We start from the raw sequence: 57,671 nt of genomic DNA on the forward strand, positions 1-57,671 counted from the left end.
AGCTCCCGTTCGCTCATGTCCCGCGCCACCAACGAGTAATAACGCTCGCTCCCGGCCGCCCGATGCGCCAACAGCACCAGCGAGACCGGCAACGACCCACTGCCATCCAGCGCACACAGACGCGCATCGGCGCTCCACACCCCCACGCGCTCGGCCTGTACCTGCCCCGCCTGCAACCGCGCCAGGTCGTCTGTCGAGAACAACGCCGCCAGCGACGGCAACGCCAGCCCTTCCTCCAACCCCAGCGCACGACGGGCAGCCGGATTGAGGTCCGTGACCTGCCCCAGCGCATCGAAGAACAGCACCGGATCGGTATTGGCCTCCACCACCTCCGCCAGGCGCCGCTTGTGCTCCTCGGCCTGTACCCGAGCCGTGATATCCCGTGAGACGCTCACCACCTCCACCACCGCCCCTGTATAGGTCTCACGAATCGCCCTGCACGCCGTCTCGAACCACAGGTAATGTCCCGCGCGGTGACGGATGCGGTAGGTCATGGTGTGGTAGCCATCGGTCTCCAGCGCATCCCGTGCACGCTGGATCAGCGGCATCAGGTCCTGCGCATGGAACAGCCCCTGCGCCAACACCCCGCGCAACTCCTCAGGCCAGAAGCCCAGCAGCGTCCAGGACGCCGGCGACGCGTCGAGGAAGCGCCCCTCCGGCGTGTGCCGGGAAATCAGATCCGTGGTGTTCTCCGTGATCAGCCGATACAAGCGCCGCGCCTGCGCCGCCTCACGCTCGGCCAGAAGCGGTCGGGTCGCATCACGGCAGCGTCCTAATACCCGCTGGTTCTCGGGGTCGGGCACGAAGGCCCAGAGCAGGATGCGCCCATCACACTGCGCCTCCACCTCCTCGATAGCCCGGCACTGCGCCAGGCAGGCCCGCACCAGCGCCACATGATTGACCGGCAGGAAGCGCAGCACCGCACCCGGCGGCTGCTCCGCCAGCAAGGCCAGCAGCGCCGCGTTCAGCTCCAGCGGAACCCCCGCCTCGTCCAGCAGCAGGCTCGGCTGAGGATCGTGCCCCAGCAATGGCGAAGCCCGCATCAGGCCTGCCGACTGCGCCAGCACCGTCGACAGCAGTTCCTCCAACGCCCCCAGCCACTCCAGCCCCACCCCCGGCTGTACCTCCACCAGCAGCAGGCCCGGCTGATCGGCCTCCAGCGCCAGGTCGAATACTTGGCCATGGCTGATCCCGGCACGTCGCAGGCGCCCCGCCAGCCAGCAATCCACAGTGCGTACAGCCGAAAGGCTCAGGCGCCCCAGCTCTGCCACTTGCTCGAACAGATGCTCATCGCTCGCCCCCAGCGGGTCCCCTTGCCCTGGCGGCAAGTGCTGCCCGCTCCCCTCGTGGGTGTAGATCCCCGCCCCCGCCTGCCACACCAGGTAATAAGCCTGGCGCACCTCCGGGTAGCCTCGCAGCGCCCGGCACAACGCGTCCGCCCGCGCAGACACCGCCACGCCCTCGCGTTGCAGGCGCAGCCAGGTGTGCAGACGGACAGGATTACGGCTCATGGGACGGCAGGCTCCAGGGCAAAAGCGGCGACAGCCTAGCAGCGCTCGAAGCCTTGGCCTCTACGCCTTAGGTATAAAACGAAACAATATAGTAGATATACGATACTACTCAGGTATTAATTCCATACCCAATAGCAAACGATATATAAATGACCCCGAACGATCCCCGACCCAGGTCAAAAACGACACGGCCGGGGCACAAGAGCTAACAATCAGCCACCGGGTAATCCGCATGTCGATCTATGAACAGGGCCTCGCCCCTGCTGCCGTGAACCATATCGCCCTCAGCCCGCTGAGCTTCATCGAGCGGACCGCCAGCATCTACCCCCACTACCCCGCCGTCGTCCATGGCGCCATCCGCCGCAACTGGGCAGAGACCTACGCCCGCTGCCGCCGATTGGCCTCGGCGCTGGCCGGGCGCGGCATCGGCAAGGGCGACACCGTCGCCGTGATGCTGCCCAACATCCCGCAGATGCTGGAAGCGCATTTCGGCGTCCCCATGATCGGCGCCGTCCTCAACACCCTCAACGTACGCCTCGACGCCGAAGCCATCGCCTTCATGCTGCAGCACGGCGAAGCCAAGGTCCTGATCACCGACCGCGAATTCTTCGACGTCATCCACGCCGCCGTCGGCATGCTCGACCACCCGCCCCTGCTGGTGGACGTCAACGACCCCGAATACGGCGAAGGCCAGGCCATCAGCGAACTGGACTACGAAGCACTGCTGGCCGAAGGCGACCCCGAGTTCGCCTGGCAATGGCCGGAAGATGAATGGCAAGCCATCTCCCTCAACTACACCTCCGGCACCACCGGCAACCCCAAGGGCGTCGTCTACCACCACCGCGGCGCGTTCCTCAACGCCCTCGGAAACCAGATGACCTGGGGCCTCGGCCACCACCCCGTCTACCTCTGGACCCTGCCGATGTTCCACTGCAACGGCTGGTGCTACCCCTGGACCATCACCGCACTCGCCGGCGTCCACGTCTTCCTGCGTCGGGTCGACCCGCAACGCATCCTCACCCTCATCCGCGACGAGCAGGTCACCCACCTGTGCGGCGCCCCCATCGTCCTCAACGCCCTGGTGAACATGCCGCCGGAAGCCAAGGCCGCCATCGACCACCCGGTCCACGCCATGGTCGCCGGCGCCGCCCCGCCGGCCAAGGTCATCGGCGCCGTCGAGGAGATGGGCATCCGCGTCACCCATGTCTATGGCCTTACCGAGGTCTATGGCCCGGTCACCGTCTGCGCCTGGCACGGCGAATGGGACGAACTGCCCCTCGAGGAACGTGCCCGCATCAAGGCCCGCCAGGGCGTGCGCTACCCCACCCTCGAAGGCGTCATGGTCGCCGACCCCAAGACCCTCGAACCGACCCCGCGCGACGGCGAGACCATCGGCGAGATTTTCCTGCGCGGCAACACCGTCATGAAGGGCTACCTGAAGAACCCCACCGCCACCACCGAAGCCTTCAGCGGCGGCTGGTTCCACACCGGCGACCTCGGCGTCTGGCACCCCGACGGCTACGTCGAGATCAAGGACCGCCTCAAGGACATCATCATCTCCGGCGGCGAGAACATCTCCACCATCGAACTGGAAGGCGTCCTCTACCGCCACCCCGCCGTACTGGAAGCCGCCGTGGTCGCCCGCCCGGACGAGAAGTGGGGCGAAACCCCCTGCGCCTTCGTCACCCTCAAGGCCGACCACCAGTCCGTCCGCGAGAGCGACATCATCGCCTTCTGCCGCGACCACCTCGCCGGCTTCAAGGTCCCGCGCACCGTGGTCTTCACCGCCCTGCCGAAAACCTCCACCGGCAAGATCCAGAAATACGTCCTGCGCGACATGGCCAAGGCCCTCTGAGCCAAACCCCGCGAACCCCGAGAGAGGCCGCCCACACGGGCGGCCCCGTCACGCCGAGAGAACACCGATGCCCGAGTACAACGCCCCCCTGCGCGACCTGCGCTTCGTCCTGCATGAACTGTTCGAAGCCCCGCGCCTCTGGGCCCGCCTGCCGGCCCTGGCCGAAACCGTGGATGCCGATACCGCCGATGCCATCCTCGAAGAGGCCGCCAAAGTCACCGGCGGCCTGATCGCACCGCTCAACCGCAGCGGCGACGAAGAAGGCGCACAGTGGGTCGACGGCCGGGTCATCACCCCAGCCGGCTTCAAGGCCGCCTACGCCACCTATATAGAAGGAGGCTGGGTCGGCCTCTCCGGCAACCCGCAGTACGGCGGCATGGGCATGCCCAAGATGCTCGCCGTGCAGTTCGAGGAAATGCTCTACGCCGCCAACTCCAGCTTCGCCCTCTACTCCGCCCTCAGCGCCGGCGCCTGCCTCGCCATCGACGCCCACGCCAGCGCCGAACTCAAGCAGGCCTACCTGCCCAACCTGTACGCCGGCACCTGGGCCGGCTCCATGTGCCTCACCGAGCCACACGCCGGCACCGACCTCGGCATCATCCGCACCAGGGCCGAACCCCAGGCGGATGGCAGCTACCGCATCACCGGCACCAAGATCTTCATCACCGGCGGCGAGCAGGACCTAACCGAGAACATCATCCACCTCGTCCTCGCCAAGCTCCCCGACGCCCCCGCCGGCCCCAAGGGCATCTCCCTGTTCCTCGTACCCAAGGTCCTGGTCAACGCAGACGGCAGCCTCGGCCAGCCCAACGCACTCTCCTGCGGCTCCATCGAACACAAGATGGGCATCAAGGCCTCCGCCACCTGCGTGATGAACTTCGACGGCGCCACCGGCTACCTCATCGGCGACGCCAACAAAGGCCTCGCCGCCATGTTCACCATGATGAATTACGAGCGCCTCTCCATCGGCATCCAGGGCATCGGTTGCGCCGACGCCTCCTACCAGAGCGCCGTCGCCTACGCCCGCGAGCGCCTGCAGAGCCGCGCCCCCACCGGCCCCCAGGCCCAGCACAAGGTGGCCGACCCTATCCTCGTCCACCCCGACGTGCGCCGCATGCTGCTCACCATGAAAGCCCTCACCGAAGGCGGCCGCGCCTTCGCCTGCTACGTCGGCCAGCAACTCGACCTCGCCAAGTTCAGTGACGACGCCGACGAACGCCAAGCGGCCGAAGCCCTGGTCGCCCTGCTCACCCCCGTCGCCAAGGCCTTCTTCACCGACACCGGCCTGGAAAGCACCGTCTACGGCCAGCAGGTATTCGGCGGCCACGGCTACATCCGCGAATGGGGCCAGGAGCAACTGGTCCGCGACGTCCGCATCGCCCAGATCTACGAGGGCACCAACGGCATCCAGGCCCTCGACCTGCTCGGCCGCAAGGTCGTCGCCAACGGCGGCACCAGCCTGCGCCGCTTCACCGCCGAGATTCGCCGCTACGCCGCGGAAGACGTCCCCCACCGCGCCGCCCTGCTCGACGCCGTCGACCGCCTGGAGCGCACCACCACCCGCGTGCTGGAGCAGGCCGCCAGCGACCCCAACGCCATCGGCGCCGCCTCCGTCGACTACCTGCACCTGTTCGGCTACGTCGCCTATGCCTGGCTCTGGTCCCGCATGGGCCGCATCGCCAGCGAACGCCAACCCCAGGACCCAGCCTTCTACAGCGCCAAGCAGGCCACCGCCGCCTTCTACTTCGAACGCCTGCTGCCCCGCACCCTCAGCCTCGAAGCCAGCATCCTCGCCGGCAGCCGCACCCTCTACGACATCACCGCCGAGCAGTTCTGACCCCTTAGCGTGACGCGGCCCCGTCCTGGGTGTCCGCGTTTTTTATTCAGGCCAGACGCCACCATCGGACTGGTCAGCTGAAAATGGAAACGGGCCCCAAGGGCCCGCCTCCCATTACTCGTTACACGCCGCTTCAGTCTCGAGTGGCACCTCTAAGGTCTTCCAGCACCTCCCTGCTGGATATCGGGATACCTCTCACCAGCAGAGGCTCTTGAAAACGGGCCGATCTCCAGATGCGTCGTTCCCCGCTGGACATCACCACTGTCCCAGTAGAGCGTCACGCGTCGGCCTCATAACTCGCCTCAATCCCCCCTCCCCCCCTCGGCCACACCAACGGAAACAACCGGTGCACCATCGGCGCGCCGGGCGGTAGTTCGTCGGCGAGGCCGGGGAACTCCGGGGAGGTTTTCCAGGGCCGGGGGGCATGGACCATGTCTTCGCCGAGAAAGCGCAGGGAGAAGGCGCGGCGCCGATGCGGACCGTCGACGCCGCCGGAGGCGTGCAGGGTGAGCATGTGGAAGAACACCGCATCGCCCGGCTCCAGGGCCCAGCCGATGATGGGCCAGCGGCTGCGATCGGCCTCGATGTCCGGCAGGTCCGCCAGGCTGCCCTCGGGGAACCAGCGGGCCTGGTTGTCGAGGAAGGTACGCGGCATCAGCCAGGGGCCCAGGTGGGAGCCGGCGATGAACTCCAGGGTGGAGGCCCGCGCCACCGGGTCCACCGGCATCCACATGCTGCAGTTCTGCCGGCCTTCGACGTTGTAGTAGGGCTGGTCTTGGTGCCAGGGAGTGCGCTGGCGGGTGTTGGGCTCCTTCACCAGCAGGTGGTCGTGGTAGAGCCGGGCCGTGGAACTGTCCATCAACTGCGCGACGACCGAGCCCACGCGGCTCTCGAAGATGAACTGGCGGTAGGCATCGAATTCCCGCCAGTTGCAGAAGTCCTCGAAGAACCAACCGGGGTCGTCAGGTCGGCTGGCCACCTTGGCCCGTGCACTGGGGTTGGCGAGGTTGTGTTCGATGCCCAGCTCCAGCAGCGCCACCTCGTCCGGGGTGAACAACTGGCGGATGCAGACCGCACCGTCGCGCTGGAAATCCTCGATCAGTTCGGCAGGCAGTTCGAATTCGTAGGCGTGTCGGCTCATGGCGTTCTCCTTTGCATTGATCCGTTCAGGAAGGCTCGGGTTCGCCCGGCACGTCCCTGCCCGGCCGCACCCACAAACCGTAGGCGGGGCTGAGCAGCACGAGCCAGGCGGCGCCGATGCCGAAGGCGGTGCGGGTGTCGGGGAAGCTCGCCATCACGGCGAAGCTGAACAGCATGAAGGCGATCGCCAGGTACTGGCCCCAGGGCCAGAACGGCACCGGAAAGTGCAGCGCCGCCATTTCGCCCAGGGCGCGCATCATCAGGTAGATGGCCGCCCCGGCGATGAGATAGGCCAGCAGCACCGATGGACCGGCGCGCTGGATGGCGGCGGCCGAGCCGTAGAACAGGCCGGTGCCGATAGCCGAACCCAGTGCCATGAAACGGATGTGCCGGGCGGTCAGGCCACGGCGCAGGGTGGAGTGCTCCATTTGCGTCGCCTCTCTTGTTGTTGTGATCGCTACACACCCAGGCCGCCATTGGCGACTCCGTGTACGCAGGGCGCGCCGGCTCCCGACCGGCCTAGGGCTGGCGCCAACTCCAGGGCTGCGCCCCCACGAAACGGGTCACCTGCTTGGGCGCCAGGTAGTTCTGCAGGCCCCAGGGGCCACGCTGGCGGCCATTGCCGCTGAGCCGGTTGCCGCCCCAGGGCGCCTGGATGAAGCCGGCATGGGCGCAGTTGAGCCAGACCACCCCGGCCCGCAGCCGCTGGCTCATCCAGTCCGCGCGGGCGGGGTCACCCGTGACGACCGCTGCCGCCAGCCCGTAGATGGTGTCGTTAGCCAGGGCCAGCGCCTCTTCCTCGTTGCGGAAGCGCTTCACGCTCAGCACCGGGCCCAGGCACTCGTGCCGCCACAGCGGGCTGACCACGTCGGGCTCGGCGAACACCGCCGGCTGGATGAAATAGCCCCGCCCCAGGAGCGAGGGCCGCAGGCCCCCGCAGAGCAGGCGAGCGTCCTGCTGGCCCTGGGCAATGAGGCTGATCATCCGGTGCAGATGACGAAGCCCCGCCAACGGCCCGAGCTGCACGCCCGGCTCCATCCCCGACCCCACACGCAGGGCCTGGGTGCGAGCCACCAGGCATTCCAGCAGCGGCTCGAACAGCGCCTCCTGCACCAGCAGCCGCGACAGTGCGCTGCTGGTCTGTCCCTGGTTCCAGAACGCGCCGTACAGAGCCCACTCCACGGCCGTCTCGATGTCAGCGTCGTCGAACACGATGAGCGAGGACTTGCCGCCCAGCTCCAGGCTCACCGGCTTGATGTCCGGCGCGGCACTGGCCATCACCTGGGTGCCGTTGGCCAGGCTGCCGGCGAAGGTCACCTTGTCCACCTCCGGGTGCTGCACCAGCGCGGGCCCCAGCTCCGCGCCATAGCCCAGCAGCACGTTGAGCACGCCGGAAGGCAGCCCGGCCATATCGGCTGAACGCGCCAGCTCCAGGGTGGAGAGCGGCGTCAGCGAGGATGGCTTGATGACGCAGGTGGCCCCTGCCGCCAATGCCGGTGCCACGCACCAGGCCGCTGTCAGCAACGGGAAGGTGAAGGGTGTGAACAGCGCCGCGACGCCTACCGGTTCGTGCATCACGCGGCACTCGAAACGTGGGTCGTCGATCTCCAGCGCCAAGCCCTGGCGCTCATCCAGCGCTCGCGCCAGGCCCGCGTAATAGCGGAAACAGGCGGCGGCATCGGCCACGTCCTGCAGAGCATCCGGGTAGGGCTTGCCGTGGTCCTGCACCTCCAACAGGGCCAGGGCCTCGGCACGGACGGCCAGGTCGTCGGCAATGCCGTCCAGCAATGCGCCACGCTCGCGCCCGCTGGTGAAGCGCCAGTGGCTATCGAAGGCCCGCCGCGCGGCGCATACGGCCTGGTCCACCTCTCGCAGGCCGGCCATCACCAGCGTCTGGATAGGGGCCTCCGTGGCCGGGTCCACGCTGGTGAAACGGCGACAGGCGGCCGGAGCCAGCCAGCGGCCATCGATGTAGAGCATTCCCGTACCCATGGTTCTCCCTCGTCAATGCAGCCCATCCAGGGCGGCACACAAACCGCTGCACATATGCCACGCCAGACCTGCACCTCTGGCGACGCTACCCCGCCGGCCCTCTCGCCACCGTGCCAAGCAGCGAAGTGCAACACATCAAGGCCGTGCCATTGCCACTGCGGCCACGTGACGCCAGCCCATCACCCCCGTCGCCCGCGCGCTGACCGGGTACAGGGTGGCGGCGACGATGCTCAGGTTGGCCAGCAGCCCGCTGAGCCCGAAGCCGGCGATGAACACCATCGCCATCAATTGCGTCGCGCTGCCCAGTTGGGTGCCGATCAGTCCCAGCGCCACGGCCGAGAACGCTGCCTGCAGCGGCAGCACCCAGCGTGGTCTTACCCGGTCAAGCAGCAGTGCCATGACGACGCTGCCCAGCACCCCGCCCATGGGAATCATCGACGCCACGTGAGCCGACTCGCTCGGTCCGTAGCCGCTGGAGCGCAGGATGGTGGGAAGCCAGTTGGTCAACAGGTAGAACACGAACAAGCCACAGAAGAAGGTCAGCCACAGCATCAATGTGCGCAGCGCCTGGCCCTCCTCGAACAAGATGGAGACCGGCGAGCGCGGCTGCTCGGGCAGATCTCCTACCAGGCGCACCATGCTCCAGTCGCGCTCACCGCCGATGGCCTTGACCACCTGCAGCAGCGTCGCCTGCTGCTCCGGCCGCCCCACCAGGAAGTACAGCGACTCCGGTAGCCAACGCAGCAACGCCGGCACCAGCACCAACGGCGCCAGCCCTCCCAGGGCCAGCATTCCTTTCCACCCCAGCACCGGCATCAGCCAGGCCGCAACGCTGCCACCCAGTGCCAAGCCGAGGATGAAGCCTGAATAGCTCAGCGTCGCCAGCAGCACCCGGCGCCGCTGTGGCGCGTACTCCGATGACAGCGTGATGCAGTTGGGCAACACCCCACCGAGCCCGATGCCGGTAACGAAGCGCAGTACCACCAGCATCCCCAACCCGGTGGAGAACGCTGCCGCCAGCGTACCCAGGGCGAACACCAGGATGCCGCCCAGCAGCACACGCTTGCGCCCGAAGCGATCCGCCAGCGGACCACAGCACACGGCCCCCACCAGCATCCCGAACAGGCCCGCACCAAAAGCCGGTGCCAGCTGCTCGCGAACGAGCCCCCAATCGCCGATCAACTCCGGCGCCACGTAGCCGATCACCGCCGTATCGAATCCATCCAGCAGCACGATGAGAAAGCAGAACACCAGTACCCGTACCTGCAAGCCGGAGATGGGGCTGTCGTCGATGATGTCGGCAATCCGCACGGACCTTCGCATGGCAACACTCCCTGACACGTGCCCCAGTGCCCCTGAGGCCGGTTCTTCTTGTCGATGCACGCCTGGCACCGGGCGAGCCGGGCACGGCAGGGGCCACCCTAACAACGCACGTGCGCGGGGCGGTACGACTCGGACGGTAGCCGGCTTCGGGCACCGCTGTAGGCCTTGCCTCGGCAGGCCACCCCGCGTTTCGCGCAAGGGCCACCAGAGGCGCACAGCAAGGCGTCGCCCCATGCAAAGCGGGAATGGAAAGAACAGTTGGAGCTGTCGAACCCGGTGCAATGGCGCACCAGGCGCTGCCTAGGTGTCGGGGCTGCAGCGCCGGATAACGGGAGCCGCCCCCTCCTCCATCAGCCCGTGGAGGAACAGCCCCAGCAGCTGCACCTGGCTGGTGACACCCAGCTTCTCGTACAGGTTGCGGCGATGGACCCGGACCGTGCTGGGGCTGATGCGCAACAGCCGGCCGATCAGCGCCGGCACGTGTCCCAGCAACAGTAGCCGGGCGATCTCTGCCTCACGCACCGACAGCAGCCCCGCGCCAAACACTGCCAGCGCTGCGCGCACCTGTTCGTTAAGCAGTGGCATCGCACGGACGGCAGCTTCCCGCTTGCACCAGGCCGCTCGCAGCACCTCGTCCACCACCGGCCAGGCATCCCGCGCACGGGACTGCTCAGCGGCAGAAAACGCCGGCTGCCCCGACTTGCGCATCAATGACAACCTCGCCCGGCAGTCCTCCCCTGGCGTGGTGGACACCGCCAGTTCGTCGACCAACGCCAGCCGCTGGTAATGCGCGTGGTAGTAGTGGTTGCTGTGAAGGCTCGCCGGCGCCAGCGCCTGCATCGTCTGCACGCCATCCGGGTTGCCGAACAGCAGGTGCAGGTAGAGCGGGTCCAGCAGATAGGGCCCGGCGCGGTAGGCGCTGATGAAGATTGCCCGCTGCGCCTCCGTGAAGGTGTCGAACAGCGCCACCGGTGCCGCACTGCCCTCATACAGGAACACCACCAGATGATCCGCCGGCACAGCCTCCACAAGCCACGCAGCCAGGGCGCGCAGCTGAGGCTCGCCAGCAGGGCGGGCGAGGATGTGGGTGATGGAGCGGGTCCATTCGGTGAGGTGCATGCGAGGCCTCCACAGTTCTTGCCACCGGCAAGAACCTGCAACTTTTGGAGCCGACTAGTTTAGAAAAATAAACTAATCACGACAAGGAAACTAAACCAAGCGCTGTTTAGCATCCTCAACCATGGATTTTTCAGACCGCGTCAGATCGCGCATGCAGGCCCTGCACTTGAGCGCCGTAGAGCTGGCTCAACTCGTAGGCGTCACCAAAAGCTCCGTCACTCACTGGACTACTGGCAGCAACCAGGCCAGCGGAAAGCGGCTGCTCGCACTTGCCAAAGCGCTGGAGTGTGATGTTGCATGGCTCGCCATGGGCGAGGGCCATCCGACCGGTGAAGCCGGCAAGCACCGCTACGCATCGACCACTTCCGCTAACAAGGGAAAGGACGGAACGGCTGCCTTCGTGCTTGAAATGTTGAAGCTCCACGCCGGCAAGAGCCTCAATAACGCGGCCAGGCAGCGCATCGCTCAAGCAGTGGCCGACAGCTTGGAAATCCAACTCGATCAGGCCGACAAACAGGCTCGTCCTTCCATTTCCCAGTGCGACGCGGAAGCCGAGTTCTGCATTCCCCATTTCGACTTCCACACCATCCAGCACTCACAACTACCCGCCGAGCATGCAGAAGCCATTCGCAGCGTCATTCTGAACAAAACCTACTTGCACAGGCTGGGCCTTCTTTACAGCAGCGCTGACCAACTTGCTGTGGTGACGTGCTGGGACAAGGGCATGGAGGGCACCCTCAACGAAGGCGATGCAATTATCGTGGATTGCGGCGTAAAGGCCTTTATTGGAGACGGCATCTACCTCGTCAGTTGGGCCAACCACACCTTCATACGTCGTCTGCTCTTGGCAGGAAGCGAGCAACTGGAACTCATCTCAGACAACACCAAACACAAGCCGAGGCTCGTGCCACAGGGGGACGTGACAGTGCACGCCAAGGCTCTGGTGAACATGAGGATGCAAGCGCTCTGAGCAAGACAACCTGGCCGGTAGGGTGGGCTTCAGCCTACCGGCAGCCATCAAACATCCGCCCGTGCCCCTCCAGCACCAGTACTCAGCTCAAAAACGTCCGTCCTCGATTGCCGGCAAGATCAGTTCCCGCACGAAGGAAGCCGCTGACAGCCGCAGCAGCGCGTTGACCATGGTGACCACATCGTGCACAGGCACTAGTTGCCCCTCCCCTCGCGCGGCTGCCTCTTCCATTGGCACAGCCAGTGGGTCGTCAGTGTTCAGGTACCCCAACTGCAGCACCGTCACTGCCAGCCGCTGGTCGCGAAAGCCCTCGCGCAACGCATCGGCCATCCCGTTCAACGCGAACTTGGAGGCACCGAACGCTACCTCGGGTCGCCCGCTGCGGTGCAGGGCGGAGGTGGAGCCGGTGAGGATCAGCTGTGGCCTGGTAGAACCGAGCAGCCTTGGCATCAGGCGCTTGAGCAACAACAGCGTGGCGGTGATGTTCACCTCCACCAACCTGGCGAGCGTCTCATCGCTATCGTTCAGGAAGCCGTACCTCTCGCTGAAGGCCTGCGGCTCCCAGATGCCGACGTTGCAGATGAGCACATCGAGCTCCGCCGGTGCCTGGGCCTCGATATGCGCCACGGCTACCTTCGGCTCGGCCAGGTCGGCCTCGATCCACTGGATGTCGACGCCTGCGGCGACCGCCAGCCGATCCGGCCGACTGCGCGATACGCCCACGATGCGGTCCCCCGGCTTGCCCAGCCCCTCCACCAACGCACGACCCAGGCCCCGGCTGGCGCCTATCACCATCATCTTCATAAGGTCAGCTCCAGCGCAGATTGAGCACGAGGAAGTTCAGCAACACCCAGATCACCAGCACCAGGTGCGTCAGTTGCAGGCCCTCCTGGCGTATCCAGTAGGCGAACCAGAGCCCGCCCAGCAGCATGGCGAAGAGCGAGGCCAGGGCCACGCTCAGCGCCAGGTTCAACCAGGGTCGAGCGGCCTCCAGCCCACCGCCGAACAGCAGGAGGTAGCAACCCGCCCACACGGCGAGAACGGCCACCGCCTGCAGCACCACGATCACCCCCAGCGCTAGGCGATGCAGCTTCGGCGAAACCAGCGCCCGGCTGAGCAAGGGGGTGTCGACCGCCGGCGGCTGCCTCAAGGGCACCATCGACAGCGTCGCCCCTACCGCCTTCACCGAGCTGGCGAAACCGTGCAGGTTGTTGATCAGGGCAATGCTCAACCACAGCGCAAACCCAAGGAAGCACGTGGTTTGGAAGATCATCAATGAAGTCTGGGTGTCCATTCCGGGTCCTTGTAGGTTGCAAAAGACGCTTGCCGCACTCTGGGTGGCAGGCAAGAACAGGCAGGACGATAAAACCTCAAGCTAAGTTGAGGTCAATAGCAAGCGAACAGGGAAAGTAGACCCGCCGAAGGTCCGACGAGCTATACGGCACATGGGGTGGGCTTCAGCCCACCAGCAGCCATCAAACAGCCGCCTATGCTCCTCAAGCACAAGCACCCAGCTCAAAGCACCCCAGGTTGCCAACAGGGCCCGTTCCCACACGAAGGACGCCGCCGACAGCCCTAGCAACGCGTCGCCCCATCGCCCGATATCAATCCCCCTCGCCTCGCATTCGAATGTGCAGGCCTTGCTTCCCAGAAAACCTTGCTTAAGCCCGTTACCTGGTCGACAGTCCTTCGTCTGCAATCAAGAGCGGCTCACTGACGAGCCTCGGACCAAGTAAGAACTGCTTCTGCTCAAAGCCAGGGCAACAGGAAGAATGAATGGCAACGACTCCATCGATATATGTGCTGCATGTTCAGTTGGCTCCCCTAGTGGTGCTGCCACCCGTCTGGCGGCGGCTGGCGGTAACGGGGGATTGTTCGCTGCGACGGCTGCACCACTTCATCCAGGCAGCATTCGGCTGGGAGAGTCGCCATCTGCATGAGTTCTCCAATGGCATCGACCACTACCTGCCACCTGACCCAGACATAGGACTGCCGGAAGCGGGAACAGCGGACGATCGCCGAGTGAAAGTACGGCGCGCGCTTAAACCAGGGGACCGGATGCAGTACATCTACGACTTCGGGGATGAATGGCTGCATGTGATCGCAGTGGAATCTGTCCGGCCGTGCGAGGTTACGGGGGCCTGGTGCGAGCTACTGGACGGAGCCGGCGCATGTCCGCCGGAGGACGTAGGCGGGCCACACGGGTACATGGCGTTCTTGCAGAGCATCCACTCTCCCACCAGCCCTGCTGGTCGGGAGGCACTGGAGTGGGCGGGTGGCCCGTTCGATCCGGAGCTGTTCGATATCCGGGCTGCGAAGACGGCAGTGCAGCGGGTTTGCAATAACCAGTGAGGGTGATATTCGATCAAGCGGATGCGGCTGGGCTTAGCTAAAGGCGGCCATATAGATCCAACTACTGCGAAGACGCATGAGTCGTCGTGGCCGGCCGTATTAACAGGCACGGCCTACCACGCATAGGCTTACTTGTCTTTGGTAGCAGACCTCACTAGCGCAAAGAGTCCTGCAGCGAAGCTCTCTTGGAAAAGGGATAACAGACCAAACAAACGAAAAAGGCCCAAGTCTTTCGACTTGGGCCTTTCTCTAAATATGGTCGGGACAGAGTGATTCGAATACTCTACCCCTTGCACCCCATGCCAGTGGTCGAGCTCATAACTCACTGATTTTTCTAGAATCATTTAGGGCGCTCGCTGCAATCGATGTCCTATGCTACCTGACGGTTTTCAGCGATTTCCCGCAAAAGTCCCTGAGCCAATTCCGGGCCTTTCACCATCCGCCCCCGCCTCCACAGTCATGTCGTCGTATCGCCCTTTGCAACTCCTCCTGAGAAGCGGTAGAGATCGACCAATGCCGGACTGGTGGAGGTCAGGAAGCCAGAGGCAATTCCGCCTCAAACCTCAATCGACTGTCTACGAGCTTACCTACACCTTGACTCTAACACGTTCATGCACGATAACATTTTAAGCGTTATCGTTCTTTAGCAATGTTAGGATAGCAGGATGGATGAAACCACAGCAGCGGTGAGTACATACCTTCAGGAGACTTTGGGGGAAGCTCCACGCCTAGAAGAAGCTAAGACCAGCTCCCTGCCCTTCCTGCTAAGCAGCCGTTACGAGTTCAAGAAAATGGAGCTTTTCAATAAGGCCTGCTTGCTCATGACTGTTCACCATGACTTCGAAGGTACAGGGGAGCTTCGCAAGCACGCCGAGGTCGCTGAGAAAGTCCTAGGGCTGCCAGTAGTGATTGCGATCGAAGGTTTGAACTCGTCAGAGAGGAAGCGGCTGATCCTGCAGGGGGTCAGTTTCATTGTACCTGGCAATCAGATGTTCCTCCCGCGACTAGGGATGGACCTGCGCGAACATTTCAAACCACGCAAGCGATCAGGGGCGGAGGGCAAGCCGCTGGCACCAGCAACACAGGCCATCCTAATCGCACAAATCCTTCATGGGTGGACCTCAGAGCTAAGCCAGTCAGGTCTTGTTGGCCCACTCCCCTACTCTGCCATGACCATTTCCCGCGCCTTTAAGGAGCTCGAAGAGCATCGCCTTGGCCGGAGGGTAACCAGAGGCCGAGAGCGACTGATCCAGTTCTATAGGGATGCAAGGGGGACATGGGAGGCTGCGCGTAGCGTCCTACGGAACCCGATCATGAAGGAAGAATGGGTTGGAGCACCGAGTTTGAAATCAACCCATCCAGATACAAGGCTATCCCTTCATGAAATTAAGAAGGTCACTTTGTCTGGGTGGGTTGCAGCGGGAGAATCGGCTCTAGCCTCGCGGAGCATGCTCGCCGAGCCAAAGACCCCGGTCTTTGCTGCCTCAGAGCATACTTTCAACGATGCTTTACGGGTCAATGACATCAAGGTAGTCCAAAGTCGTGACGAGGCCTTTGCCAAAGTCCAAGTCTGGAGCTACGGACCTGTACTGTCATTTGAGAATCACGAAGTCGACCCACTGTCGCTCTATCTGAGCCTGAGGGGTTCCAAGGATGAACGCGTAGCAATGGCACTCGATGAAATGCTGGAGGAGTTTAAGTGGTAAGGGGACTGGATACATTCAAGGACTTCTTCAGGGACTTCACCGACCGCTATGTGCTGATCGGTGGCGTCGCAGCAACTGTAGCAATGGAGCAAGGTGGTGGCTCATTCCGCGCTACCAAAGATTTTGACCTTGTACTCGTGGTTGAAGCGCTCGATGCCGAATTCGGCCGGCGCTTCTGGGAATTCGTGGCCGCTGGCGGTTATGAGATACGTGAGCGGAGCGATGGCTCCCCCGTTTTCTACCGATTCAGCAAGCCGGCCGATTCATCATTTCCATTCATGCTGGAGTTGTTCAGCCGCTCACAGGACGGCATTCAACTGGAAGAAAGAGCGTCTCTCACCCCCCTCCCAATTGACGAGGGAGTCTCAAGCCTCTCCGCCATTCTGCTCGATGGGGATTATTACCAGTTCGTGGTGACCGGTCAGATCGCAGCTGATGGGATCAGTTGGGTCGGTGCTGATCGCCTAATCCCACTTAAAGCAAGTGCTTGGCTGGATCTATCAGCGAGGCGTGAGGCAGGGGAACAAGTGGATGAAAGGAATGTGAAAAAGCACATGAATGATGTGGCCCGCCTTTCCCAACTGATTGCACCGGAGCTACGTGTAACCCTCCCTGGAAATGTCATGGAGCAGTTCCGGGAGTTCCTACCACGACTTCGCACATCTGGAATCTCGTTGAAGGATCTGGATATGGGCCACACGACGTTAGATGCGGTTACGGATCTCCTTGAAGCGGTCTTCGTTGCAATCTGATAAAGCAGTAAACAACCACGTTCGTAGAACGTGGACTTGCCGTCACTCCAAGCAGATATTCCGCCGCGCACAAGGCTGCCCATTGCGCCGAGTCTGAACCCTAAAGTGAGCTGTGCGCACCGACTCTGGGATCAATTAGGCACCCAATCAAACCATCGGTACGCATGGCGCACCCTACTGGATCGACTTCACCCTGATAGTCCGGGCATTCGAATCGTCACAGGCAGAGCCGGTGACCTCATAACCACCCCCGAAGGAAACGACGCCCTGAGGCCTTGCCGGACCTAGGCCTCAGAGGCAGCGGAACCTCACCGAAACGCTATATCAAAAACTTGCGAAAACCTCCGGATCATACCGGGAGCATCTTGGTCGGGCGCACCAAACATCATCAGGAAGAACTCGCGCAGGCTGCTGGCATCACCCAAAGGCTCGTATGTCCCAGGCCGGCCATTCAAAAGCACCTCAGCAATTACGGCGGCGTTACAGCTACTGATGTCCCGATCGGCACCACCCAACAAATGGAGATCCCCGGCGCTCAGCCAAAGCCCATCCTCCGGTAGGAATATGTCAACTGCCCGGCCACCGTCGCGTACGTACCGGCCAACTATCAGCAAGTACCGGTACTGGAGAAGGACGTCGCCGCTCGCGCCAACAAACGGTGCACTCGCCACCTCAGAGGCATCGAATGAGAACCGCCCATTTCCGAGCCTCGCGATACTTAGCGAATTACTCCTTGGGTTGAGCGCATGGCTGTCGGGCAAGGTATAGAGCGGTAGAGCGTCGCTGACGGCGCTTTCGAGCGGTGCGAGCGTATTGTCCGGCAGCAAGGCTCCCGACGGGACATCCAACAACCGGGTGAGCTCTACAAACAGGTTGTAGTGCGGCGGAGTGCCAGCAGGGGGGTAGACAACGAACCCCGTCGCATTGGCCATCGCCTGGCTGCTCCCTCGATCTAGGGAAAAACCGAAAGGGCCGAAACAGTCGAGGTCTTCGGTCAAGCGCTGGTCGAGTGCCGCGTTCTTTAGCGGTATCACGCTATGGTCTGGAAGAGGACCGTAGCGTAGTTCTGGAGGCACCGTCGTCTCCCCGATCTCTGCCTTCACATGCGCCACCCGCGCACGCAACCGTTCCCCCATTCCGTACTCTCTGAACCATGTTTCGTCGAGAATGACCAAGAACGCAGAACCAGCACCCTTCTCGCCTGTCCGGGGACTGTCCTTCATCGCACGAATCAACGGCAGCACGGCCAGAAGTTTGGGCGGCTTGATCCGAGCCGGATTGCCACGGAACGGCACGGCGATACGACGCGGACCCACGCGATGCGGGCTCTCCTTATCCCCGTCCTGCTGCTGCAACACACCTAGATAGCGCGATCGCAGGGCCAGGTGGTAACGGAGGTAATCGGCGCCCGCAATGCCGTCGCGCTGATCGACGTACAAGGCAATCTTGTCGCTAAGGTCCCGCGGGAACCTCATGACGACTTCTTCGCGTCGCACGAAGCCTTGGTCAAGTCCGGCCAGCTCATCAAAGTAGCTGACGAGTTCAGAGTCAGGCGCATCCCGACGCACCGCATCCATAATCTCCAGTGGCGGACCACTGGCTAGCCGCCGACGCCCCTCTGCGGGCGACATTTTCGCATCGGCAGCAGCCATTGAAGGCACTGGCAAATTACGCCAAACCCAGCGTTCGCAAGAGATCCTCATCTGATGGACATGCCTCAGACGCCGCTGCCCATCGGCATCCAGCCTTGAGAAAACATACCGAAGTTCGACGTTGCCGGCGCCATCCGCCGCGAGCAAGAGATCGCTTGCTTCCAGGTCCGGTAGTTCGGCAGTGGCGCTTTCGGCGAACACGACACTCTCTGCGAAGGCCCGGTACGCTGTTCCGTCTTTCGCAATCCAAGGCTCGTGTTCGAGAAGCCTGCTCAATGCTTGCTCGTCCATTCGTTCGAAATCATCCGGCGCGATCAATGGGACAAAGCCGAGCCTCACATAGCTGCCGGGCGCAATGACAAAACGAAGCGCATGCGCGTTATCCTCCACTAGGTCGGCATCGCCACAGTCCAAGGTGATACTGGCCGCCTTAAAGGGGAGTATGTACTTCGTTTCAGCCTGTCCATCGAAGCGGTACCGCACTCCCAGCGCCGTCACCGCCGGGTCGAACGGAAGTCCACTTACTTCAGCACGACTCCCTTCAGCGAGCATGTCATCCCGAGAACGGTGTATCGCGGTCAATTCCGCCTTCAGTGCAACCACGGCCGCTTCTTGCGCCGCCGGCTCCAAGGTTGTTGCCGGCATGTTCCAGCGCAGTAGCGTGTGCTCATCAAGGCGCGGAGCCTCTACATCGAACGATACCGAGGATGGCCATCTTGTGGCTTTGCCGACACTTTTCCGGTCGCGGAAGACCGTACGATCAGAAGGCACCAGTAATACCGACGTGGGCCGCGCGACATTGTCGACGGTCGGGGGGGCTTCTTCCAGGCAGCGCAGCCAAACCTCGTCGGGCGTCTGCGGCCACCCGCCAATGGGAGGCAGGATGTTGCAATCCCCAACCGCAACCCGACGCAGGAAGCATACGCGGTCCCGCTGTGGCGGTGAGAGACGGGAGATGCTGGTCGGGTCGAATGCCCAGGGCTGACCGGGCAAGCACAGCTCAGTCGCTTGGCCTCCGGCCCGGTCAATAACGCTCGCTGCGAACTCGTAATGATCACCATAACGCAGCGGCAGCGCCCGCAGCTCCCAGGTCGGGCAGGTGCGCCTTTGCAACTGAGCGAGCATCATATCGGCCTCGCCACTGTCAGCCTCCCCCAAGTTTTCGCGGTGCACGCGCTCCATTGGGTTGCGGCACACAAGATTAGTGCCGCTGTACGTCAGTTCCCGATACAGCACTTGGTCGACGTAGCTCGCTGTCACGCCGAGCACCCGATCGGTGGAAGCAACCGTGGTGTCGCCGTCGTAGACGGTCGGTACGGCATATCGCGCTCCGCTCAGCGCATGCCACTCGACAGTCAACGTGTCATCCGGGGCATCGAGCGCTGCAACCTCGGAACTTCGGCGCCCAAAAAACTGGATCGCCGCGACGTCGTCCACTGCCGGGCTCGACGACTGATCCTCATGACGCAATCGCATCAGCTCGTCCCCCACGAGCAACTCGATACCCTCATCTGGTTGGCACGGACCGGGAGCACGCGGAGTGAACTCAGGTAGGAGTCGATCACGCAGCAGAACAAGCAAGGACGCGACCGCATCGTCACGAACTTTCGTGCGAATGCCCTCCTGCGGAATGTCCATCAGACTGGCCAACGTGTTGTGGGCCTGTTCGAGGTAACCCTGGCGAATAACCTGCACCGTATCCTCGTCGCTGAGCAGCGCCTTACGGATGATGCTCCGGCGCTTGTTCGCAACCGACTTGCTGACGGCTTCGACCCGTTTTTGTTTCCACAAATCCAGAGCTGTCTTCGTCTCACTCACGGTCGCAGGACGCACAGGTAGGGAAGCACCCATGGACTCACAAGCATCCGTCCATTCTTCGATGTTGATAGCGCTCAGTATGGCGCCGGGGCCCAGTGCCGTTTCGAGGCGCGTGGCCAAATCCAGCAATGAGTCGTCGCGACTATCGCGGATGCTCAGCCAGTAGTTGTCGAGTTCGTCCAGGCCGTGAGCCAACGCGCTTTCCAATTCCAGCAATTTGCAGTGCGCCCGGACTTCGGCAGTGCTGTATGAATGGACGTGCACCGTTGGATCCCCACCGACCTGGGTGCTGGTGTAGTTCGCCCCCAACAGGCTCACCGGCGAAGCAGAGATCGCTATACCTGGCTTCAGCTGCCAGTTTCCGTCGGCATCCAGAGCCGCCACTCGATCCCTATCAACGTTGAAGAACCATGTGCACTTGAGAGCCGACGGGGTCGGCTGGGCCATCGTGTTCAAGGTATTCATCAGGCCAGGCCAGGAGACAGTGAGCACATCATCCGCGTCCTGGAGTTCCTGATGGCTGCCATCGAAGGTAAATGTCAGGCAGCCACGCTGGGCTAAATCCTCTCCGCGCGAGAGCACGGTGGCTTGAAGAGCCTCCACGAATGGCACGTTGTCGTACAACGGGCCCACCGGATTGCACCGCGCGATTTCGATGCCGTTCTGGTCCATGACGGCAACCTCCGGGAGCGCGTCGTGCCAAACCATCCACGGCAGTGTGGGCAGGATCGACTCTGCCGCCTCCTGCGGCGAACTAGGCTCAGCGGTCAAGCCAATGGCAACACGCAGTGCCATCGGCCAACTCGGCGTGTCCAGGAGGTCCTGTCGGGGACCGACGAGCGACAAGGTCAAACCCAAACTGAGTGAGGTCACAGTTAGCTCCTGTAGACAGCCAGGGTGTCAAAGAAGTCATTCACAGCGCTTTCCACGTCGGTGGCAGGCAACATGCCGTAATCCGGTGGATTCGCGTCCGTACCCGTCGCAGCCATCCCCGGTAATGCCGCCCGCGCCATCGCGGACTGCACCGTCACCCTGCCGTCACGGGCGTTCACTCAAGTGCCAGAGCCGCTCCTGTTGCTCGAGCCCGAGAAGACCTTCTGCGCCGTGCGCGAAACACGCAGGGTGTAGCACCAGCAAATGCGGATACTCACGCTGAACGTTCCAGTACCCACCATGCCGCCGTTGTCGGTGTAAGTAATGCGTAACATCAGGCGCACTGAGGCCGAGGCAATTCCCAACACGGAGAACTCACCCCAGATAAGGATCCCGATCGAAATGGCGGTACTCCCGCTGCCGCTTTGCCAATCGCGGTAGAAATCGACCCCGCCAGTGAAGAGAATGCCCGCGCTACCTCGTGCAAAGCCGAAGTTGACAGCGACAAAGGCACCGGCCGACACGCCCACCGACACCCTCGTGACAAAGCGTGACGGGGGCTTGTAGGTGGCATCAATGCCAAACCAGCCTCCGCCACCAAGGAACAACACTGCCAAGCCGAACGGTCGATCAGGCTTACTCAGCCAGAGTCCCGTACTGATCTCGAACCCGTCGCTGATGAGCAGATCAAGATGGGTATTGAGCGTCACACCGGTCAGCGTGAATGCGCCGGTACCAATGTCCGGCAGGGGCAAACTCAAGGCTGCACTGACCCCAGAAGGTAGCAACGGCGTGATTGTCGCCCCCTCGACTTGCGGCATCAGTTCCTTCAGCGCGTCGGTGACAAATTGAAGCTCTGGCGCCAACTCCAGCTTCTCACTGTCGAAGTCGAACTTGAGTTCGCCCCGCTCGTCAAAGTTGAGGCTACCTTCGCGTAGGGTGACCATCGGCTTGTCGTTCAACGACAGCTCGAAATCAGCGTTTAGCGCCGCGGCGGTACGCTGCCAACGCGTCCCATCCTGCGCCACGCTAACGTCGCTGTCAGCGATGAAATGCGGATGGAGCAACCGCAACTTGACCGGGCCGAGGTCGAATAAGGTGGCAGGCTCGACGAACTGTTTGTTGACCGCGACCTTCGCCCAGGCTCGCAGCTTGTCCTTGTCGAAGCCATGCTGCAGCTTGATCCAGTCGTATTCGTGGGAGCCGTCCAAGGGAACATCGAGGTCGGGTAGGAAATAAGTAAGCTTGATCCCGCAGAAGTCGGGGAACAGGTCACGAATCGCTAAGCCATCCAGCTTCGGCAGCAGGCGATCCCTGATACGATCGAATGGCATACTCGCGCTCAGCGAGTTGAGCACGTCCTGTCCGAGGTCGTTGAAGTATGCACTGGCGCTCGTGAGACCTAGGGCCTGGTTCGCCTGGTCGTAGTAATAGCCAAGCAGCTCGCGACTCGTCCGCAGTGTGTCGGTGACGGGGCCCTCTGCCAGGATTCGGATAGTCTCAAGGCCAGCGCCAACGTTCTGCTTGGCGATTTCGACCGTAGGGCCGAGCGAAGTCCGGGCCCAATCCTCCAGCTGTCTCCCACCCGCTTGGACGTAGCTGTCTAAAATCGCCGCCTGCTCGCGGACGGTCCGCTCCAGGTCCCCCAGATTGCCAGACAGTTGGTTGTTGATCCTTTCCAGCGCGTCATCGGTAGTTTTCTCGAAATCCCTCAGGGCATCCATGGAACCTTGAATGTCGCCGAAAGAGAGATTGGATAGCGCATTGGTGATGCCATCGCCCACGTCCTTTGCCGCATTGCCAAGCTCGTCCACCACGCTCTTGGCCCCGTCGAGCAAGGCGTCCCGCAAACTCTCAACCGATTGAGAGCCCTGCAAGCTGTCCATCAGATTCTTCGCCCAGCTATCGATTCGATCGACGGCTGCTTGCATGAGCTGCGCGACATCCGCCGTTTCCTTCCACATCCTCTGGAATGAATCAGCGGCCTGAACTAACAACGCCTCAGCCAATGGCCTCCCTATAGTTTGCGACAGGGTATCGCGCATACCGTCAAAATCAGGTGGCACGATGTCGAATGGCGGTAGGCTGTCGTTCCATCGCTCGAGCCAGTCGACAACCGGCCCGAGCTGGCTCTCGACACTTTTTCGTAGGAGCTCGTACACGGTGGCAGCGTTTTTCTGCGGTAAGCGCGAGAACCAATCCGTCAGCGCGCCATCCGCTATCTGATCGAGCATGTCGAGCAAATGTCGCAACTGCCCGGGAAGGCCAGCAAATCCTGCGCGCCACTGCGCTTCCAGGTCCGCGGCACTATCCACATCGTGCAGGTAGACCTGCTCGATGCGGTTGAGCTCAATGACTAGGTCGCCCGACAACCGCAGGAGCTTGGATTCGAAATCGTTAGCTAGCGAATCCAGCAGGCGACGTACGGCTGCCATCGCCTGCTGGGGCACGAAGCCCACTTCGCCGATGCGCTGTTTCGCCTGCTGCTGGATAGCATCGACGATGGCACTCGCCTGATTGCGCGCCAGCTCGATGCTCGTTGGCGCGCCCTTACCCACAAAGCGGGCGGCAAGTCCCTGCATTTGCTGACCGAGACGCGCGGCATCGCCCATGCCGCCGTCGACGCCGTTGATGGCCTTGAGGTACTGGTCGGTGCGCTCTCTCTGGAGATCCTTCCAGCTGCGCGTCGGAGCGCTCTGCATGGCGGGGACGTCGCTTACGACCTCCTTAAGCTGAGCGACGAGCTTCCTGACGTCTTCCTGCATTTGAGGCAATGCAGCCAGAGGTGTGTTGTCGCCTGCGGCCACCCGCTCGCGTAAGGCCGCACGCAGCTCGGCGATCCCATCAACGAGCTGTGCTTGTGCGTTGCCAAATTTCACGGCGGCTTGCTCGACCTCCAGTGGCTGCTTGCGCTCCTCCGTCGGCATGCCACGAGCCAAGTTGATGTTCGTAATCTTGGCTTCCAGCCCAGGCACGTTGCGCCCATGCATCAGATCGATCGCCTCTTCGGCGGGATCCAGTGTGAAGGTGAACTTGCCCATGCCCAACTCATTCGCAACAGCATCAGGCTGTTGTGTACGGCCACGGAATCTACTGATGGACGGCAGCTTTGGCTGAATGGGACGCTTCAGCAGCGGAAAGTCCACATCCGGCCATGCGGGCCAGGCATCGGTGTTGCCGCCATCTTGGTCGCGCGTGCTACTGAAGAAGACCAGGCGCTCCGTGCTTTTGATGCGCTGCGCGACCGCGCCCTCGCCTTTACCCACAGCGCGCGCCAGATCCAGAAACACGCGTGGGTCCGGGAATTCCAATTCATGGCCATCCGGAATCGGCCCGCGCAGCGCGATCACAAAGCCGTCGCGTATATCCTGTCCCCAGTCTGATCTCACCGGGATTTCGATGCTGCCAAATACGCTCTGGATCAGCGGCCCGCAAATAGAGGTGGTCGTTTCATGGTCGGGATATCGCCGGCGTGGTTCGGTGATCTCGACGTACTCACGCACCTTGCGTAATGCGGCAATACCAGCGAACTCCGGCTGAGCTTCAATGGTATCTTGCTCGCCGATCGGCGCGCCGATGTACCGTGGCGCACGTCGCGTCGTTCGTTCGTAGACGATCACATGGCGCGCCTTGTTCCAAAGCATTGCGATGCGACCAATGCGGATCAACGTGAGCGAGTCGAGGCGGCCCTGACGCGTGTTCGTGATGATCAGCGTCTTACCGTTGTTGAATGAAGCCGTTTGCGTCCCTTCGCCACCCAAGCTACCGAAGACAAGCCCTTCGATGGAGCCTGCGTTTGATGTCGGCTTTTTTATCAGCTCTTCATAGACATTGGGAGACTGGAATGGCCAATCCACGCCGCCGCGTAAGGGCTCGCGGTCGATTGCTGGTCCGTCGTGGCGACTGCCAATGTCAAATGGGTTCGCCGTGTCACGGGTAGGACGTAAGCGATATTCAAGCCCTTGGTCGACAAGCAGGCGCCCCCGCTGCGCGATGTCGCGGTATACACGCCACCACGAAGGTCGTGCCCAAAGGCCGGCCAACCAGTGCGCGGCTTTTTCTGCGTAGTCCTTTTTTAGGTCCGTCGTGTCGTGGCCACGCAGAAGACTTCTTAGCTCATCTGAGTACGGTACCTGCCCAATAAAGCCATCGAGCTCGGCAATCCGAAGCCCCTCGGTTTCCAGATGTGCCGCCAGGCCATACAGCAACTCGAAATCCGCCGACTCCAGCTTGACGCCGACCGCCCCCAGACGCCGTCCCAGCAGACGGCGCAGCGACCAGGGCGCTTCCGAGCGCGCCATGTCGACATCAGTGCGGTCGAGCCGCAGTTGCGCCGTTGGAGTGAGACGGAAGTCGAACAGCGCGCCATCGACGGGCACACGCGTTCTGACTTTGGCGCCTGGATTTCCAGGGTCGACTCGGTCCACGTGCAAGTAGCCCTTGACCATTTCTTCGCCGATGCCCTGCGGCGGTAGCGTCGCACTCATCCCCCCCTTGTTCGAGTAGAACTGCCACTCGGGCGCCTGGTCAGCGTCGTCCAGGTATTCGGCGAGGGTCTCGTTGCCCGCTTGCTTCTCTGAAGTCTGGACGCGCACAACTGTCAGCGGGCTGGGATCGACCAGGATTACATCGGTCTTGTGCTCACCTGCCTTATGGAGCTGGAGTGCGAGGCGCAGCCGACGACTTTGTCGCTGGCTCGCGACCTCCTGGATCAGGAGCTTGCAGGGCTGGGCCGCTAGGAGATCGAAGGTCCAGGGCCGCTCGCGCCGTACCACATCAGAGAGAGTCTCAAACCCCAGCTCCGGGTCCATGCTCAATGCCGCATAGGTGGCTTTCTCGAACTCGAGGTGGAGATCGCTCACCAGCGGAGCACGACGGTATAGAGAGCCCTCGTCCGAACCACCGAGTTTCAGGTGACCCTTCGTAAATGCCGCCATCGACAGCAGGACGGCGCCGATCGCCATTCGGTGCGACGCCTGCTCAAGATCCTGGCCATCAAATTTCCAGGAAAGCCACGTCCCGAACTCTGGAGCATCTTCGGCCCATACACCCTGCACAAGGGGCTGGCCATCCAGATCGAGTGCTCCACTGCAATGAAGTGCGATTTTTCGCCGTTTGCGAAGACTAATCGACTCCAACCGCGTATCGGTGAGCTTCTGGTCTACGCTCGCCGTTAGCCGAAAAACAAGCGTGACGTACTCGTCCGGAACTTCGGTAGTGATCCAAGTCGGAAGCAGAGTTAGTCGGTTGCGCGAACGAGTGGTTGCCAGACCAAGCGCATGGATTTCCAATAGCCCTTGTGTCAACGATTCCAGCGTGAGCGTCTCGGCCGATCGCATACCGCGACCACCAGCGACGTCTAACCAATCCAAACGCCACCCCTTGCGGTCCTCCTGCTGCAGGCAGCGAAGATGCAGGCCGCTCGCGATCAGGGGTACGCGTGCCCGTTCCGCGAAGTCCAGTCGCAATGCATAGCCACTCACCGGCGCTGCCGGGACAAAGGTCGGCGCGATCTTCATCTCGGTACAAACGTCGTATGCCCCTTTCCCCGCGGCAAGAACGAACGCCAAGGAATAGTCCTCCGCGTCGTCCGATTTGAGATTGGCATCAATGTGGACGAGATTCGCACAGCCCGGCTGACCGGCAACGGAGGCGCACAACAATGCATTACCGCGAGTTGGCTGACGCTTTCTGTCGACCACCCATCGATCGCTGATCTGCGAGAACCATTTGGCCCCGCCAGGCTCCTCTTTTTTCGGGCCGTCGGCGACCAGAGTGCCGCTGCCTGGGCTTAGCAACGTCGGCTCGATGAGTCGTAGTTCGCCATCCTGGAATTTGAGCCACAGGCGAACCCAGATCCCTTTCTCATGCGGACTCAACGGTGAACTGACATGGAATTGCAGTTCGAGGTGGCCATGTTGCGACAGCTTTTTCACCCCCTCAGGAAATAATCCCTCGGCGGTGGCAACGGGGGCGAATTTAGGAGGTACAGCACCGGCACTGGCTGGCGGCCGCGAATCGAATCGCCAGCGAATACGCGTCGCACCCCGCACGAGAAGGATTTCGTCGAACAACGTCGCCTGAAAATCCTGCCCTTTCAGTTTGGATGGGAACGTCGACGCCCCCACTAGTTCGATGTATTGGTCGGCCTTCGGCGTATCGATTCTGACTGTTGTGCTCATACGACCACCGCCTTCATCGCCATCTCTCCGACATCGCCAAACCTTGGATTCGCATGCCAAACCCTGCCGTCCTGTCCAATTGCCGCGGCACCGCTGAGACTCAGATTCAGCGCAGGGATGGGTTGGTCTAGCCAAAGGTACTTTTGAGCACCGGCGTGAAACGCTCGGTGGCAGGCCTCGCCCCATTGCTGGACGATCTCGTCGGGGTACTCTTCGCAGAGCGTTTGGAGATTGGCCCCAGGCTTGAGCGCCGCGACACGACCGAGAAAGTCGCTGCCGACAAACTGCCGCTCCGTATCGCGCGGCAGTCGGATGTTGCCGAACCAACCGAGCACGATCGGCGACGCCTTAAACGGCTCAAGCCATTCGCGCCACCGCACACCACTGCCCGGGAGGATGTCAGTAGGAATGCCGTAACCTGCGTAGAGCATCAGCATCCGGCACTCCGCCAACTGCGGCCGGATCTCGGTGACATCGAGCAGTGACTCTTCCCCCGTGCTTCCTCGCATTCGCTGTCGTACCAGGTGCAGTTGATCTGTTTTCTGGAGGGCCACGCCGACGTAGTGCCGATCGCCGCGCGCCACGACAAGGTGATCGCCCGACATCGCCGCGGGTAGTGGCGTCGCTTGCCCTATGACGGCAAGAAGCCCGACGGGCTCGCGAAACATGAGGTTGATGCCGTGCAGCAGCACATCGCTTCTTGAACCGATCAAGGTCGTCCCGCTTGCACCCAACAGACCTCTGAGACTTAGCGACGCCACGCCTCCGGTCGTCACCGGCTCAATCCCGTTTTCTGCCGGCCACAGACCAGCGCCCAAGAGGCTGACGCCTGGCTCGGTCAGCCCCAGTTTCAGCGCGCCAGCGACGAGATCGAGCTGCTCGGCCTGCTGTGTGGGCTCGATACCGAGCACACCCATGTGCAGTTGAATCGGCTGAGGAAGTGGCGCTAGTGCGGGCGGCGGCACTGGAGGAGGCACCGGTTCCGCGTCGAGCTCGATGCCCCAGCCATCAAGCCGATAGTCCTTCCCATGCACTCGCCCGAATCCATTGGAGATCGTGCCCTTGCGCTCGATGATGTCCTTGGCAAACCTGGACCTCGACTTAGCGAGCACGTTCGTAATTGCATTGAGTTTTTCCGTCAGCGTCGCCTTTGGATTTTTAACAAGAAGGGCCTGCAAAGCGGCCTTGGCGTATGGCTTTTCCTGCTTTAACCCAAGCCCACCGTTATTCACCTGGATATCGAAGAAGAGCTGCTCCGTGCGCTCCGACACCATGTCGAACTCTGTACCGAACTCCTCTGCCGCCTTGATGGCAGGGTCGTAGTACATGCTTTTCGCGAGCGCGCGTTGTAGTTCCCGGATCTCGGGAGCTTTACCTAGCAGGGCAAACGCTTTCTGCCATTCAGGCCGCAGGGCGAAATTCTTCTTGCCATCCGAGACCTCGACGGCAAATTTGTAAAGGTCGTCGGGTGTCGCATTGAGGCTCCGCTTCAACACCTTGGCTTTAGCGTCCCCGAATGCAGCGTTCATCGTGGCTTCGTGCTTTGTGAACGCATCCTTCAGCAGGCCATGCAAGGGGCCGTACTTCAGCACGGTCTTCTTACTGACCTTGTCGTGTGTGATCAAGGTGAACCCGATGACGCCCCAGGTGATACCAGCCTTGTCCCAGTTACCGGCCGCCTTGGTGTATCCGTGTCCTTCGAAAGCTGCCACCAAGCTGAGGTAGCGCTCAAAGCGATCAGGCCACTGCGTCTGGGTGAGTTCCCTCCAGAGCGCTGCGTCGACGACGCCAGTGATGGGGCGTTTCAGTTTGGCCTGGACCCGCTGAATCGCACGCTGAGTCGTTCGACCGAAGTCACCATCAATGGCAGCCAATGCTGGCTCTTGCCCCCCGCCTTCCACGGGAACCTGAATGTGGATCAGCGCAGCCTGCAACCGCTCGACCAGATCACCGCGCATGCCGCGAGCAAGAACCGCTGTCATATCGATCCCTCCTTAGACGCTCTGAACTGGGTTCGAGCATCTGGCGTAACGCATTGCCAAGGCTCCCGAAGGTCCTGAAGCCCTTGTGTTAAGTTGCGCATCAAGCTGGATCTGGGTTACTGGCAAAGGTCCCCAAAACATTGCTTAACACTGCGCCCCCTTAGAGACGCCGATTCTCGTATGGCAATCCCCGCAAATCCGGCCATCTAAAACGTCGTATTCGGCACGGATCAGTTAGCTCCTAACTCAGCCAAATAGAGGCGGGGAACGACTAGGCGTCCCGTCGCTGAGTTACCGCTTGGCAAACCGCCCCGGCCCCGCCCCTTCCGCATCATCACCCAGACAGAAAACCGTGCCTTTCAGGTAGTCTTCGACGACAGGCCAACCGGCGCCCTGCGCCACGAAACGCATGACCGTAGCGCTGGCATTCACGGGATCCTGTGCATCTGTAAAGCTTCGCGCCTTCCAGGCACTCCGCGTGTCCGCGGTGCCATGTTGGCTTGAGATCTGATGGACGTAGGAATGGAACTGGACGACCCGCCCGGCCGGACAGCTCTTGGAAGCGTCGAACTTTCGAAGGGTATGCCCTTCCGAATAGGAGTCCTGGATCATGTGCAGCAGAGAGCCCAGCGCCATCTCCTGGAAGTGATCCCTTCTACTCAGTTTGTACTTAGGCCCGAACAGGTAGGAAATCGTCCATCCTGTCTGGTTCTTGAAATGATCCTGGAAATGATGGGTCGTCACCTGGCTGAGCAGAGTCTGGGTATCTATCTGTCGAGTGGCCACGGCATACGAGAACTCCGCCCAGTCGAGAATGTTCCGCTGAGTCGTTTCTGCCGATTCTCCATCTGCGCTTGCCATGGCGTGCAAAAACTGTAAGTCACCATAGTGGCTGCGGTACTGCATGTAGTACCGCTGCGTGATCTCCCGCTTCTGACCACGAAGGTTTCTGTTCTTTTTGGCAATCCGGTCACCGTCCTCCATCCAGACCGCCCAGGTGATAGGTTGAGTGAAGAGCAACTGGTTAGGGTCGTCGTTCCACCAGACACCGCGAATGAGGGAATCATATTTGTTCCCCTTGGGCGTACCGGTCGGGGTCGGCCCGGCGGTAATGCACACGAGCGGCACACTGGCGGAGTCGATCGAAATCGACTCACACAACCGTGCTCGCTTTGTGATTTCCTCATGGACGGGCTCGCTGACTCGTTGCGACACAGAGTCGTACTTGGACTGCCAGTACTTATCTTCCATCGGGTTGATTCGCTGTGCCGTAGCGAGACTGCTAGTTGCGATGAAAGATGCGAGTACGGCCAGCTGCAAGCAGCAGGTCCTGACCTTCGACGTCCATTTCGACATTTCTTCTGTCCCTGAGTGGCTACGAACCCTGGTAGCGTTTCACGTACCCAAGAGCGAATTGCATCCCCCGACAAGCAATGGGTAATGCCACGCCCCTGAAGCGTAGAAGGCAAATTGCCATCGTGCCCAAGGATATTCATCGGCGACGTCCTGATACCGGAATCTGGCCTACGGAATGGGTAAAGCGTCCCCAGCCACTGCAATCGATTTCCATCTCCCAGCCCTTCTTCAGGATCTGATCAATACTCCTTCACATCCACGTTAACGCTGGATGCGGGGGAGTCTGATAATGCGATCCAGCACACGCGTCCCTTCCCGAGATAGCGCATTGTCCTTCCTGGACCTGGCGTGCCAACAGTTGTAGTGGGAACAGAGGGGGCTCCTGGCCACAGGGGGACGCAAGTGCATCGACGATTCGAACGATCTACAGCCAACGCACTGCGGCAATGGGCAAGGTTATCTGGCCTCAATGAGGCCGGGGTTAACGTATACGAAGCATGACCAGACATTGCGGTGATGGGCAAATACACCTGCTCGTTTGCGTCACTGAGCGGGACGCACACCTTACGGGTTTGCGTGAAACGCGCGTCGGTCCTTGTTTAAGAAACGGCCTCTTATGCGTACCGCCTTGTGCTTGCGATCCCGGAGCGGCGAACTACGATGCTCATTAGTGGCGCATGGGCATCACAAGGAGAGGACCTATGGGAAGCAGGCTCGAGGCAGTCCGCGCAGTCTTTGACTACAAAGCGGCCTCATACCACGCACAGCGAAAGTGCATCGGCATTCTCGGTATATCCCTTCCTGTACTGCTGGCACTGGGCAAGATGCTCATCGACGTGCTGTTCGTTGTGCCAGGCAATCCTGACTTCAAGCTGGGTATACAAAGTTCGATTAGCGATTACTATTACACCGTGATGAGCGGAGTTTTCGTGGGAACGCTTTTCGCCATCGGGGTCTTCCTTTTCAACTACCGAGGCCCTGACGAGAACGACAATCGCGACAACCTCGCGGGCAACATTGCGTGCATCTTTGCGTTGGGCGTCGCGCTATTCCCCACTACTCCCACCCCGCCGGGTGACTACCCGAAGATAATGTCGATAATTCACTTCAGCAGCGCAGCCATCTTCCTACTGACGCTTGCCTACTTCTCACTTTTTCTGTTCACCCGGACAGACCCCAATCGCAAACCCACCAAGAGGAAACTGCTGCGCAACAAGTTTTACAGGGTTCTGGGCTGGACCATCATCGGGGCAATAGTGCTCTGTGCAGCAGTCATGCTACTTCCTGACGATCACTGGATAAGCAAACTGGACCCAGTCTTCTGGCTGGAGTCAGTTGCCGTTTGGGCATTTGGTTGGTCCTGGCTGATCAAGGGCGAGGCGATCCTGAAAGATAACGAGTAACCAGCCCCGCGAGCAGTGCCAGCTGACCTTCGCTGCTCCAGTAAGTGGCTGCGCTTGCGGATGCCTCTGCGCCGTGGATCGCCGCCAACGGCTGATCCACTTACAGATCGCCCGGGGAGACCGCCAATAGGGTCGAATTGGCCGCAATCGGAGGTTGACTACTGTCAGGCTAGGGACTCTTTAATTCGGGAGTTGCCCCCATGATCGAAACAATCGTTATAGCCTGGTCTGTCCCGGGACTGGTGGACAGGTAGTTAAGAGCTACTGCTCGCATTTCGCCGCTCAAACTCCATCGGACTGAGATAGCCCAACGTCGAGTGGCGACGGCGGTGATTGTAAAAGCGGATGTAGTCGAACAGGTCGGTTTTCGCCTCCTGGTAACTGGCGTAGCGAGTCAGGTACACCCGCTCAGCCTTCAGCGAACGGAAGAAGCTCTCCATCGCGGCGTTGTCCCAGCAGTTCCCCGGACGTGAATGGCTGGGCACGATTCGATGTCGCCGAAGCAAGGCCTGGTAGTCGTACGCGCAGTATTGGCTGCCACGATCCGAGTGCAGCAGCACTTCTTTTTTCGGCTGTCGACGTGCAACGGCCATCTCCAGCGCGGCATGTACCAAAGCCTGCTGCATGCGGTGGTGCATCGCCCAACCGACGACAGCGCGTGAATAGAGATCGAGCACGACGGCCAGATATAGCCAGCCTTGGGCCGTCCGCACGTAGGTCATGTCCGAGACCCAGTGCCGATTGGCGCGATCCGAGGCGAACTGGCGATCCAGATGGTTCGGGGCAATCGGCAGAGCATGACGACTGCTGGAAACCAGCCGCCAACGCTTGCGCGAACGAACACGCAGGCCGGCTTCGCGCATCAGTCGAGCGACTCGGTGTCGACCACACGCATGCCCCATGGCCGCCAACTCGGCCTTGATTCGGCGATGGCCATAGATCCCATTCACCTCATGGTGGATGGTGCGGATCTCCTTGCTCAGACGCCGATTCGCCATCTCTCTCGCCGAAGGTGGTCGCTGCTGCCATGCATAGAAGCCGCTGCGGGATACCCGCAGCAGCCGACACATTGGCGCTACGGGATAGCGACCGGCCAACGCCTCGATGGCGCGGAACTTCACTTCGTGGGCTGCGAGAAGATGGCGAGCGCCTTTTTTAAAACATCGCGCTCCATGGTGACCTGAGCCAGTTGCTGGCGTAGACGACGCAGTTCCGCGCTCTCGCCTCGCTGCTTGCCGTTGCCCGGAAAGGCATCGTCACCTTGCTGCTCGTACTGGCGCTTCCATTTGCCCAACAGGCTTTCAGCGATGCCCAGCGTCTCGGCTACATGACGAAGCGGCGTGCCTGCAAGTACCTGGTCTACCGCCTCGCGTTTGAAGGATTCGGGAAAACGTCGTCTGGTCTGGGTCATGAACACTCCTTGCGGTGGACATTATCCACCTAAAGTCAGTGTCCACTCAGCGCGGGACAGACCATACCTCCCTCTCCTCGCTTGTTCTCGACAAGGCTTCGTCCTCGGCCTCGCGGAAGAATGCTTGTATCCGCCGCACGTCATCCCAGGCACGAATGGCATCAAGCAGCTCTTGCCGGGCTTCGGCCCTAGCTTTTTCCTGGCGCTCCCGCTCCCACCGCTCCTCCAGTCGCCGCCGCTCTTCCTCCCATTCCCGCCTTCGGATCTCAGCCTGGCGCTCCCCCTCCTCGACTAGGCCAGCAATAGTGGTAGCCGCCTTTGCCAGGTAGTCGACTATTTCGTCCAGTTGCCCCCGAAGTTCGCGCACCTTGGCCTCTGGCCAGCGCTGCACCCAATCTGCGACTGGGTACGGACTGAATGCCTGAAGACACAGCCGTCCGGTAGCGAAATGCTTCTGCGTGGTCCAGCTCCAACTGGGCATCGGACGACGTCGCTCGGCAGCCGGCAGCTTGCCAAGAGGGATATACTCCCCATCGACGTACCGCGCCTCCAGCTCCTCGGTCATTTCGAAAAGGGTCAGGCCGATAGCGACGGAGCCCACGAAGACAACAGTCGCCTTGGAGGGATGCCAAAGGCTCGGATAACGATTATTAACCGTCTTTCCAGGCTTTTCCCTTTCCTCCACGGGAGCGCGGGAATAGGTACGATCGCTCGGCGCCAGCATGACCCGGTAACCAGCAACTTCCAGCCTGAGGAAAAGGGCATTGGCCGTATCCAGCGCATCGTCGAGCATCGGCTCCGAGACAACTACATCCACCAGGCGCCTCTGCGACGGCTTCAGGTAGCCGCTGTCGATTACCTTTCCCTTGGTAAAAAGGTCTCGTACACCGCTGACCAGGGTATGGCGGACTGAGCGAGAAATACGTGGCCGCGGACGGGCAACCTGGCGCTCCGGCGGTTTGGGAAGCGGATACCTGGCCGGCCCCGGGGCATCGCCTCTTCGCCATATCAAATGGTCTCCCGGGCGTGCGTCAGGCAAGGGTACCTGGGGACTTGGCTTGCCATGCTCGAGCTTGGTCCAGTGGCCGCGCGGCGGGCGCGGCACGTTCATGGAGGTGCAGACCCTCGCCATGAAGCTCGACGAAACCCCATAGCGCTCCGCCACCCTGATCATCGGATGACGCCACACCTCATCGTAGAGTGCCTCCCGGGACACCTGCCCAGGCGGATCCTCGCGATCAGTGGCATCTAGCAGAACTGAATTCACCCACTATCCTCCTGTCGCTCATCGTCAAGATTCGTCACCTCCCGCATCGCCTGGCCGCTCTTGGCTGCACCTTCGCCTGAACATGCAGCAACCCGCCACAGCGGGTTGCCCCTTCAATTGGTCTGTCTTGAACATGACACCCTCATGCCAGGAGGCAGATGCCATGTCAGACGCCAGCAGGAAACCCCTGCCCAACCGACTTTCTTGCCCACCACGCGTTATCCGGGCCGGGGCGGCTCCAGCTTATCTTGGGATGTGCAGGGATGAGTTCAACAAGACCGTACGTCCCTATGTCCGCGAATTTCGCATAGGCCGGCAAGGCATCGGCTTTGATCGCGAGGAGCTGGACGCCTGGGCAGATGACTACATCGAACGAACGGTTATTGAAAAGAATGGTGCCCAGGGACAAGATCGATTCCGCAGCGAGCGCCAAGGAGAAAAACCATGGCGCGAAAAACCATCACTGGCCTCTACGAGAGAAACGGAATCTGGCACGTCGACAAGGTCGTCAGAGGTCAGCGACTTCAAGAAAGCACTGGCACAAGCAACCGGGAGGAAGCAGAACAGTACCTGATACACCGGCTCGAGAAGCTCCGACAGGAGAAGGTCTACGGTATTCGCCGAGTCAGGAGCTGGCGCGAAGCCGCGACCCGCTACCTGATGGAGTATAAGGACATGCCGTCGATCGGTCTGGCCGCCATCTACCTCGAGCAGTTGGATCCCTACATCGGCGACCTACCGCTCACGCACGTCGATGACGAGTCGCTTGCCCCGTACATCAGGGACAAGCTGAAGCCGAGCAGGACATCGACCGGCAAGGTGAAGCCTGGTGTAACCCCAAGGACGGTGAACATCGCCCTGGAGAAGGTCATCCGCATTCTCAACCTATGCGCCCGGAAATGGCGTGACGAAGAGAAACGGCCCTGGCTGGACACGGTACCGATGATCAGCAAGCAGGACGAGAAGCGATCGAGGCGAACGCCCTACCCGCTTTCGTGGGAAGAGCAATCGCTGCTGTTCTCGGAACTGCCAGACCACCTGCGCCGAATGGCGCTTTACAAGGTCAACTGCGGCTCCCGGGAGCAAGAAGTGGTCAAGCCGAGGTGGGACTGGGAGATCCCGGTGCCAGAGCTCGACACTAGCGTGTTCCTGATTCCTTCGGATTTTGGAGGCAGGGACAAAGGATCGGGTGTGAAGAACGGAGAGGAACGGCTGGTCGTGCTGAACGCGGTGGCCAAATCGGTCATCGAGGGACAGCGTGGCCTGGATCCGGTCTGGGTATTCCCGTATGGGATGCCCGACAGGAACGGCAAGGCGACACCGGTTCATCGGATGAACGATAGCGCCTGGAAGAAGGCCCGGATCCGGGCGGCGAAGAAGTACCAGGAACGCTTCCTGCGACCGGCACCGAAGGGGTTTGCCTCGATCCGCATCCACGACCTGAAGCACACCTTCGGGAGAAGACTCCGGGCAGCCGGTGTAACCGAGGAAGACAGACGGGCCCTGCTGGGCCACAAGAACGGCAGCATCACCAGTCACTACTCGGCGGCGGAGCTGGGAAAACTGATCGATGAGGCCAACAAGATATCGGCGACGGACTCGCGAGGACCGGCGCTGACGATACTGAGGAGGAAGGCAGGATGAAAAGTCCCGCAAAAGTCCCTGAAACGAAAAAGGCCAGCTCATCTCTGAACTGGCCTAAGTCGTGGAGTTATTTGGTCGGGACGGAGTGATTCGAACACTCGACCCCTTGCACCCCATGCAAGTGCGCTACCAGGCTGCGCTACGCCCCGACATTTGTTGCTAGCTCCGTCACCGGAACGACGCGAACTATACTTTAAGCTTTTGAATTATGGAAGGTTTTTTTTGGATTTTTTTCACTTACGCAGTACGACGAGGACGTCTTCAAGCTCGGCAATCATCTGCCGTATCAGCTGCCTGTACTGGGTGGTGTCATCCTTGGCTTCGTCACCGGAAAGGCGCTGACGCGCCCCGCCGATAGTAAAGCCTTGATCGTACAGCAACGCCCGGATCTGCCGAATCATCAGCACATCCTGGCGCTGGTAGTAGCGGCGGTTACCCCGCCGCTTGACTGGGTTGAGCTGGGGAAATTCCTGCTCCCAGTAACGCAGCACATGGGGCTTGACTGCGCAGAGCTCGCTGACCTCGCCAATGGTGAAATAACGCTTGCCAGGAATAGGTGGCAGTTCGTCGTTATGACTTGGTTCCAGCATAAGCTTCAACTCTGGCTTTCAGTTTTTGGCCCGGACGGAACGTCACGACACGGCGTGCCGTGATCGGGATTTCCTCGCCTGTCTTCGGGTTGCGTCCGGGGCGCTGGCGTTTGTCGCGCAGATCGAAGTTGCCGAAACCGGACAATTTCACCTGTTCGTTCTGCTCCAGCGCCTGACGGATTTCCTCGAAAAACAGTTCGACCAGTTCCTTGGCTTCCCGTTTGTTCAGGCCAAGCTCTTCATACAGACGTTCAGCCATCTCAGCTTTCGTCAGAGCCCCCATACGCTACTTCCTTAACGTGGCGTTGAACCTACCTTCCAGCGAGGTGACGATGTTCTGGGTTGTGGTGTTCACCTCATCGTCGTTAAGAGTGCGCGATGGATGTTGCCAGGTCAAGCCGACGGCCAGGCTTTTTCTAAGCGGATCAATACCTTTACCGTGATAGACGTCAAATAGCCTGAGGTCCGTCAACCACTCCCCGGCAGCTTCGCGAATCGTCTTGAGGACGGCTTCAGCGGCGACCTCACGATCAACCAGGACGGCCAGGTCACGACGCACTTCGGGGAAGCGCGACAGCTCGCTGAACGTGGGCAGGCGTCCACTCATGACCTCAGCCAGCACGAGTTCGAAGAGATAGACGGGCTGGTCAAGATCGAGGCTCTTGACCAGTTCGGGGTGAATGGCGCCGAGGTAGCCAACCAGCTTGCCATCTCGTTCGATGCGAGCGGTTTGCCCCGGATGCAGCGCCGGATGCTCGCCCGGCACGAAGCTGAACGCGTCCAACGCGCCAGCTGCACCCAACAGCGCCTCGACGTCGGCCTTGGCGTCATAGAAATCCACGCCTTCGCGGCCATGGGCCCAGGCCTCCGGCAGGCGCTTGCCACAGACGACACCGGCGATCATCGCTTCCTGCTTCAGGCCTTCGAGTTGGCCGACGAAGCGAAGGCCACTTTCAAACAGGCGAACACGGCTCTGCTGACGGTTGAGGTTATGCTGCAGCGCCTTGACCAAACCCGGCCACAGCGAGGAACGCATGGCAGCCATGTCGTTCGAGATGGGGTTGGCCAGCATGAGCGGCTTGGCGCCAGGATTGAACAGCTCGAACAACTTGGGATCGATGAAGCTGTAGGTGATCGCTTCCTGATAGCCCCGGGCAACCAGCAGGCGACGCAAGGCCGGCAGCTCGACTGCAGATTCGGCACGAGCGCGAGGCGCGAGGCGCGCTTGCGGGTAGCGAACCGGCAGGCGGTTGTAGCCATAGAGACGACCAAGCTCTTCGATCAGATCCACTTCCAGGCTGATGTCGAAGCGGTGACTGGGCACTGAAACCTTCCACTGCCCCGGCGCAACAGAGGTGACGCCCAGACCCAGCGCAGTAAGCAAGCGCTCGACCTCGGCGGCGTCCATCTCCATGCCCAGCATCTGGGTAATACGCTCGGCACGCAGGATGACTGGGGCAACGCTCGGCAGATCTGCCTCACTTACAGCCTCGATGATCGGGCCAGCTTCCCCCCCCACGATCTCCAGCAGCAACGCAGTGGCGCGCTCCATGGCCTGGCGAGCAAGCTGCCAGTCCACGCCACGCTCGAAGCGATGCGAAGAGTCGGTGTGCAAGCCATAGGAGCGGGCCTTGCCAGCAACGGCGATGGTGTCGAAGAAAGCAGCCTCAAGGAACAGGTCGCGGGTCTTGTCGCTGACGCCGCTGTGCTCGCCCCCCATTACCCCTGCGATAGCCAGGGCACGGCCGTGGTCGGCGATGACGAGGGTGTCACCACGCAGACTGACCTCCTGGCCATCGAGCAGGACGAGCTTCTCCCCCTCCTCCGCCATGCGCACGCGGATGCCGCCATTGATTTCGGCAAGGTCAAACGCGTGCATCGGTTGGCCGAGCTCAAGCATCACGTAGTTGGTGATATCGACGGCTGCATCAATGCTGCGCACGTCCGCCCGGCGAAGGCGCTCGACCATCCACAACGGAGTGGGCTTGGAGAGGTCGACATTACGCACCACCCGACCGAGATAGCGCGGGCAAGCCTTCGGTGCCAGCACGTCCACCGGGCGAACTTCGTCGTGAGTCGGTGCGACCGGGCTGATCGCTACAGGGGTGACGGGTGCCGCATACAAGGCACCCACTTCACGGGCCAGACCAGACATGTTGAGGCAATCGCCACGGTTGGGCGTGAGGCCCAGTTCGATGACGACGTCATCCAGGCCGAGGTAGGCCCGGATGTCCTGCCCGACTGGCGCATCGGCAGCCAGCTCCATCAGTCCGGCGTTCTCGTCGCTGATCTGCAGCTCACTGGCAGAGCAGAGCATGCCGAAGGACTCGACGCCGCGAAGCTTGGCTTTCTTGATCTTGAAGTCGCCGGGCAGCTCGGCACCGATCATGGCGAAGGGGATCTTCAGGCCGGGGCGCACGTTGGGCGCACCGCACACCACCTGGAAGGTCTCGCTGCCATTACTGACCTGGCATACACGCAGCTTGTCGGCATCGGGGTGCTGCTCGGTGCTGAGCACTTCGCCCACCACAACGCCACTGAACGCGCCGGCGACAGGCGTGACGCTGTCCACTTCCAGGCCGGCCATCGACAGACGAGCCACCAGCTCGTCGCGGGATACCTGCGGGCTTACCCAGCTCCGCAGCCACTGTTCACTGAATTTCATCCTGCTCTCCTGAGGAATTCGTTACGTGGACTACGACCTAGCGGAATTGCGCGAGGAAGCGCAGGTCGTTGTCGAAGAACAGGCGCAAATCGTTGACGCCATAGCGCAGCATGGCCAAACGCTCGACGCCCATGCCGAAGGCAAAGCCCTGGTACTTCTCGGGGTCGATGCCGGACATGCGCAGAACATTGGGGTGGACCATGCCGCAACCCATCACTTCTAGCCAGCCGGTCTGCTTGCAGACGCGGCAGCCTTTGCCGGAACACATGACGCACTGCATGTCGACTTCGGCGGACGGCTCGGTGAAGGGGAAGAACGAGGGGCGGAAACGCACGCCCAAGTCCTTCTCGAAGAAGACGCGGAGGAACTCCTCGATGGTGCCTTTCAGGTCGGCGAAGCTGATGCCTTCGTCGACCAGCAGGCCTTCGACCTGATGGAACATCGGCGAATGCGTGATATCCGAGTCACAGCGATAAACACGACCGGGGCAGACGATGCGGATCGGCGGCTGTTGGGACTCCATGGTGCGCACCTGGACCGGGGAGGTGTGGGTGCGCAGCAACATGTTGGCGTTGAAATAGAAGGTATCGTGCATCGCCCGGGCCGGGTGGTGGCCAGGGATGTTGAGCGCTTCGAAGTTGTGATAGTCGTCTTCAACCTCCGGGCCTTCGGCGATGCCGTAGCCGATGCGGGTGAAGAACTGCTCGACGCGCTCGAGAGTACGGGTAACCGGATGCAGGCCGCCAGATACCTGGCCGCGTCCCGGAAGGGTGACATCGATCCGCTCGGCCGCGAGCTTGGCTGCCAATGCAGCTTGCTCAAGCGAGTCCTTACGGGCGTTGAGGGCGTCCTGGACGCGCTCTTTGGCGGCATTGATCAGCGCACCGACCTTGGGCCGCTCGTCTGCAGGCAGGTCACCCAGGGTCTTCATCACCTGGGTCAGCTCGCCTTTCTTGCCGAGGTACTGAACGCGAATCTGTTCGAGAGCATTCACGTCTTCGGTTTGTTGCACGGCCTCAAGCGCTTGAGAGACCAGCGCATCCAGATTTTCCATTTACTGACTCCAGATACGAAATAGGGGAAGAGCCAAGGCCCTTCCCCTATTGGTGACGTTCAGCACCGGGATGGCCCGGTGATTGTCGGGGACTTAAGCCAGAACGGCCTTAGCTTTCTCGACAATCGCAGCAAACGCCGCTTTTTCGTTCACTGCCAGATCGGCCAGAACCTTGCGGTCGATCTCGATGGCCGCTTTTTTCAGGCCAGCGATCAGGCGGCTGTAGGACAGACCGTTCTGACGAGCACCAGCGTTGATACGAGCGATCCACAGAGCGCGGAACTGACGCTTGCGCTGACGGCGGTCACGGTAGGCGTATTGGCCTGCCTTGATTACCGCTTGCTTGGCAACGCGGAACACGCGAGAGCGAGCACCGTAGTAGCCTTTGGCGAGTTTCAGAATTTTTTTATGACGAGCACGAGCGATAACGCCACGCTTAACACGAGCCATGAGTGTATTCCTCTAGTCTTGACCGATTAACGAACGCGCAGCATGCGCTCGACTTTTGCTTTGTCCGACGGATGCATCAGTTCGCTACCGCGAAGTTGACGCTTACGCTTGGTGGACATCTTGGTCAGGATGTGGCTCTTGAAAGCGTGCTTGTGCTTGTAGCCGGAAGCGGTCTTGAGGAAACGCTTGGCTGCACCGCTCTTGGTTTTCATCTTTGGCATGTTCGGATACTCCGCATTGAGTGATTACGCATAACCGCAAGGCCTGCCAGTGCCCTGGTGGTTACTTTTTCTTTTTGGGAGCGATGACCATCATCAGCTGGCGTCCTTCCAGCTTGGGATGCTGTTCGACGGTTCCGATTTCAGCAAGGTCAGTTTCGACCCGCTTCAGCAGTTCCATACCCAGCTCCTGGTGAGCCATCTCACGGCCGCGGAATCGAAGCGATACCTTGGCCTTGTCCCCATCATTAAGGAAACGTACCAGGTTGCGTAGTTTTACCTGGTAATCTCCTTCTTCCGTCCCTGGACGAAACTTGATCTCTTTGATCTGTTGCTGGTGCTGATTCTTCTTGGCTGCAGCAGCCTGCTTCTTCTTCTCGAAGAGGTGCTTGCCGTAGTCCATGATCCGGCAGACAGGCGGTACCGCGTCTGCCGAGATCTCTACGAGGTCCAGCTTTGCTTCATCAGCAGCGCGAAGCGCTTCATCGATCGAGACGACGCCAATTTGCTGGCCGTCTGCACCAATAAGTCGCACCTCTCGAGCCGTGATGTTCTCGTTGATCGGGGCCTTGGGTGCAGCTCGTTTATCTTGTCTCATTTCACGCTTAATAGTGATTACTCCGATTCTTGGCGACCACGCCGGGAAACCGTCTGCGCGAGCGTGGTGACGAATTGCTCGAGGGGCATGGAGCCCAGATCGACGCCTTCACGGGTGCGCACAGCAACGGATCGTGTCTCAACTTCCCTGTCTCCGATAACCAGGAGATAGGGAACCTTGAGCAAAGTATGCTCGCGGATTTTAAAGCCGATTTTTTCGTTTCTCAAGTCGGACTTGGCACGGAACCCGCTTTGGTTGAGAGTCTTTTCGACCTCCAGGGCAAAATCCGCCTGTTTGTCGGTGATATTCATGATCACCGCCTGGGTCGGCGCCAGCCACGCCGGGAACGACCCTGCATAGTGCTCGATGAGCATGCCGATGAAGCGCTCGAAGGAACCGAGGATCGCGCGGTGAAGCATGACCGGGCGCTTGCGGTTGTTATCTTCGGCGATGTAGCTGGCATCGAGCCGATCAGGCAGGTTCGGATCGTACTGCAGGGTACCGCACTGCCAGTTACGACCCAGGCAGTCCTTGAGGGTGAATTCGATCTTCGGACCGTAGAAAGCCCCCTCACCCGGCTGGTATTCCCAGGCCAGGCCCGACTCGTTCAGCGCGTCAGCCAGAGCCCCTTCAGCCCGATCCCACAACTCCTCGGACCCCACGCGCTTGGCCGGGCGGGTCGAGAGCTTCATGGAAATGTCACTGAAGCCGAAGTCGGAATAGACCTGCAAGGTTAGCTTGATGAAGTCCGCAGCCTCCTTCTTCACCTGCTCTTCGGTGCAGAAGATGTGGGCGTCGTCCTGGGTAAAGCCGCGCACGCGCATGATGCCGTGCAGCGCGCCCGACGGCTCATTGCGGTGGCAGGCACCGAATTCAGCCAGGCGCAGCGGGAGATCGCGATAGGACTTCAACCCCTGATTGAAGATCTGCACGTGGCACGGGCAGTTCATCGGCTTCACGGCATAGTCGCGACTCTCGGACGCGGTGGTGAACATGTTCTCGGCGTAGTTGGACCAGTGGCCGGAGCGCTCCCACAGGATGCGATCGACCACCTGGGGCGTCCGCACCTCGACATAGCCATGCTCACGCTGAACCTGACGCATGTACTGCTCGAGCACCTGATAGACGGTCCAGCCATTGGGGTGCCAGAACACCATGCCCGGCGCTTCTTCCTGGAGGTGGAAGAGGTCCAGCTGCTTGCCGATACGGCGGTGATCCCGCTTCTCGGCCTCTTCGATGCGCTGGACATAAGCAGCCAGCTGCTTCTTGTCAGCCCAGGCAGTGCCATAGACACGCTGCAACTGCTCGTTCTTGGAGTCGCCGCGCCAGTAGGCACCCGAAATCTTGGTGAGCTTGAAGGCCTTGAGGAAACGCGTGTTCGGCACGTGCGGGCCACGGCACATGTCCACGTACTCCTCATGGAAGTACAGACCCATGGCCTTCTCGTCCGGCATGTCATCGACCAGGCGAAGCTTGTACTCCTCGCCTCGCGCCTTGAAGGTCTCGATCACCTCCGCACGCGGCGTCACCTTCTTGATGACGTCGTAATCCTTGTCGATCAGCTCGGCCATGCGCTTCTCGATGGCCGCCATGTCGTCCGGCGTGAAGGGGCGCTCGAACGCGATGTCGTAATAGAAGCCCTCGTCAATCACCGGCCCAATGACCATCTTGGCACTGGGATAGAGCTGCTTGACCGCATGCCCGACCAGGTGAGCACAGGAGTGACGGATGATCTCCAGCCCCTCCTCGTCCTTCGGCGTGATGATTTGCAGGGTGGCGTCGGCTTCGATCAGGTCACAAGCATCGACCAACTTGCCGTTGACCCGACCCGCCAGCGTGGCCTTGGCCAGACCAGCACCGATGGACTGAGCCACCTCGAGCACGGAAACGGGTTTATCGAACGAACGCTGACTGCCGTCGGGAAGAGTAATGATGGGCATGGCGCCTCCTCTCCTAGTGGTGACCTCTACCAAAGGCCACATGGGTTGGGATGAGCCAGTAAATGATCCGGCGGTATACCTGCCACACGATGGCAGAGCCCTTTCAGGCCAACCTGACCGAACCAGGGTCACTGGAGGTATTTCGGGAAACGCGAATGCTTTCAGAAAGACAACGCAGTGACAAGCAGGAATTGGGCCTCACAGAGCATTTAGCCAGCGACACCTCACCACCCACCGCACATCCGTAACTCACGCCGAAACGAGACACGGATCACACAAACCCAGCACAGCAACCTGACAGATCGCTCGCACACCTAAGCTCAAGCGGGTAACCCGCCACCCTCGGGAGGGCGCGCAATGAAAGAACAACGGAGATACCTCGCACTGCGTGCGCACATTGATGAACTGATCCAGAGCGGCGGCCGAATTCTCAGCCGAGAACCACTCACCCTCAGGGCAAACGGCAGCCTCTACACGATTGCTCATGGCATGCTGATCGGCCATATCGCAGCTGCCTGAAGCGTGACCACGAAGCCAAAAACAAAAAGGGCGATCCTTTCGGATCGCCCTTTCTGCTAAGCCTTTCGGCTTGATTTGGTAGGCACAATTGGACTCGAACCAACGACCCCCACCATGTCAAGGTGGTGCTCTAACCAACTGAGCTATGTGCCTTCGATGGGTGCGCATTCTACGGGGTTAAATTTTGGTGTCAACAACTTTTTTCGCTAACTGACTGAAAAAGTGGAGCTTTTACTGTTCAGCCCCTCGTCAATTATCTTGCACGGAGGCTAGCCGGCTATTTTCAACTCGGGTAGCATCTCGCCATCCGTAAAAAATAAAAAACAGAGATTCAAGATGACGCACACTCCCTACCCCCAATCCTATTACGCCGCCTCCGCCAACCCGGTTCCGGCCCGTCCGGAACTGGAAGGCGAGACGCAGACCGACGTCTGCATCATCGGCGCGGGCTATACCGGCCTTTCCACCGCCCTTTTCCTGCTGGAGAACGGCTTCAAGGTCACCATCGTGGAAGCGGCCAAGGTCGGCTTCGGCGCATCGGGGCGCAACGGTGGCCAGATCGTCAACAGCTACAGCCGTGACATCGATGTCATCGAACGCACCGTCGGCCCCAAGCAGGCCCAACTGCTCGGCCAGATGGCGTTTGAAGGCGGACGCATCATCCGCGAGCGCATCGCCAAGTACGACATCAAGTGCGACCTGAAGGACGGTGGCGTATTCGCCGCCTTTACTGCCAAACAGATGGGCCACCTGGAATCCCAGAAGAAGCTCTGGGAGCGCTACGGCCACACCCAGCTGGAACTGCTGGATGGCAAGCGCATCCGCGAAGTAGTGGCGAGCGAGAACTACATTGGCGGCATGCTCGACATGAGCGGCGGCCACATCCACCCGCTGAACCTGGCCCTCGGCGAGGCAGCGGCAGTGGAGTCCCTGGGCGGCGTGATCCACGAGCAAAGCCCGGCCATCCGCGTCGAGCGTGGCGATAACCCGGTGGTCTACACCCCCAAAGGGTCGGTAAAGGCCAAGTTCGTCGTCGTCGCCGGCAACGCCTACCTGGGCAACCTGCTGCCGGAACTGATGGCCAAGTCGATGCCGTGCGGCACCCAGGTGATCACCACCGAGCCGCTGTCGGACGAGATGGCCCGCAGCCTGCTGCCGCAGGACTACTGCGTGGAAGACTGCAACTACCTGCTGGACTACTTCCGCCTGTCTGGCGACAACCGCCTGATCTACGGCGGTGGCGTGGTCTACGGTGCACGCGATCCGTCGAACATCGAGGCCATCATCCGCCCGAAGATGCTCAAGACCTTCCCACAGCTGAAGAACGTGAAGATCGACTTCGCCTGGACCGGCAACTTCCTGCTGACCCTGTCCCGCCTGCCCCAGGTGGGTCGTCTTGGCGACAACATCTACTACTCCCAGGGCTGCAGCGGCCACGGTGTCACCTACACCCACCTCGCCGGCAAGGTGCTGGCAGAGGCACTGCGCGGCCAGGCCGAGCGTTTCGACGCCTTCGCCAGCCTGCCGCACTACCCGTTCCCAGGCGGCCACCTGTTCCAGGTACCCTTCAGCGCCCTCGGCGCCTGGTACTACAGCCTGCGCGACAAGCTGGGCTTCTGATGCTCCATCCTTGAATGAAAACGGCGCCACAGGGCGCCGTTTTCATTGGGACGATGCACATTCAGCGCACCTGTTTCCTCGCCATGTCCGCCGCATCCACCTGACCCGCAGCCGCCAGCGCATCCGCCGCTGCCTGCCAGCGAGCCATATCAGCCGCCACCGGCAGCACGTTGGGCGCCTGAAGCAGCACGGCCCAGTGCCCAGCGGCGGCCCAGTCTGCCGCGAACTCGGCAAACCCGACCTGGGCCCGACGATCACCGGCCAACCGCAACAGCACCACCTCACGCTCCCGGTCGAATCCGACCAGCACCGCATAACGCCACGACGGCAGCCAGCCATAGCCCTGGCGCAGATGCACCAGTACCGGGTTGCCAGCCGACACCTGGACCAGCAGGTCCTCCAGATGTTTATCGAGCGGGTACACCAACAGACCATGCTGGTGGGCGACCACAGGAATCCGCTGAGCAAGCGACGCCTCGGCCTCAGGCAGTTGCAACGCCTTCTCCACCATTCCCGGCGTCACCGTTTCTCCCTGGAAGCCAAACAGCGCAGCCAGGGAAGCCGGCGCACTCTGATAAGTCTGCTGGGCGAAGAACGGCACGCTGCTCAGCTCCACCACCATCGGCAGGGCCCGCACGCGCGGATCATCGGCGGGATCGTGCCCCGCGCAGGCCACCAGCAGGAATGGAACGAGGCAGGCCATCACGACCTGGCGGGAACAGGCAACAAATCGGGAACGGCGCAAGGAAACCACCTTGTTAGCAACCGGGAAGAGGCCCGCATGATAGCGCTCGCCCCCAACCGGAACCCCATGTTTTATGGGACCTCGCCCCAGCGTCAGATGACAGAAATGCGACCTGTGCACACTGCACCATTCATCCTGGCGACAAATTGTTTCCAAAGCGCGACTCGCTGTGACTTATAGCGGGGAATCAGCCATCCATATCCACGACACCGCCCAGCCACATTGGCGGCGGCCAAGTCAACCCTTGGGCACAATATGGAGAGAATCCCCCAATGAACGCTCCGCTCCGCGTCAACGAAGCCTTGATCATCGCCGGCCGCGCCTTCCAACCCTACCAGTGCGTCGCCTGGGCTCCCCAGGATGGCAGCGGTGAACTCAGCATCAGCGTGATCGACCGCACCAACACCCGCCTGCTGGGCCGCTCGAAACTCACCACCAGCACCTACACCGACCCGGCCCAACTGGCCAGCGTCCTCAAGCAGTCCCGCGAGGAGCTGTCACGCCAGGGCTACCGCCTCGACCCGTGGAAGATGCCGGAATAATCCTCTTCCGCGCTGTGCCCACTGCGCCGGCGAGCCGTCCACACGGCTCGCCGCTGACCTGATCCCCTCCACCTTCTCCCCTCTTTCCCAAGCAGCGGATTGGCAAGATCCGTGGGCTTGTTGTCGTTGTCGCCACGACCTCCGACCTCCACACTGATGGCGTCCCCCTTGAAGCGAACGCCATGGACACCCCACTGACCATCGCCTGCCTGGCTTTCCCCGATGTGATGAGCCTCGACGTGACCGGCCCTCTGCAGGTCTTCGCGTCTGCCAATGTCGAGCGAGAGCGCCAGGGCCTGCCCGCGCCCTACCGCATCCTCCTGCTCGGCCTGGAGGCTGGGCCGGTGCGCACCTCAGCCGGCTTTGCCCTGCTGGCGGAGCAGGCCTGCAGCAACTGCCCGGCGGAAACCCTCGACACCCTGCTCGTACCGGGCGGTTTCGGCGTTGAGCCGCTACGCAGCCATGCGCCCCTCCTTGGCTGGCTGCGTGATGCCGAACCCAAGGTCCGCCGCCTCGGCTCGATCTGCTCCGGCGCCCTCATTCTTGCGGCCGCCGGCCTGCTGGACGGCCGGACCGCCACCACCCACTGGTCCGACGTCGACACACTGCGCTGCCATGCCGCCGTGGACGTCCAGGGCGACCGCCTGCACACCTACGATGCCTGTGGCCGCGACGGCGATCCCCATGTCTTCACCTCGGCCGGGGTCACCGCCGGCATCGACCTGGCCCTCGCCCTGGTGGAGGCCGACCTCGGCCGCTCCATCGCACTGGCAGTCGCCCGGCGCCTGGTGCTCTTCCTGCGGCGCCCCGGCGGCCAGGCGCAGTTCAGCCCGCTGCTGGCGCCGGACCCGCACCGCACATCACGCCTCGCCGCCCTGCTGGAGTGGATCCCCCTCCACCTCGGCGAAGACCTCAGCCTCGACACCCTCGCCAGCCAGGCGAACCTGTCGCCGCGCACCCTCTCCCGGCTCTTCAGCCAGGAGCTGGGCATGGGGCCCGGCCAGTACGTCGAGCGGGTGCGCCTGGAGGCCGCGCGCAACCTGTTGCAGGACGCCCAGGCCTCCATCTCGACCGTCTCCCGCCTCACCGGCTTCGGTCACCCCGAGAACCTGCGCCGCACCTTCCACAAGCACCTGTCCATCAGTCCCCAGGAATACGCCGAGCGCTTCGGCCGCCCCTGACCCGGAGAACCGCGATGCTCGAACTGCGCCCCAACTGCGAATGCTGCGACAAGGACCTGCCGCCAGCCGCCACCGACGCCATGATCTGCTCCTTCGAATGCACCTTCTGCCGTGACTGCGCCGAAGACCACCTGGACGGGCGCTGCCCCAACTGCGCCGGCACACTGGTGAGCCGCCCCATACGGCCCGACGCGAAGCTGGCGGCCAACCCACCGTCAACCCAACGCATCCACCACCCCAATGGCTGCCTGAAGCACGCCTAAGCTGGAGTCACCATGCTCGAATTCGCCAAGAAGCTCCGGGGCGACGCCGCCGCCCTGCCCCCTCGTCCCGCTTCGCGCCAGGTGATCCTCGCCTGGTTCGGCGGCGTGCTGGCCATTGCCGGCATCGCCGGCCTGGGCGACGCACTCACCCTCAGCCTGCTGCTGGGCTCCTTCGGTGCCTCCTGCGTGCTGGTCTTCGGCTTCCCCGACGTCCCCTTCTCGCAGCCACGCAACGTGGTGCTCGGCCACGTCCTCAGCAGCCTGGTAGGCCTGATATTCCTGGCCCTCTGCGGGCCCCACTGGTGGGCCATTGCCCTTGCCGTCGGCAGCGCCATCGCCCTGATGATGGTGACCCGCACCGTGCACCCACCGGCCGGCTCCAACCCGGTGATCATCTTCCTGCTGCAGCCCGGCTGGGACTTCCTGCTCTACCCCACCCTCAGCGGTGCACTGCTCCTGGTCTTCGTCGCCCTGCTCTACAACAACGCGAGCCGCGAGGCCCGCTACCCCAAGTACTGGTAGGCCACCGCATGCCCCTTCTGCTGAGCAACCCCGGAGTCCGCCTGCTGTTCGCCTGCCAAGCGCTGTACTGGAGCTGCTCGCTGATCGGCATCACCCTGACCGCGCTGATCGGCCTCCAACTGGCGCCGGCCAACGCCCTCGCCACCCTGCCGCTGGCACTGCTGGTGCTGGGCAACCTGCTCGCCGTGCAGCCGCTGTCGGTGTTCATGCAACGCCACGGCCGCCGCCCGGGCCTGATGCTCGGAGCGGCCGGGGGCATCCTCGGCGGCCTGACCAGCGCCCTGGGCGTCTGGCTCGGCGACTTCAGCCTACTGTGCCTGGGCGCCTTGCCCATCGGGGCCTACCAGGCCTCGGCGATGTACTACCGCTTCGCCGCCCAGGAAGCGGTCCCGCCGGAGCAGAAGGGCCGTGCCACCGCCTACGTGATCGGCGGCGGCATCTGCGCCGCCCTGCTGGCACCCAGCCTGGCGCTGTGGTCGCGCAACGCCCTGCCGACACCCTTCGTCGGCGCCTACCTCGCCATCGCGGCACTGGCCGCGCTCGCCCTGCTGCTGCTTCATCGCCTGCGTGAAGGCGATGCACCCCCTGCCCCACGAACCGGCTGGGCCTCGACACGCGCATTGCTGGCCCGCCCCCTGGTGCGCGCAGCCATCGCCACCACCGCCATCGGGCACGGCCTGATGATCCTGGTGATGAACGCCACGCCCCTGGCCATGAGCCTGTGCGGGCTGTCGATCGAAGAAGGCTCGGAAGTGATCCGCTGGCACGTCCTGGGCATGTTCCTCCCGGCGTTCGCCGCCGGCCCGCTGGTGGACCGCTTCGGCAGCCGCCAGGTGGCACGGCTCGGCATCCTGCTGCTGGCCATCAGCGCGGCCACCGCCCTTACAGGCCTGGCGCGCAGCCATTTCCTGGTCAGCTCGATGTGCCTCGGCCTGGGATGGAACCTCATGCTGGTCGCCGGCACCACCGTGCTTGCGGAAGGCCACGACAGTGCCGAGCGGGGCCAGGCCCAGGCCCTGATGGAGCTGAGCAACAGCCTGGTGGCAGCCTGCGCGTCCTTCGCCTCCGGTGCCCTCATCACCGGCCTGGGCTGGGCCGCCGTGAACCTCGGCATGCTGCCGCTGCTGGTCATCGCCTTGCTGGCAGCCAGCGTTCGCCCACACAAGGCGCACTGAGCACAGCCGCCTTGCTCGCCGGCCGCCCTGCCAACGGCTAGAGTTGCCCGCTACCGGCCCACCCCAACCACAAGGCCCAGCACGATGTCGAAGCCGATAACCGACCCGCACGATGCCTCCACCGCCGCAGAAGCGTCGGCGCACGAACTTCCACTCCCGGGAATCGACCTGTCCAGCCCAACCTCGGGCCAGCCGGTCTGGGGGACGATCAACGCCCCGGTCGCGATGCCATCGCCTGACGTCAAAGGCAGCGACACAAGCCGGAAGTACGGCGTCGAATACAACATAGACGTACACGCCCGCCAGACACTGATGCCCGAAGGCCTGCAGCGTGTCCTGGACATCCTCGGCCAGACCATCGCCCCGCACCCCGTCTCACCCGCTGGCGACAACCACGTCGGGCCCGACGAGTCAGCAGCCTCGGCGCCAACCGCCCCCAGTCCCGAAAACGAAAAAGGCAGCCCGTAGGCTGCCTCTCTCTGCTTCGCGCAACGCCTCAGTAGTAGGCGTTCTCGCGGTTGCTGTGGTCGGTGACGTCACGCACGCCCTTGAGCTCGGGGATGCGCTCCATCAGGGTCTTCTCGACACCGTCCTTCAGCGTCATGTCGACCATGCCGCAGCCCTGGCAGCCGCCGCCGAAACGCAGCACGGCGATGCCTTCCTCGACCACGTCCACCAGGCTCACCTGGCCGCCGTGGCTGGCCAGGCCGGGGTTGATCTCGGTCTGCAGGTAATAGTCGATGCGCTCGTTGAGCGGGCTGTCCTCGTTGACCATCGGCACCTTGGCATTCGGCGCCTTGATGGTCAGCTGGCCGCCCATGCGGTCGGTCGCATAGTCCACCACCGCGTCTTCGAGGAAGGGCTCACTGACGGCATCGATCCACGCCGTGAAGGACGCCAGGGCCAGGGGCGTGTCCTCGGGCTTCTGCTCGCTGGGCTTGCAGTAGGCGATGCACGTCTCGGCGTACTGGGTGCCGGGCTGAGTGATGAAGATGCGGATACCGATGCCGGGGGTGTTCTGCTTCGACAGCAGGTCAGCCAGGTAATCCTGGGCTGCCTGGGTAATGGTGATGGCGCTCATGGCAACTCCTCGCGAACATGGCGCGCAGTGTACGCCAATCCGGTCCGACGGATAAAGTCCCAGTAATTTAGTAGGAATTATTCCCGATTAGCTCAGCCCGGGCTCCAGGCAGCGCTCTTCCCGGTGGAAAGAGCACTGCAGCGCGCCTCAGAGGTTCTGGTAGCGGTTCATGTCCAGCACGCCCGCCTCCACCGGCTCGGTCTCGCGGATGTAGGCCGACAGGTCGTGGAAGTAGAACCAGAACTGCGGGTGACTACGGCGGATGCCCCAGCGCTCCACCACCTTGTCGAAGGCTGCCGTGTCCTTCACCCGCCCCAGGGCGGTGACGAAGTCCGGCACCTCGTCGGCGCGCAAAGCGAAGATGAAGTTCGGGTAGCTGGTGAGCACGCCCGGGTAGATGGTCAGGGTGTCCAGGCCGGGCTGGTAGCGGAGCTCCTCGCCCATCATGAAGGCCACGTTGCTGTGGGCGCGGTTGCGCAGCACGCTGTAGACCTCGCGCTTGCCATTGGGCAGCTCCACCCTCAGCAAGGTCGCCTCGGGCAACTGCTCGATCACCCGCAGCCCTGCCGCCGGGCGACTGACCAACTGGCTCAGCGCCTGCTCGGCGTCCTGCAACGCGGGGTCGATGCCCGGGCGGTAGCAATTTGCCGTGCAGCGGTTGATCGGGTCCGGCCGGGCGTTGAGCCCCTCGAAGCGCTTGACCAGCTCGGCGGCAAAGGCGCCCTTGGCCCCCTCCACCGGCAGGAACAGCCCGGTCGGGGCGTCGTTGTCGATGGCCTCGTAATCCAGCCACATCTTCAATTTGCCGCTGTTCTGGTACCAGTCATCCAGCAACCCATCCCGCGATGCCGCTGGCATCAGGCGCAGGAAATTCACCTCCGCGCCATTGCGGATCAGGTCGAAATAGAGGCGGGTCTGCGCCTGGTGGGACACGTTGCCGAACACGTCGAAATTCACCACCAGCTGGTAGTAGGTGCGCTCCAGCAACGGGTAGTCCAACAGCCACATCGTCTGCGGCACCTGACCGATCAGCCCCTTGCGCACCGATGCGCTGTCGAACTGCCGGTAGATCGACAGCAGCGCATTGTCATTGCCCGCCCAGAGGGTGCTCCAGGTGGGCGCCGGAGCCGCCGCATAGGCTTCCTGGCGCAGCTTCTCGTAGGCGTTGCGCTTGTCCCGGTAGCTCAGCCACAGCCCCAGCAGGTTGCCGATGTCGTCGAACTGCCCCGGCATCGCCAGCAGTGGCGTGGCCTGGCCACGGTAGGCGGCATCGGTGACGTACAGGTCGTGCGCCGGGTCCTGGAACATTGCCCAGAAGTTGTCGCGGATCACGTCGGTGGCGATCTGCCCGCGGCATACCGGCCCGCGGATGAAGGTGCGAACGAAGTACTCCGCGTTGTCCAGCATGAACTGGTAGCGGGCCCGGGCCGGGATCGCCTCGAAGGTCTCGAACGGATTGGCCCGGCGCTGGGCCCCGTAGCCCGGCACCTTGTCGGTGTTCCAGTTGCTGGAGAAGAACAGCTCGCGGACCCGCTTCATCTTCTCCGCGCTCAGCGGGTAGGTGATGTGGGTCTTGTGGACGATGGCCCCCTGGATCGGCCACATCCGGTAGTAGAAGGTGGTGCCCGGGTCATCGTTCGGCCGGCGGGTAGCGATGGGGTCGATGGGCTGGCCACTGGGTGTGCGCGAGCGCACCAACTGGAAGAAGTGGCCACTGCGCCCACCGTCGAAGTACAGGTGTGCCAGGAACAGGTGCTCGAACAACCAGCGCCCCACCAGCACCTCACGGGCACCGGGCGCGTTGAGCAGCGCCTCCCACTGTGCCACCTGGGCCGCCTCGCTCGGCGTCGGCAGCGGTGCCTGCTCCTCCACCGGCGCCCCGGCACCCAGCCAGCGCTGGAGGGTCTGGTACTCCTGCGCGTCCAGCCCGGTCACCGCGAAGGGCATGCCGGCATGGGCGTAACGCCGCGCATAGTCATCGAACTCAGCAGGCGTCGGGCACTGGTTCTGCCGGTTGATGCCGATGTCCAGGTCCTCCGGCAGCTTCGCATTGGGCGTCGGCGGGTTGCTGTGGCCCAGCTCCAGCATGCGCGCCATCAGGGCAGCCTGGGGTCCCTGGCCGTTGAGCACCGAATAGAAATCCTTCTGCCGCCAGGCCGCCTCGCTGTGGGCATCGAAGTAGAGCCGCGTGGTGGCCTGGGCCTGGGTCCGCGTGCCGTCATAGACCGGCTGCTTGGTGGCCCCACGGGCGGCACCCTCGGCACTGCCCAGGTTCAACTGGCAGGGCGAGTCATAGCAGGCATGGCAGGCCACGCACTTCTTTTCGAAGATCGGCTGCACATCACGGGTGTAGGACACCGATGCAGCCTGCACCCCAGAGCCTGCGCAGAGCAGGAACACGAACGACAACAGGCGATGGCGCATGACATCATCCTTGAACGAAGCGAAACGGAAAGCAGGGATTCTACCGGCCCCGCCTCCGTCGCGCAGTGACAAAGGCCCGGTCAGACGGCTTGCAGCGCCAATGCCTCGAACTCCTGCTCCAGCAGCACACGGGTTTCCGCCACATCGAACTGATGAGCCAGGAGCGGAACAGCGAAACCATAAGCCCCTGCCTCCCGCTGCAGCACATAGGCCAGCAACAGGCGCGAAAGCGAACGCTGCAACTCGTCCGCCTCGACCCGAACACCGCGCCCACGGAAGCGTTCCACCAGGTCCGCCAGGCGAACCGCACCGTTGCAGGCAACCTGGTAGACCAGGATCCGGTCCAGCCGGCAGGCACGCTCGTCGTGGCTGAGCCGACCCCAGCCGGCCAAGGCGTCGCGCACGGCCTGGGAAGAGATCGCCGCCTGCAGGTGCCGGCGTTCGATGGCCCGCTCACCCGGCTGCAAGCCTTCCAGGCATTCCTGGCAGAGAATCGCCACCAGGTTGGCCCGGCGCCCACTGGCCTCCACCAGGTCCTCGATGAGCGAATCGTTGGCAAACCCCAGCCGTAGCAGCTCCAGCGGCACCCGAGCCAGTTCCCGGCACGCCTCCACTTCCAGCGCGCCCACCGTCAGCACCTCGCCGAAGTTGCGCAGGGGCGACTGGTAGTCCAGCACGGCCGTGGCGTAGAGGTCCCAGAAGCCGGCGAGCATGAACCAGCAGCGCCCCTCCTCGCTCAGCGCCCGCAGGGTGGAAAGCTGCCCATACCCGTGCTGGGCCTCGTCCCGGAAGAACAGGTCCGCCTCGTCGATCAGCAGGAACAGCCGCTTGCCCACGCACTGCGCAGCCAGGTGCTCCACCACCTGCTCCAGCGCCGTTTCGGCAGGCAAGCCGAACTGCAACGCCAAGCGCGGCGCCAGGCGGTGATCACGCAGTGAAACGTAGTGGCAGGCCAGGTGAGGATGGTCCTGCAAGCGGCGCTGCACGGCCTTCAGCAGGCTGCTCTTGCCCAGTTGCCGGCCGCCCACCACCAGGTAATTGGCCGGCTCCCGGTTCAGCACGCGGGCCAGCATCTGCGCCCGACCGAAGAACGAGCCCGGGCGCACCACGCCTCCACGGGTCTGGTAGGGCGAGATGCGCGTCACCCGCAGCTGGGCCGCCAGCAGGCGCAGCAGCACCTCGATGGGCCGCGTCGCCAGCAACAGCTCGGTCTGGGCCGCCTCGTCCACCAGCACCAGCAGGTTGGCGGGATCGGCACAATGGTCCCGCAGGGCCTCGCCCGCCTCCTCGCGCACCACCAGCATCACGTCGAGCCCGGTCTGCTGGGCGCGCAGGTGCTGCAGCAGCAACTCGTCGGCCAGCCCAGGCTCCGGCAGATAGACCAGGCAGCGGTCCATGGACACCGGCAACTCGCCCTTGAACAACCACTCCCCCATCACCCCCGGGAGGCTCCAGCCGCTGCTCGGCCGGTACTCCGCCCCAAGGCGCAAGGCCAGGGCACCCAGGCGCTGCGAGGCCGTGCCCCGGGCAAAGGTCAGGGCCTGGCGCCAGCGCCCGACATTGGTTCCGGCCGCCATCAACGTCGACTCACGGCGCCCCAGCAGGCCCAGCAGGCGATCCAGCCGAACCAGTTGCCCCACCGGCAAACGCAGCAGGCGGGACGGCCGCATCTGCACCGGCATCAACAGCGGGTGGCGGAGCAGCAACAACAGCGTCGCAATAGCGAACAGCACACCGCAGGCGATCACCACCGCATGCAGGGTATCGATGATGGGGACGCGAGCCTTGTCCGCCTCCTGGCAGTTCAGGGGCAGATAGCCCTGGGGGAATGGCGGGCTGCCCGGTCGGCAACTGGACATGTTCAGTTGCCGGTCGAAGTCGAGGATCATCTGCGTGCCCGCCAGGGAGCCCATCTCGTCCTGGTCCACCACCTTCACCACCAGGCGATAGGGCGCAGGCGACTCGATGCGCACGCTGCTGCGATCCGCCGGGGGCAGGTAGGGCGTGATGTCCGCCGGCCAGTCCCCTTCGATCTGCTGGACATCCATCAGCTTGCGGCGCACATCCATCACATCGCCCCAGACCCGGTCCATGGCAGTGATCGCCAGCACACGGCCCCGGCTGAACGGGTTGAGGTGAGGCGTCAGCACCAGGCTGCCCACGAACAGCGCGACGAAGGCCACCAGCAGCAACCGGGCAGCGCCCGGGCGCCGGATCAGCGACCGGAACATGCGTCGATCACCTTCAGCCCGGCCTCGCGAATCACGCTGGAGCGCCAGCACAGGCGAGCCCCCGCCTCGGTCTCCCGGGCCGTGATCAGGTTGCTCCAGAACAGCCGCCGCAACTCGGCATCCGCCAGGTAAGGATGGGCCCGCCCCAGGTCATCGGCCTGCAAGCGCTCCTGCATGCGGGTCCTCGCCACAGCGTCCTCCACCAGCGGTACAAAGGCCTGCCAGAGCCGCTCGCTACCCAGAAGTTGCCGGTGCAGGGATTCAGGCGAGGGCTCCAGCGCCTGGTCGACCAGTGCCTGCAGCCCCTCCTCCACCAGGGCCGGGTGCCCGCCCGTCACCTGCAGCAGCACGCCCAGCGCCGCCGGAGCGAAGGCGCGGCCCGGCCAACGCTGCCGCGCCAGCGCATCCAGGTCGCCGTGGCCCAGCTCCGGCCAGTGCACCACCTGGGCGATGTTGAGCAACGACAGGTCGCCGCTGCGGTACTTCAGGTCCGCCAGGGCCTCGCCACCGCAGAGCAGCAGGTGCAACTGGCCGCCATGCATCTCGCTGAGGCTGCGCAGGATGCCAGCGAGGGTCTCGCGCTGGGTCTCGGTGCCCTGCTCGAAACGGCTGACCAGGCAGAACAGCCGCTCGCCATCGAGCAGGCGGCGCTCCAGCGCGGCCTCGAATTCATAGTCGGAACCCACATCGGCAAACCCGCACTGCCGGCCGATGGCTGCGAAATAGTCGGCGCTGGCGGTGCTGGTGCTGAATGGCGGCTGCACGTGCAACACCGAAGCCTCGCCGTACAGGGCCCGCGCCCGCGCCAGCAGGGCCTGGCGGAACGGCGGCTGCCCCCAGTGGGCCTGGGACAGGAGCATGAGGATGGGGAACGGCGCCAACCGCCCCAGCCGCTCGAAAAGCCCCTCGATGAAACCGGCGAAGGGACCGCCCCCCGATGCCTCCTGCTGCAGGGGAAACTCCTGCTCGAAACCCGCCGCCTCGAACAGGCGGTTGGTCTCGGCCTCGGTCAGGCGCAGGTAGCGCGCACACGCCAGCAGGCGATCACGGAACTTCGGGTTGGGCAGGGACAACCCGTTGCGCCAGTTGTTGACCGCCTCGCGGCTGAGGCCGATTTCGGTGGCGACACCGGCCGCGCTGGCGCGGATGCGCCGCATGTAGAGGGTGAGCAACTGTGAGAACAACGGGTTCTGCATCGGACAATCCAGGTGAAACGCCCCACAGGGCGGAGCAGGAAAAGGCCCGCCAAACGGCGGGCCAGAGAAATCCAGAGGAACGGCAGGGGGCAGGAGCCGCCCCCTGCGCTCAGGCTCAGCTGTAGCTGACACCCAGGTTGAGGGCGATGTGCTCGAGAGCCGCCTTTTCCTGCTTGCTGATCTTGCTGCCGAAACCGAGGAAGCCACCGGCCGACGCGGCCACGGCCTTGCCCAGCGCCACCAGGGTTTCGCAGTAGATCCGCGCGTCGTCGGCCGCTACGCGAGCCTGGAGAATCTCGCGGACGCGCACCAGCTCCGCCGAGTAGTCCATCGGTGTGCTCACCAGTTCCTGCAACAGGGCTGGGGCGTTGCCGACGACGTTGGTAGCCACCCGCGAGAACAGCGGGCTGCCCGAACCGGCCAGGGTCACCAGTTGCTTCATGAAGGCCTCCACCTCCTTCTTGTCGAACTTGCCGTCGGAGGCCGCCACCAGCAGGAACACCAGCACCGGT

44 protein-coding genes, 2 tRNA genes and 1 pseudogene (2 of these 47 cut by a window edge) are annotated in these 57,671 nt (G+C 62.5%); 16 read left to right on the plus strand and 31 right to left on the minus strand.

Features of this window, described 5'->3' with window-relative positions; translation table 11 throughout:
• Positions 1–1,511 carry the 5' portion of a PAS domain S-box protein gene (locus FBY21_RS10270; protein WP_142010805.1) on the minus strand. 742 nt of this gene lie to the left of the window's left edge, so only the first 1,511 of its 2,253 coding nucleotides appear in the window; it begins with the start codon at positions 1,509–1,511; its stop codon lies beyond the left edge, outside the window.
• A gap of 232 nt (positions 1,512–1,743) precedes the next feature.
• On the opposite strand from FBY21_RS10270, the gene FBY21_RS10275 reads away from it, so the two are divergent.
• Together FBY21_RS10275 and FBY21_RS10280 are read left to right on the plus strand one after the other, a co-directional pair.
• Complete coding sequence (locus FBY21_RS10275; RefSeq protein ID WP_142010808.1) at positions 1,744–3,366, plus strand: acyl-CoA synthetase; 1,623 nt, start codon at positions 1,744–1,746, stop codon at positions 3,364–3,366.
• 67 nt (positions 3,367–3,433) lie between these two features.
• Positions 3,434–5,203: an acyl-CoA dehydrogenase C-terminal domain-containing protein gene (locus FBY21_RS10280; protein ID WP_142010810.1), complete on the plus strand. Its 1,770-nt coding sequence runs from the start codon at positions 3,434–3,436 to the stop codon at positions 5,201–5,203.
• 277 nt (positions 5,204–5,480) lie between these two features.
• On the opposite strand, the gene FBY21_RS10285 is transcribed toward FBY21_RS10280, so the two are convergent.
• From FBY21_RS10285 to FBY21_RS10305, 5 genes and pseudogenes are all read right to left on the minus strand, one after another.
• Positions 5,481–6,344 carry a phytanoyl-CoA dioxygenase family protein gene (locus FBY21_RS10285; RefSeq protein WP_142010812.1) on the minus strand — a complete coding sequence of 288 codons (864 nt, stop codon included), beginning with the start codon at positions 6,342–6,344 and terminating at the stop codon, positions 5,481–5,483.
• 214 nt (positions 6,345–6,558) lie between these two features.
• Positions 6,559–6,771 (minus strand): annotated as a pseudogene (proY, locus tag FBY21_RS10290) (proline-specific permease ProY); the annotation flags it as partial.
• A 91-nt stretch (positions 6,772–6,862) separates the two neighbouring features.
• On the minus strand, positions 6,863–8,335 hold the full coding sequence (locus FBY21_RS10295; RefSeq protein ID WP_253543706.1) for an aldehyde dehydrogenase family protein: 1,473 nt from the start codon (positions 8,333–8,335) through the stop codon (positions 6,863–6,865).
• Positions 8,336–8,470: 135 nt separating this feature from the next.
• Entirely contained in the window at positions 8,471–9,658 is a 1,188-nt protein-coding gene (locus FBY21_RS10300; protein ID WP_142010814.1) for an MFS transporter, read from the minus strand.
• Between the two features lie 300 nt (positions 9,659–9,958).
• Positions 9,959–10,777, minus strand: coding sequence for a helix-turn-helix transcriptional regulator (locus tag FBY21_RS10305; protein WP_142010816.1), 819 nt, complete (start codon positions 10,775–10,777; stop codon positions 9,959–9,961).
• Positions 10,778–10,898: 121 nt separating this feature from the next.
• Between FBY21_RS10305 and FBY21_RS10310 the strand changes: the two genes are divergently transcribed.
• Entirely contained in the window at positions 10,899–11,747 is an 849-nt protein-coding gene (locus FBY21_RS10310; protein WP_142010819.1) for a S24 family peptidase, read from the plus strand.
• A gap of 87 nt (positions 11,748–11,834) precedes the next feature.
• On the opposite strand, the gene FBY21_RS10315 is transcribed toward FBY21_RS10310, so the two are convergent.
• Positions 11,835–12,551, minus strand: coding sequence for an SDR family NAD(P)-dependent oxidoreductase (locus FBY21_RS10315; RefSeq protein ID WP_142010821.1), 717 nt, complete (start codon positions 12,549–12,551; stop codon positions 11,835–11,837).
• A 4-nt stretch (positions 12,552–12,555) separates the two neighbouring features.
• Positions 12,556–13,041 carry a DUF2165 family protein gene (locus FBY21_RS10320; RefSeq protein ID WP_142010824.1) on the minus strand — a complete coding sequence of 162 codons (486 nt, stop codon included), beginning with the start codon at positions 13,039–13,041 and terminating at the stop codon, positions 12,556–12,558.
• 482 nt (positions 13,042–13,523) lie between these two features.
• On the opposite strand from FBY21_RS10320, the gene FBY21_RS10325 reads away from it, so the two are divergent.
• From FBY21_RS10325 to FBY21_RS10335, 3 genes are all read left to right on the plus strand, one after another.
• On the plus strand, positions 13,524–14,099 hold the full coding sequence (locus FBY21_RS10325; protein ID WP_142010826.1) for a plasmid pRiA4b ORF-3 family protein: 576 nt from the start codon (positions 13,524–13,526) through the stop codon (positions 14,097–14,099).
• A 665-nt stretch (positions 14,100–14,764) separates the two neighbouring features.
• Positions 14,765–15,805, plus strand: coding sequence for a hypothetical protein (locus FBY21_RS10330; RefSeq protein ID WP_142010828.1), 1,041 nt, complete (start codon positions 14,765–14,767; stop codon positions 15,803–15,805).
• Entirely contained in the window at positions 15,799–16,557 is a 759-nt protein-coding gene (locus tag FBY21_RS10335) for a hypothetical protein (protein ID WP_142010830.1), read from the plus strand. Before FBY21_RS10330 ends, FBY21_RS10335 begins: the two co-directional genes overlap by 7 nt.
• 308 nt (positions 16,558–16,865) lie before the next feature.
• Here FBY21_RS10335 and FBY21_RS10340 read toward each other — a convergent pair whose 3' ends face one another.
• From FBY21_RS10340 to FBY21_RS10355, 4 genes are all read right to left on the minus strand, one after another.
• Positions 16,866–20,822: a hypothetical protein gene (locus tag FBY21_RS10340; RefSeq protein WP_142010832.1), complete on the minus strand. Its 3,957-nt coding sequence runs from the start codon at positions 20,820–20,822 to the stop codon at positions 16,866–16,868.
• A 257-nt stretch (positions 20,823–21,079) separates the two neighbouring features.
• A complete protein-coding gene (locus tag FBY21_RS10345) occupies positions 21,080–27,082 on the minus strand; it encodes a hypothetical protein (protein ID WP_142010834.1) in 6,003 nt (2,000 codons plus the stop codon).
• Positions 27,079–29,064 (minus strand): peptidoglycan-binding domain-containing protein, encoded by a 1,986-nt coding sequence (locus FBY21_RS10350; protein ID WP_142010835.1) that lies wholly within the window; start codon positions 29,062–29,064, stop codon positions 27,079–27,081. Before FBY21_RS10350 ends, FBY21_RS10345 begins: the two co-directional genes overlap by 4 nt.
• 291 nt (positions 29,065–29,355) lie before the next feature.
• Positions 29,356–30,384 carry a hypothetical protein gene (locus FBY21_RS10355; protein WP_142010836.1) on the minus strand — a complete coding sequence of 343 codons (1,029 nt, stop codon included), beginning with the start codon at positions 30,382–30,384 and terminating at the stop codon, positions 29,356–29,358.
• A gap of 737 nt (positions 30,385–31,121) precedes the next feature.
• On the opposite strand from FBY21_RS10355, the gene FBY21_RS10360 reads away from it, so the two are divergent.
• Entirely contained in the window at positions 31,122–31,823 is a 702-nt protein-coding gene (locus FBY21_RS10360) for a DUF998 domain-containing protein (RefSeq protein WP_142010838.1), read from the plus strand.
• A 254-nt stretch (positions 31,824–32,077) separates the two neighbouring features.
• Here the strand turns inward: FBY21_RS10360 and FBY21_RS10365 are convergent.
• From FBY21_RS10365 to FBY21_RS30070, 3 genes are all read right to left on the minus strand, one after another.
• Positions 32,078–33,234 (minus strand): IS3 family transposase gene (locus tag FBY21_RS10365; protein ID WP_409563791.1). Its coding sequence is split into 2 segments (ribosomal slippage): positions 32,078–32,971 and positions 32,974–33,234, totalling 1,155 coding nucleotides; the frame shifts between segments, so codons are not numbered across the junction.
• Between the two features lie 46 nt (positions 33,235–33,280).
• A complete protein-coding gene (locus FBY21_RS10375; RefSeq protein ID WP_253543708.1) occupies positions 33,281–34,501 on the minus strand; it encodes a hypothetical protein in 1,221 nt (406 codons plus the stop codon).
• 166 nt (positions 34,502–34,667) lie between these two features.
• A complete protein-coding gene (locus FBY21_RS30070) occupies positions 34,668–34,910 on the minus strand; it encodes a hypothetical protein (RefSeq protein ID WP_160158594.1) in 243 nt (80 codons plus the stop codon).
• Between the two features lie 35 nt (positions 34,911–34,945).
• Here FBY21_RS30070 and FBY21_RS10385 point away from each other — a divergent pair, with 35 nt between their 5' ends.
• Positions 34,946–36,145, plus strand: a complete 1,200-nt coding sequence (locus FBY21_RS10385; RefSeq protein WP_142010841.1) for a tyrosine-type recombinase/integrase — start codon at positions 34,946–34,948, stop codon at positions 36,143–36,145.
• Between the two features lie 72 nt (positions 36,146–36,217).
• On the opposite strand, the gene FBY21_RS10390 is transcribed toward FBY21_RS10385, so the two are convergent.
• The 9 genes from FBY21_RS10390 to thrS form a co-directional block, all read right to left on the minus strand.
• Positions 36,218–36,294 (minus strand) — tRNA-Pro (locus FBY21_RS10390).
• Between the two features lie 84 nt (positions 36,295–36,378).
• On the minus strand, positions 36,379–36,735 hold the full coding sequence (locus FBY21_RS10395) for a MerR family transcriptional regulator (protein ID WP_142010843.1): 357 nt from the start codon (positions 36,733–36,735) through the stop codon (positions 36,379–36,381).
• On the minus strand, positions 36,716–37,018 hold the full coding sequence (gene ihfA, locus FBY21_RS10400) for an integration host factor subunit alpha (protein ID WP_044401787.1): 303 nt from the start codon (positions 37,016–37,018) through the stop codon (positions 36,716–36,718). Before ihfA ends, FBY21_RS10395 begins: the two co-directional genes overlap by 20 nt.
• A 3-nt stretch (positions 37,019–37,021) precedes the next feature.
• Positions 37,022–39,400 carry a phenylalanine--tRNA ligase subunit beta gene (gene pheT, locus FBY21_RS10405; protein ID WP_142010845.1) on the minus strand — a complete coding sequence of 793 codons (2,379 nt, stop codon included), beginning with the start codon at positions 39,398–39,400 and terminating at the stop codon, positions 37,022–37,024.
• A gap of 37 nt (positions 39,401–39,437) precedes the next feature.
• A complete protein-coding gene (pheS, locus tag FBY21_RS10410) occupies positions 39,438–40,454 on the minus strand; it encodes a phenylalanine--tRNA ligase subunit alpha (RefSeq protein WP_044401781.1) in 1,017 nt (338 codons plus the stop codon).
• 93 nt (positions 40,455–40,547) lie between these two features.
• Positions 40,548–40,904: a 50S ribosomal protein L20 gene (gene rplT / locus FBY21_RS10415; protein WP_044874620.1), complete on the minus strand. Its 357-nt coding sequence runs from the start codon at positions 40,902–40,904 to the stop codon at positions 40,548–40,550.
• 26 nt (positions 40,905–40,930) lie between these two features.
• Positions 40,931–41,125 (minus strand): 50S ribosomal protein L35, encoded by a 195-nt coding sequence (rpmI, locus tag FBY21_RS10420; protein ID WP_044401775.1) that lies wholly within the window; start codon positions 41,123–41,125, stop codon positions 40,931–40,933.
• Between the two features lie 61 nt (positions 41,126–41,186).
• Positions 41,187–41,738 carry a translation initiation factor IF-3 gene (gene infC / locus FBY21_RS10425; RefSeq protein WP_170832300.1) on the minus strand — a complete coding sequence of 184 codons (552 nt, stop codon included), beginning with the start codon at positions 41,736–41,738 and terminating at the stop codon, positions 41,187–41,189.
• The gene (thrS, locus tag FBY21_RS10430) at positions 41,738–43,660 is read right to left on the minus strand and encodes a threonine--tRNA ligase (protein ID WP_142010847.1); all 1,923 of its coding nucleotides are present in this window, start codon (positions 43,658–43,660) and stop codon (positions 41,738–41,740) included. Before thrS ends, infC begins: the two co-directional genes overlap by 1 nt.
• A gap of 357 nt (positions 43,661–44,017) precedes the next feature.
• Here thrS and FBY21_RS29565 point away from each other — a divergent pair, with 357 nt between their 5' ends.
• Positions 44,018–44,179, plus strand: a complete 162-nt coding sequence (locus FBY21_RS29565) for a hypothetical protein (protein WP_172433107.1) — start codon at positions 44,018–44,020, stop codon at positions 44,177–44,179.
• Between the two features lie 76 nt (positions 44,180–44,255).
• Here FBY21_RS29565 and FBY21_RS10435 read toward each other — a convergent pair.
• Positions 44,256–44,332: transfer RNA gene (locus tag FBY21_RS10435), tRNA-Val, on the minus strand.
• A gap of 183 nt (positions 44,333–44,515) precedes the next feature.
• On the opposite strand from FBY21_RS10435, the gene FBY21_RS10445 reads away from it, so the two are divergent.
• A complete protein-coding gene (locus FBY21_RS10445; protein ID WP_142010850.1) occupies positions 44,516–45,799 on the plus strand; it encodes an NAD(P)/FAD-dependent oxidoreductase in 1,284 nt (427 codons plus the stop codon).
• A gap of 61 nt (positions 45,800–45,860) precedes the next feature.
• On the opposite strand, the gene FBY21_RS10450 is transcribed toward FBY21_RS10445, so the two are convergent.
• Entirely contained in the window at positions 45,861–46,544 is a 684-nt protein-coding gene (locus FBY21_RS10450; RefSeq protein WP_232060812.1) for a PA2778 family cysteine peptidase, read from the minus strand.
• Between the two features lie 272 nt (positions 46,545–46,816).
• Here FBY21_RS10450 and FBY21_RS10455 point away from each other — a divergent pair, with 272 nt between their 5' ends.
• The 6 genes from FBY21_RS10455 to FBY21_RS10480 all read left to right on the plus strand — a co-directional run bounded on the left by FBY21_RS10455 (position 46,817) and on the right by FBY21_RS10480 (position 50,695).
• A complete protein-coding gene (locus tag FBY21_RS10455; protein ID WP_142010853.1) occupies positions 46,817–47,086 on the plus strand; it encodes a hypothetical protein in 270 nt (89 codons plus the stop codon).
• 182 nt (positions 47,087–47,268) lie between these two features.
• Positions 47,269–48,267, plus strand: coding sequence for a GlxA family transcriptional regulator (locus FBY21_RS10460; RefSeq protein ID WP_142010855.1), 999 nt, complete (start codon positions 47,269–47,271; stop codon positions 48,265–48,267).
• 14 nt (positions 48,268–48,281) lie between these two features.
• Positions 48,282–48,530 carry a DUF1272 domain-containing protein gene (locus tag FBY21_RS10465; protein WP_142010858.1) on the plus strand — a complete coding sequence of 83 codons (249 nt, stop codon included), beginning with the start codon at positions 48,282–48,284 and terminating at the stop codon, positions 48,528–48,530.
• 12 nt (positions 48,531–48,542) lie between these two features.
• On the plus strand, positions 48,543–49,052 hold the full coding sequence (locus FBY21_RS10470) for an HPP family protein (protein WP_142010861.1): 510 nt from the start codon (positions 48,543–48,545) through the stop codon (positions 49,050–49,052).
• A gap of 8 nt (positions 49,053–49,060) precedes the next feature.
• Positions 49,061–50,227 carry an MFS transporter gene (locus FBY21_RS10475; protein ID WP_142010863.1) on the plus strand — a complete coding sequence of 389 codons (1,167 nt, stop codon included), beginning with the start codon at positions 49,061–49,063 and terminating at the stop codon, positions 50,225–50,227.
• 84 nt (positions 50,228–50,311) lie between these two features.
• Positions 50,312–50,695 carry a DUF2589 domain-containing protein gene (locus tag FBY21_RS10480; protein WP_142010866.1) on the plus strand — a complete coding sequence of 128 codons (384 nt, stop codon included), beginning with the start codon at positions 50,312–50,314 and terminating at the stop codon, positions 50,693–50,695.
• Between the two features lie 28 nt (positions 50,696–50,723).
• Here the strand turns inward: FBY21_RS10480 and nfuA are convergent, their stop codons facing one another.
• The 5 genes from nfuA to FBY21_RS10505 all read right to left on the minus strand — a co-directional run.
• Positions 50,724–51,308: a Fe-S biogenesis protein NfuA gene (gene nfuA / locus FBY21_RS10485; RefSeq protein WP_044401745.1), complete on the minus strand. Its 585-nt coding sequence runs from the start codon at positions 51,306–51,308 to the stop codon at positions 50,724–50,726.
• 147 nt (positions 51,309–51,455) lie between these two features.
• The gene (locus tag FBY21_RS10490) at positions 51,456–53,732 is read right to left on the minus strand and encodes a fatty acid cis/trans isomerase (protein ID WP_142010868.1); all 2,277 of its coding nucleotides are present in this window, start codon (positions 53,730–53,732) and stop codon (positions 51,456–51,458) included.
• An 80-nt stretch (positions 53,733–53,812) separates the two neighbouring features.
• The gene (locus FBY21_RS10495; RefSeq protein ID WP_142010870.1) at positions 53,813–55,963 is read right to left on the minus strand and encodes an AAA family ATPase; all 2,151 of its coding nucleotides are present in this window, start codon (positions 55,961–55,963) and stop codon (positions 53,813–53,815) included.
• Positions 55,948–57,159 carry a hypothetical protein gene (locus FBY21_RS10500; RefSeq protein WP_142010873.1) on the minus strand — a complete coding sequence of 404 codons (1,212 nt, stop codon included), beginning with the start codon at positions 57,157–57,159 and terminating at the stop codon, positions 55,948–55,950. The genes FBY21_RS10495 and FBY21_RS10500 overlap by 16 nt, the downstream gene beginning before the upstream one ends.
• Positions 57,160–57,274: 115 nt before the next feature.
• Positions 57,275–57,671, minus strand: the end of a protein-coding gene (locus FBY21_RS10505) for a hypothetical protein (RefSeq protein ID WP_142010875.1). Its footprint extends 572 nt past the window's final position; 397 of the gene's 969 nt are visible here — the last part of the coding sequence; its start codon lies beyond the right edge, outside the window; the stop codon is at positions 57,275–57,277.

The organism is Pseudomonas sp. SLBN-26, assembly GCF_006715895.1.
GTDB classification, from domain to species: Bacteria; Pseudomonadota; Gammaproteobacteria; order Pseudomonadales; family Pseudomonadaceae; genus Metapseudomonas; species Metapseudomonas otitidis.

Bases quoted from the DNA above. Each gene is read 5' to 3' on its own strand.
- FBY21_RS10275 (WP_142010808.1), top strand. From the start codon at position 1,744: ATGTCGATCTATGAACAGGGCCTCGCCCCTGCTGCCGTGAACCATATC.
- FBY21_RS10280 (WP_142010810.1), top strand. From the start codon at position 3,434: ATGCCCGAGTACAACGCCCCCCTGCGCGACCTGCGCTTCGTCCTGCAT.
- FBY21_RS10285 (WP_142010812.1), bottom strand. From the start codon at position 6,344: ATGAGCCGACACGCCTACGAATTCGAACTGCCTGCCGAACTGATCGAG.
- FBY21_RS10295 (WP_253543706.1), bottom strand. From the start codon at position 8,335: ATGGGTACGGGAATGCTCTACATCGATGGCCGCTGGCTGGCTCCGGCC.
- FBY21_RS10300 (WP_142010814.1), bottom strand. From the start codon at position 9,658: ATGCGAAGGTCCGTGCGGATTGCCGACATCATCGACGACAGCCCCATC.
- FBY21_RS10305 (WP_142010816.1), bottom strand. From the start codon at position 10,777: ATGCACCTCACCGAATGGACCCGCTCCATCACCCACATCCTCGCCCGC.
- FBY21_RS10310 (WP_142010819.1), top strand. From the start codon at position 10,899: ATGGATTTTTCAGACCGCGTCAGATCGCGCATGCAGGCCCTGCACTTG.
- FBY21_RS10315 (WP_142010821.1), bottom strand. From the start codon at position 12,551: ATGAAGATGATGGTGATAGGCGCCAGCCGGGGCCTGGGTCGTGCGTTG.
- FBY21_RS10320 (WP_142010824.1), bottom strand. From the start codon at position 13,041: ATGGACACCCAGACTTCATTGATGATCTTCCAAACCACGTGCTTCCTT.
- FBY21_RS10325 (WP_142010826.1), top strand. From the start codon at position 13,524: ATGGCAACGACTCCATCGATATATGTGCTGCATGTTCAGTTGGCTCCC.
- FBY21_RS10330 (WP_142010828.1), top strand. From the start codon at position 14,765: ATGGATGAAACCACAGCAGCGGTGAGTACATACCTTCAGGAGACTTTG.
- FBY21_RS10340 (WP_142010832.1), bottom strand. From the start codon at position 20,822: ATGGCACTGCGTGTTGCCATTGGCTTGACCGCTGAGCCTAGTTCGCCG.
- FBY21_RS10345 (WP_142010834.1), bottom strand. From the start codon at position 27,082: ATGAGCACAACAGTCAGAATCGATACGCCGAAGGCCGACCAATACATC.
- FBY21_RS10350 (WP_142010835.1), bottom strand. From the start codon at position 29,064: ATGACAGCGGTTCTTGCTCGCGGCATGCGCGGTGATCTGGTCGAGCGG.
- FBY21_RS10360 (WP_142010838.1), top strand. From the start codon at position 31,122: ATGGGAAGCAGGCTCGAGGCAGTCCGCGCAGTCTTTGACTACAAAGCG.
- FBY21_RS10385 (WP_142010841.1), top strand. From the start codon at position 34,946: ATGGCGCGAAAAACCATCACTGGCCTCTACGAGAGAAACGGAATCTGG.
- FBY21_RS10395 (WP_142010843.1), bottom strand. From the start codon at position 36,735: ATGCTGGAACCAAGTCATAACGACGAACTGCCACCTATTCCTGGCAAG.
- ihfA (WP_044401787.1), bottom strand. From the start codon at position 37,018: ATGGGGGCTCTGACGAAAGCTGAGATGGCTGAACGTCTGTATGAAGAG.
- pheT (WP_142010845.1), bottom strand. From the start codon at position 39,400: ATGAAATTCAGTGAACAGTGGCTGCGGAGCTGGGTAAGCCCGCAGGTA.
- pheS (WP_044401781.1), bottom strand. From the start codon at position 40,454: ATGGAAAATCTGGATGCGCTGGTCTCTCAAGCGCTTGAGGCCGTGCAA.
- rplT (WP_044874620.1), bottom strand. From the start codon at position 40,904: ATGGCTCGTGTTAAGCGTGGCGTTATCGCTCGTGCTCGTCATAAAAAA.
- rpmI (WP_044401775.1), bottom strand. From the start codon at position 41,125: ATGCCAAAGATGAAAACCAAGAGCGGTGCAGCCAAGCGTTTCCTCAAG.
- thrS (WP_142010847.1), bottom strand. From the start codon at position 43,660: ATGCCCATCATTACTCTTCCCGACGGCAGTCAGCGTTCGTTCGATAAA.
- FBY21_RS29565 (WP_172433107.1), top strand. From the start codon at position 44,018: ATGAAAGAACAACGGAGATACCTCGCACTGCGTGCGCACATTGATGAA.
- FBY21_RS10445 (WP_142010850.1), top strand. From the start codon at position 44,516: ATGACGCACACTCCCTACCCCCAATCCTATTACGCCGCCTCCGCCAAC.
- FBY21_RS10455 (WP_142010853.1), top strand. From the start codon at position 46,817: ATGAACGCTCCGCTCCGCGTCAACGAAGCCTTGATCATCGCCGGCCGC.
- FBY21_RS10460 (WP_142010855.1), top strand. From the start codon at position 47,269: ATGGACACCCCACTGACCATCGCCTGCCTGGCTTTCCCCGATGTGATG.
- FBY21_RS10465 (WP_142010858.1), top strand. From the start codon at position 48,282: ATGCTCGAACTGCGCCCCAACTGCGAATGCTGCGACAAGGACCTGCCG.
- FBY21_RS10470 (WP_142010861.1), top strand. From the start codon at position 48,543: ATGCTCGAATTCGCCAAGAAGCTCCGGGGCGACGCCGCCGCCCTGCCC.
- FBY21_RS10475 (WP_142010863.1), top strand. From the start codon at position 49,061: ATGCCCCTTCTGCTGAGCAACCCCGGAGTCCGCCTGCTGTTCGCCTGC.
- FBY21_RS10480 (WP_142010866.1), top strand. From the start codon at position 50,312: ATGTCGAAGCCGATAACCGACCCGCACGATGCCTCCACCGCCGCAGAA.
- nfuA (WP_044401745.1), bottom strand. From the start codon at position 51,308: ATGAGCGCCATCACCATTACCCAGGCAGCCCAGGATTACCTGGCTGAC.
- FBY21_RS10490 (WP_142010868.1), bottom strand. From the start codon at position 53,732: ATGCGCCATCGCCTGTTGTCGTTCGTGTTCCTGCTCTGCGCAGGCTCT.
- FBY21_RS10495 (WP_142010870.1), bottom strand. From the start codon at position 55,963: ATGTTCCGGTCGCTGATCCGGCGCCCGGGCGCTGCCCGGTTGCTGCTG.
- FBY21_RS10500 (WP_142010873.1), bottom strand. From the start codon at position 57,159: ATGCAGAACCCGTTGTTCTCACAGTTGCTCACCCTCTACATGCGGCGC.